Raw genomic sequence first — 55,331 nt, 5'->3', positions numbered from 1 at the left:
GGCAGCGGGCTGTCCGGCTGGCTGGGCTGGCGCTACACGCCGCTGGCGGACACCGTCACCGCATGGCGTGCCGATTACCGCAGCGAAACCGGTCAGCAGTGCGATATCGTGCTGGCCGACGGCACGCACGTGTGGCTGAACACGCAAAGCGCGCTTGACGTGAACTACGACCGCAGCCAGCGCCGCGTCGCGCTGAAGCTCGGCGAGATGTTCGTCGATACGGCGAAGGATGTGCTGCGTCGTCCGTTCTATGCCGAGACGCGCTTCGGCGTCATGCAGGCGCTCGGCACGCGCTTCACCGTGCGGCTGGAACCGGAATCGACGCTGCTCGCCGTCTACGAGGGCCGCGTGCGGATTCGCACCGCCAACGGCACGCAAGCCATCGTCGAGCACGGCGAGCAGCGCCGTTTCACCGTCGACACGATCTCCGCTCAAGAGGCCGCCGATCCCGCGCGCGAAGCGTGGGTGCGCGGCATCGTGCTCGCCGAAGACATTCCGCTTGCACAACTGGTCGACGAGCTGGGCCGCTATCGGCACGGGCATCTGGGCGTCGCGCCGGAAATCGCGTCGCTCAAGGTGGTCGGCCGATTCCCGGCCACCGACAGCGAGCACGCGCTCGCGATGCTGGAGCGCGATTTACCGGTGCGCGTGCAGCGCACCTTGCCCTGGTGGACCACGCTCGAACCGCGCTGAACGCCGCCGCGAAAAAATATTTTCAAAGCCGGTTCGCTTTTTCCACTCTCGTTCGATTCCGTATGTGAAAGAGGACCATTCGGGATCGAACGCCGCGTTCGCGGCCCGCATTCCGCATCTCCGAAAAACGCATGACGGCAGGCGAACTGAACATCCGTATCGGCGTGGCTCGGGATTGGGTGATGGACCTCTCCTTGTCCAATCGAACCAGAAGGAATGCTGTCCTATGCGTCGCCCGCTGTTGCGCTCCGCCCACCGTGCCGGGACTTGCCCGGCTTTGCCAAAAGAAGCGAACGTCACGATCACGCGCGTCGCCCGCCGTCCTGCGCGTCGTCCTGCCCGTCGTCCCATTACGATCGCGGTGCATTGTCTGTTGATGGGCGCCGTGTCGATTGCAGCCGTCGCGGGCGCGCCGGCCTTCGCGCAAGCGGCCGCGGCCCAGGCGCCGGATAGTGCGCTCAAGCGTTTCGACGTCCCGGCGGGACCGCTTGCAGCTGCCTTGAACCGGCTGGCGGATCAGGCCAACGTGCTGTTGAGCGTGCCAGGCGCTACGACGGCGGGTAAATCGACGTCGGGCGTGCACGGCAGTTATACGGTGAACGGCGCGTTTTCCGCACTGCTCGGCGGCACGGGGTTGCACGCTGTGCTTCAGGACGACGGCAGCTATTCGCTGGTGCCGATCTCGACGGACGCCGACAACCAGTTGCCGATCGTGACGGTGGTCGCGCCCGCGAGCGCAGCGCGGGCCGAAGCGGAAGCGCTGAATCCGCCGACCACGGTGGGATCGAAAATTCCGCTGGCGCAGCGGGAAATTCCGCAGTCGGTGAGCGTGATTACGCAGCAGCAGATTCAGGCGCAGAACGCGTCGACGCTCGCGGATGTGATGCGATACGCGCCAGGCATTGAAGTTTTACCCGTCAGTTCGAATACCAATTCCTATATTGCCCGTGGTTTTCCAATTACGACATTTCAGCTCGACGGGGTGCCGACGGCATTGAATTCAAGCAGTGTCGGCGCACCCGACGAGGATATTTCGATGTACGACCGCGTCGAAGTGCTCCGCGGACCGGCCGGGCTGTTCAATGGTTTTGGTGGCGACGGCGGCACGATCAACATGGTACGCAAGCGCGCACCTTCGACGTTCCAGGCGTCAGCCGCAGTCAGCGTCGGGAATTACGCCGATCATCGCGAAGAACTGGACATTGGCGGACCATTGAACCAGGCCGGTACTTTGCGCGGTCGTCTGGTCGCGGCGCAACATGACCGGCACATGATGCAGGATGGAACCTGGCAACGGGATCAACAGGTTTATGGCACGCTGGAAGCCGATCTGACGTCGACGACCACCGCACGCATCGGCGCGAGTTATACCAAGCAATTCGGCCATGTGATGTACGGGCTGCCCATGTCGACGGAATACACGCCTGTCACCGTGCCTCGAAGTCTGTTTCTTGGCGCGGACTGGAATTACGTGCAACTGGAAAAGTCGAGTGAGTTTGTCGAAGTCGAGCAAAAGCTTCCTGCCGACTGGCGGGCCAAAGTCGCCTACAACCATGTGCAGTACAGTCAGTTTGCCCAGTACGGCATTCCAAATTCGTATGTCGATCCGGTTACGATGATCGGCAACCCGTACAGCCTCAGCTACGCCGACAAGAATTCCCAGAATGCGCTCGATGTCAACGTGAGTGGCCCATTCAAGCTGCTCGGTCGCGAGCACAAATTGACGCTCGGTGCGAGCTATCTGAATCAACGGGATAGATCGTATGAATTCCTGATCAATCCGGCGAGCGGGCTCGATACGTTCGGCGACTTCACGGCGAGCATTCTGGATAATTCGATTTACTCGGATGCGTTTGCCGGCGGTCCGCAAAGCAACTATACGACGACGTCGAATCAGTACTCGCTCTACGGCAATGCGCGCATCAGCATTCTGGATCCGCTCACGTTGGTGCTGGGCGGTCAGGCAACATGGTGGAACTCCACGGTGACACCTGAAGCGGACCCGTACTACAACTACTTTGGTACCGTGTACTCGCACGCTTCATCGAAGCCGAAATTCACGCCTTTCGTTGGTCTTGTCTACGACATCAACGACACCTACACGGCGTACGCGAGCTACACGTCGATCTACAAGCCCCAGGTTTCATACAACACCTTCGACGGACAGATACTCAAGCCGGTGACCGGCAGTCAGTACGAAGTCGGTATCAAGGGCGAATATTTCGGCGGCAAACTCAACACCGCGCTGGCCTTGTTCCAGATCGACGAGAGCAATCGCGCATTTGGCGATCCCGACCACGCGAACTTCTATATTGCTTCGGGCAAGGCGCGCAGCCAGGGCGTCGAATTGTCCGCGAGCGGCGAATTGCTGCCGGGCCTGACCGTGCAGACGGGCTATACGTACGTCAACGTCCATTCGCTCGACAGCAGCCTGACAACGGGCGGTAACTTCTCGTGGCAGCCGAAACATCAATTCAAGGCATGGGCCAATTACCAGTTGCCGGGGCAGTGGCATAAGTGGAATATCGGCGGCGGCGCGCTGGTTCAGAGCAGTATGTATTCGCTCGATAGCGGACATCACGATGTTGCGGGCGGCTACGCCATCTTCAATGCGCAAGTGGGCTATCAGATTTCGAAGAATCTTTCCGCCACGGTGAGTGGAACGAATATTCTCAACCGCAAGTACTGGTCAGCGGTTGAGTTGGGCAACGGCAACTACTACGGTAATCCTGCGCAGGTTCTGTTCACGCTGCGCGCGAAAATCTGAGTCGATTGCGGATGTCGTCCTCGTTCGATTAAGCCTGCCGCGCGGCACGCTGCTGTTGCGGATAGCGTTCCGTGAACTTGATCGCTGCATACAGTGCAATCACGGTGATGAAGATGCCGACCGAATGCGGTACCGACGATACGTAAGCCATCAGCAGGTCCGCCGCCACCATGACGGCAAACGCGCACGCCCAGACGGAGGTGATCGCGTAGTTCACGCGAACGAAGTGCGGCGACGCCCAAAGCTCGGGCGCGACTTTCTCGCGCGCATATTGCAGCGTGAACGGCTGACGCAACGCGATCGACGCCAGCACGATCAGGAAAAGTCCGGCATCGACGCGCAGCCTCACCGCCGCCACGGACCACGATGCGCCGTATGCAAACGAGTAGAGCGTCAGCGCGCCGAACAGCAGAAACGTGCCGATCTCGAGAATCTTCACGTGTCGGCCACTCGACAGAAAATCGCGCGCGAGCAAGACGGCCGCGACGAGTGCGCCCGCCGCCAGACCCGCGGATACGCCGACGGTGCGTTCGATAACGACAAACGCGATAAAAGGGGAAAACGCCAGCAGCATATTCATTTAAAACTCCTGCGAAGAAGAAGGTTGGGGCGCCCGGATAATCGGATGGTTGTGCGCGTCGATCCAGTTGCCGTGAAATCCATTCGGAATGCGATGGGGCAGTTCCGCTATTGCAATCGGCCCGGCGGATAGCTGCATCGCATCGAAGACAAGCAGGTCGCTACGCTCGGACTGTCCGCGATAGACAATCGCGAGAATCCAGCCGTCGCCTTCCGGCGCATCGGCCGAACGTGGCACGAAGACGGGTTCGGACGTTGCGTCATCGTCCGGTAATGCGTACACGTCCGCGCGCGATGGATGCGCATGATCGATATGCGCGATGCGCGAGAAGAGCGTGTCGTTGTCATCGCCGTGCGCGGCAAACCAGCCGTGGCGATAACGCAGCCCCATCATGCGATCGTCGATGCGTGGAAACTCGCCGGTCAGATCGCTCAGCGCTTCGCTCGCGACGCGCGCGTCGCTTCGCGCCGGATCGATCGTCCAACGGCAAAGGCGCGTGCCCGATGTCCGTTCGATCGGCTGGCCGTCGGGCCATGTGAAGCCCGAAGGCGTATCCGACTGCATGACGTCGATATGCACGAGACCGTTTTCTTCCCACGCGTTCATGACGTGGAAGACAAAGCAGGTGGGCGCGCGAAACCATCGCACGTCGGCATTGGCCTTTTGCGCATCCTCGCGTCGCAAAACACCAACGTATGCGCCGAACGAGGGCTCCCATGCATAAGCGGGGAGACCGGCCTGTGCGCGCGCCGCGCTCGCGGTCAGCGGAAACACGGGGAAAAGCAGATGATTGGGCGTCGCCGCAAAGTCATGAACCATGCTCGCGTAAGGCGCCTTGAATTGCGTGAGAGACGCGAGGCGGCCGTGCCGATCCAGACTGCCCGCGGTCATCTGCGCGCCAAGCCCGTCCGCGCCGCCGTAGCTGAAAAAAAGCAGCTCGCCGGTACGCGGGTCCAGTTTGGGATGCGCGGTGAACGCACCGCTCAGCGCGCCTTCTGCGTTCCATGCGCCCTTCGTGCCGAGCGTGCGGCCATCGAGTTCAATGGGCAGATGCAGTTCTTCCAGCGCAAGCAGACGCCCGGCATGAGCAAGCACGTTGGTGTTCGCCACGCCGTCTTCGGGCTCCTGACGCGGCGTGGTGCGACTCAAACCGTCGCCACTGGAGGCGATATTTGCAGCGTCGCCCGCACGCTCGTTGAGCCAGCGCTGCGTGCGTACCCAGCGGTTCGCGTAGCTCACGCGGCCATCGGCAATCGCCAGGCGATGCACCATGCCGTGACCGGCGAACCAATGCCGCGCGGGATCGGCGTGCAGCGGGTTGGGGCCATTGCGAAACAGTGCGCCATGGAGTTCAGCGGGCATCACGCCATGCACCGGCAGCGATTCGATCTGCGTTTCGAAATCGATCGGCGCGAGATTCGCCCTGTACGGTGACAACACTTGCACGTCCATGTCAGCTCCTGTTCGCTCTGGATATGTGTCCAGTGGAAACATTTTGACTTTAGTCGTTCGAGCCGTCAACATGTGTTTGCACTGGAAACACTTACAGGAAAGATGGCTCGAATGAATGAAACGCCAACAACAAATCGCGGACAGCGGCGAGAGCCGGGCGAAAAGAAAAAGTTGCCGTCGAGCGCCGGGGAGGTTGCATCAGCGCGGCCGTACCATCACGGCGCCTTGCGTGAGGCGCTGCTCGAAGCCGCCGAACTGGTTTTGCGTCGGGACGGTCTGCGCGGGCTGACGCTGCGCGCGATTTCCCGGGAGGTGGGCGTGTCTCACACGGCGCCACAACGTCACTTCAACGATACGGCCGGCGTGCTGAGCGAGCTTGCAGCGATTGGTCACCACCGACTCGCGGCGTCGATGGCAAAACACGCAGAAGGTATCGAGAACGAAGTGGAACGACGCAAGGCGATCGCGCGCGGCTACATCAGCTTTGCCGTGGCGCAGCCCGATCTGTTCAGACTGATGTCTCGCAACGAGTTGCTCGACCAGTCGAACGAAGCGCTTGGCCTTGCAAGACGGATGTCGATTCGCGCACTCGCCGGTACGATCGGTCGAGAGAATGCGCCGCCGGGCGCGGGGCAGAGTATCGATACCGCGCGGGCGGTTGAGATGACGGCTGGCTGGGCCTACGTGCACGGCCTGGCGACGCTGCTGATTGATGGCCGCCTCGACAGCGTCGCGCGGATCACCGATAACATCGACGATGCGGCAGGTCTGGTTGCAGCCGCGATTGAGCGGATGCGTCTATCTCTGGCGAGTGCCAGCGATCCGCAAAGCCCTGTCGACTGAACGTGCATGGCCGACTTCTGCCCGAGGCTTTCGGCCTTGCACGACCTGCCCGCTGCCGAAATCGAAAAGGATAGATGCATTGCAATCGGGCATCGAATGCTGCCCGGTGCCACTGGCTGATGCTAACTGGTGGAATACGATTTCGTTGATTGCTTAGAACTCCTTGTAAGATAAAGAAAAGCCCAGCAAGTAAAACCGCTCACTAATCCAACGGGCATCATGAGCCGTAATAAGGCGGGAAAGGGTGAGTACTGGTGTGCGATGCCGTGAGGGGGAAGCAAAGTGATTGCCGTCCAGCTGCCAGTTGATAGCACGGCGCCTAAACACGAGAAATAAAGCCAATGCTGCGTCCGTCGCTTATAGGCAATTAGCATGCCGCAGGCATAGAAAGGCAAGATGAACGGGGTCAGGAAAATGAGGCATGCCATGGCCACGCCGGTTCCTGCCTCAGCCAGACGTAGCGCGTTTATAGCTAGCCCGTGATTCACAAAGGTGCCTGGCCACTGTCGAGTAGCAAAGGCAAGAAAAGGGAAAAACGACATCGCGCCGGCAATCATCGCGACCGGGTAGGCGGCAACCGCGCGCCACAACGTTACGAATCTGTCTTGATGCTCCATTGCGATCCCCCGAGGAAACAACCGCTGCACCAATTATGTGGAAAGGCTGGGAAGACCTGCGTCCTCATAACGACATAGCCAGATTGTTGACGATTCCAGTGCCCGTGTCGAACGAAAGATGTTGTCTATTGCAGACTATGAGTTTTGCCATTCAGCCGTTCACCATCGAACCAGACATCCTCGTAGCGGACCAAAGTCAAGGTAAATCGAACGCTCCAGAATCGGCTGAATAACGGTTATGAATTCAGGCAGCGTTGCTGCTTTTCTCGCCATACGGGCGCCTGCCGTTCTCCTCTTTCTTGCTCAATCCAGGTTGCGGCAATACGTCGCGCTCACACGCTGTAACTCCTTGTGCTATTGCGCTGCCGCTCGCCGCGGCATGCAGCGGACCACGGCATATAGGGGCAAACCCTAAAGATTTTTTTAAGTTCTGTCGTAAGTCCCCGTAGATGAAGTTCCCCTTTTCCACGGTAGCAAGACTTTCCTGCAGGTAAGAAAATCATGTTGAACGGCTTCACAATCAAGGCGAAGGTCGGTATATCAATGCTCGCGCTTGGGGCATTGATGGTCATGATCGGCGCTTTTGGTCTTTACGGCATGGCGTCGAGCAATAGCGATTTCGGCGATACGCACAACAACAAAATGCCCGGCATGCTGGCCGCGGCCATGGCCAATCTGAACGTCGCGCGCGAAAGACTGAATTACGACCGCGCCGTGATTCAGATCGGTACGCCGTCCGTCGACGTGGCCATCGATAAAGCCCACGCGTTTCGCCAGGCTGCCGCGAAGCAATTGAAGATCTACGAAGACCTGCCGGACGCACCGGGCGAAGCGGAGTTTCACGACGCCGTTCGCAAAACCTACGAAGCCCATCAGCAACTTCTCGATCAAGGCTGGGCGGCCGTAAAGGCGGGCGATGCACCGGCGGCCCAACGCATTGCGGGCGAGCTCGCCGGCCAATTCAATGCGTATGCGAAGGCCAACGAAGCGCTATTCGCTTTTCAGCAAAACAGCACGGATACCGCCTTTCGCGATGCAACCGCCCGCTATGAGCGCATTCGTGCGATCAGCCTGATTGCGATCCTCGTCGGGCTCGCGCTCGCGGTTTATGCGTGGTTCATGTTGCGTCGCGCGATCGGCGTGCCGTTGTCGATTGCACTCGAACATTTCCAGGCGATTTCCAAGGGCGATTTGACGCGTCAAGTGCACATTCATTCACGCGATGAAATGGGCCAGTTGCTCGACGGTTTTTCGGCGATGAAAACCGCGCTGACCGAAACCGTCAGCTCGGTGCGTAGCGGAAGCGCGGCCATCGTGCAGGCGACCAGCGAAATTGCGGCGGGCAATCTCGATCTGTCTTCGCGTACGGAAGAGCAGGCGTCGGCGTTGCAAGAAACGGCGGCGAGCATGGAGCAATTGACCGGCACCGTCAAACAGAACGCAGAGAACGCGAAGCACGCGAATGCGATGGCCGAGAACGCATCGGAAACAGCATTGCGTGGCGCAAACGTCGTCGAACAGGTGGTATCGACGATGAGTGAAATCAACGAGAGTTCGACGAAAATCGCGGACATCATCGCGATCATCGAAGGGATTGCATTTCAGACCAACATTCTGGCGTTGAATGCGGCGGTCGAAGCCGCGCGAGCCGGCGAACAAGGCCGTGGTTTTGCTGTGGTGGCCGGCGAAGTGCGCACGCTGGCGCAGCGGTCGTCCAGTGCGGCTAGGGAGATCAAAGATCTGATCAACACCTCGGTGTCGCGCGTGCGTTCGGGCACGACGCTGGTCGATGACGCGGGCAAGGCGATGCGCGAAATCATTTCGGCGATCAAGCGCGTGACGGACATCATGGGCGAAATCACCGCCGCTTCGCAGGAACAGAGCAACGGGATTGGCCAGGTGGCGCTGGCAGTCGGGCAAATGGATGAAGCGACGCAACGCAACGCGGCGCTCGTCGAACAGTCGGCCGCCGCGGCGCAGTCGCTTGAAGATCAGGCCGGCAAACTGCGCGAAACCGTGGCAGTTTTCCAACTGGCTTGATGCTTGATAGCCCGATCGTCGTGAAGCGTACTCATTTGCGAAACCCGACATGGATTTAAAATAGCCGACGGCCGCGCCATGTCGGCGATCCGGCTATAACATTATAAGAACGCACGCTATGAAGAGAATACTCACCGCTGCTCTCTGCTTTTCAACGACCACGGTTTTCGCCGCCACGCCGGTTTTACTTGAAACGCCGGTCACCTACGCGCCGGATGCGAGCGTCGTCGAGCAGATCAAGAACGAATGCCATATTGAAGACATGCTCACCGAGCACATCTCCAAGGCGCTTCGCAAGATCAACCGTGGCGGCGACGGTACGATCGCCGCGCAAACCGACGCCGGCAATGCCAGGATTCTCAGGTTGCAGATTACGCACGTGCTGGGCGTGGGCGGCGGCGCATGGAGCGGTCCCAAGGCGACGACGGTCAGCGCCGATCTGATTGAAAACGGCAAGGTTGTTCGCCACACCAAAATCAATCGCTGGTCCGTCGGCGGCGTGTGGGGCGCCTTCAAGGGAAGCTGTTCGATTCTGGATCGCACGACCATTGTGATCAGCAAGGACCTGAGTCGTTGGGTGCGCGACCCGTCCTATGAGATCAAGGATGAGGCGCCGCCGAAAGAGGCGTCGGCGCCGTCCGCACAGACGGATTCGGCGAGTTCGGTCGACGCTGAGTAAGTGGCGAAGTATGGGGGGCACACTGTAGGTGTGCCTGAACCGTGACCTACCCATCCCCGTTCTTTTTCAGACTATGTGTGCCGCAGTGGTCGAATGATGTTCCGCGGGTGATGTGAAACTGGGGGCATCCGGGTGCGCGGAAATGAAACGCTTGTTGGTGCTTGTTGGTGGCAGAAGGCCGTTCAGATTCCACACCAGGTGATTAACTGCGCCACTCAACAATCCGCGTTGCTCGCGATGGCGCTGAAAGACGGCGACGCGGTGCCGCCGCCGCAGGATCGTTTCGACATCTAGGACGTCGAGTTCAAATCGCATGGGCCAGGCAGTCCGGGCATGCGGCCGATTCTATTCGCGTGCAAGCATATCGCCTGGCGTGCGGACGCGATTGAGCGTTACTTCGTCATTCGCGGTGCTTATGCGCATAGCGCTTCGCCATGCGGCGAATACGTTCGGCGAATTCCTCCCGCATACTGGCGGGCGCCAATACTTCGACCGTGTCGCTTTGTCCGTGCAGATAATTCCGCAGCGAGACGGACGGCCGGATCGTGGCGGTCAGCACGAACGACTGTTTGTCCTCGGCCCATTCGACGATCTGCTGGTCCTCGCTCAGCTTGAATTGCGTAAGCTGGTGTTGGGCCGCCGTGCGTGCGTACTGACCTTCGCGCGCGTGAATGCGGAGTTTTAATTCCACCTCCGGTTCCGGACGAAATTCGGCGATACCCTGCTTTTTAACGTATGTCGCGAGATTGAAACCCGGTTTCGGGACAACGGAATCGCGTCGTACTTTCACGCTCTTCATTCTGTCCAACCGGAACATCCGCATTTTGCCCGCTGTTTGCGCGACGAGATAGAACACGCCATCGCCTTCGAGCAAGCCGAACGGCGACAGACCGCCATAATCCGCGACTCTGGCTTCGAGTGTGTTGGGCTGATAGCGGATATCGATCTGCCTCTCACGCAACAGCGCATCGGTGACGCTGTGGTAGATCTCATCTTCGATGGGCGGCGCAATCAACGGCTGCGCGCCGACAATCCGCATGATTTTCGCGTCCCACGACCTGCCTTTCTGTGCCGCTTCGGAGCCGTCCAGATCGAGCGTCGCGCGAGCTTCTTCGAAACGCGCGGCGAGACCCGCGTACACCGCGCCCGGTAACTGCCGTGCCGCCATGCGCTGGAGCGTGGTGAGCGCGATCGCGGTGTTGACGTTCATGCGCGAATCGCTGCTGAGCATATTCGTATTGCGGACCTTGAACCAGCGAGCCGCGTTCGTGTGCCCGACGTGATCGATATAGTCAGACATCCTGGTCATGACTCGCCGCACGCTGCGTTCGGACGGCAGGTCGTCGACGCGTGCGCGCAATTGCGCGTAAATCTCGCTGAATCGAAGCCCCTTCTCTGCGGCCAGGTCCATGTCATCAGGGTCCGCGACATAGGGGAGAATATTGAGCAGCGCTTCCTTGATAGTCATGGGGCGAGTGTCGGGAGTGAGGATCGAGAGTGTAGCGAAGGCTCTGTCCATACGCACGTCGTGGTCAGAGCGCGATCATCGCGTGGTCGATACGGCGCAGGACGACGAGTCGCAAGCATGCCTGGCGATTCGGACAAAGCGCGTCCTGATGGCGGGCGCCGGGCGTTGGCGCGACATCGTCTTCATTGGGACGCGCAATGTCCTAATGGCGTCGGATACTCTTCGAACGCCGCGCCGGCATAGCTGAACACGGCGAATTCAAGTCGTCGAGTTTGCCGCCGTTATTACCGATCAGGTCGTTTGCAAACCTGTTTCAGTGCGCAGCGTCACCACACCGTAAAACCAGGCCAAAAAATGAACAAGAGCGATTATCTTTCGGGGAACGACGTCGAGGCATTCATCAAGTGGATGAGTGCGAATCTCGACAACGCCACTTTCAGGCACGCCTATGTGATGCGTGTGGGAAAGATTCAGTGGCAATGCGACAGCCTGTTCGACGCTTACAAGCGCTATCAGTGGCGCCACGTCGAAATCGCCCCGTTCAAATTGCCTTCTGGCAACACGGCTGAATCGAACGTGCGGGTCCTCGACACCCTGCAGACAGAACTGCGCGACGGGCTGGCGGCTGGCGATAACGAGCGCGTGTTTCGGGCAGCGCAAGCCGTAATGCAATGGGGTGGCGTCACGGGCGGCAATGTGGAATGGCTGAAGAACTGGCGTAACGATTTGTGCCGCATTATCGGCGCGACACGCGACGCGATTAATGCCGGCGACACGGATCATCCGCTGTTCGACCGGACCGAATTGCGTTTTACTTCGGGGATGAGCAAGGTTTACTCGCTCGTTTGCGACGATTTCGCGATTTACGATAGCCGTGTGGCCGCCGCTCTGTGTCGCGCGGTCGTGCTGTTCTGCCGCGATACGGGACGCACCCACGTGCCGGACCAACTCAATTTTCCGTGGGCGGCGGCGAAAAGCTCGGCGGATGCGAAATGTCCGCCGCTGCGCAACGCGGCGCAGGATGAATTCAAGTTCTCCAGGCTGGTGCGCGGGCGTGCCTACGCACGCTGGAATATGAAGGCGAGTTGGGTATTGAGCGCCATCGTTTCGCACGGCAATGCGCGCAACAGCGCGTTTGCGAGCATGGATTCAAAAGCGCAGCGGTTGCGTGCACTGGAAATGGCGCTCTTCATGTTCGGTTACGACCTGATCGATCAGGTGAGTGGTGCGACGAATCACGATTCTGCTGCTCCGGTCGCGCCTGCTGAGCCGGAAAATGGCGCGGACGTGACGACCGACGACAACTGGGTGCAGTGCAAGACGGCTGTCGACGAAGTGCCGTTCGAGTATCGCTTGACTGCGCAGGGCATCCAGACGCGCAGGGATCATGCGGACACGCCCATCAATTTCACTGATGCCGAACTCAACGGCACGCTACAGCGTTTGCTTGCCGTATTTGAAAATCGGCCGTTCCCGCTGAGAAACGACATGGTCGAGGTGCCGCGCAATCCCACGATGGTGGGTTTCGGTCGGGCGTTCTGGGAAGAGACGAAACGCAGCCCACGTTATACGAGCCGTCTGGCCGCCGTGTTGCAAAGCATCGATGTGTTCGTGCGTTGCGAGAATCCGCCGGCTAACGGCCGACACTGGACGCTGGAATTCGAAACGTTGGGGATCAAGTCGGCCGCGGATCGTGTGAATATCCGTCCGCATCTGGACGACGTAATTCAGGGCGACGTAATTCAGGGCGAGTAACGCCTAATTCCGCGCGCGAGAGAAAGGAGATTCGATGGTGTTCGACGACGTCAGCATTGCGCAGGCTGCAAGATGGATTCACGAGGCCGACGGCTTGCTCGTTACCGCGGGGGCCGGCATGGGCGTCGATTCCGGTCTGCCCGATTTTCGGGGCGACGAAGGGCTCTGGCGCGCCTATCCCGCGCTGCGTCACCACGGATTCTCCTTTGAGGACATCGCCAATCCAGCGGTTTTTTCCAGCGATCCGCATCTCGCATGGGGATTCTACGGTCATCGGCTCAAGCTTTATCGCGAGACCGTGCCGCATGCGGGATTTCACCATTTGCTCGGTTGGGGTGAGCGCATGAAGCATGGCGCGTTCGTGTTCACCAGTAACGTCGATGGGCAATTCCAGAAGGCGGGCTTTGCCGCGGAGCGTATCGAGGAATGTCACGGAAATATCCACACGCTGCAATGCCTTGACGTGTGCACTGAAGACGTCTGGTCGGCGACTGATGTCGATCCGGTCGTCGACGAAGCGACGTGTCGGCTGCAGGGCGAGTTGCCGCGTTGTCCGCGTTGTGGCGCACTGGCGCGCCCGAACATCCTCATGTTTGGCGACTGGAACTGGGTCGCGCGGCAGGCGGAGCGTCAGGCAGCGCGTCTTGCCGCCTGGTTGCGCGGCGTCGAGCGCGTTGTTGTGATCGAAGTGGGGGCGGGCAATGCGTTGCCGACGGTGCGCCGTTTCAGCGAGCGCCACGGACCGCGTGTCGTTCGTATCAATCCGCGTGAGTCGGGCATTGCGGACCGCGTGGGCGTGGGCATCGCCAGCGGCGCGCTGGCGGCTTTGCAGGTAATCGACGAACGGCTGGCGCGCGGGTGAACTGAATTCACCGCGGCGCTCGCGCGTTTCAATCACCGCTTTTTCAATCAATAAACCTGTCACGCCCCGACAACACCGCGAACACGGTGACGAGCGCGCTCGCGCCGACGAGCATCGCGAGCGACGCCGTCCACGAACCCGTGACGCCGTGTAGCATGCCCGTCAAAACCGGCCCCGGCGCCGCGCCCGCATAGCCGACGAACTGCGCCATGCCGGAGAGCTTCGCGGCCTGGTCATGATGGCGCGTGCGAAGCGCGAACAAGGACAGACTCGTCGTCATCGAAAAGCCCGCGCCCAGGCCAGCAATCGCGAGCCAGAGCGCCGGAAAAGGCGCGGCGACGCCGAGTCCGATCGTCCCCGCAAGCAAACAGCCGCCGCACACCAGGCCGATGGCGCGCTGGTCTTTCGTCCGCTTGATGACGGGCGCGGACAGCAGATTCGTCGCCACGGCGACCACCTGATAAAGCAGCAGATCGAAGCCCGAAGCAGTGGCCGATTCGCCACGCGCCGCGCTCATCGCCGCATACCAGGTGATCAGCGAGTAAAACACGAACGACTGGAACGCGAAGAAGCTCGACACCTGCCAGCCGATCGGATGACGCCACGGCGAGACCGCATGCGACGCGTTCGCGCGCGACGCCACGCCGTGGTGCGGGCGACGCAACTGCGGCAGCCAGACCAGGATGGCGGCCGCGGTGATCACGGCGCCGAGCGCAATGGCGATGCGCCAGTTCGAGCCTGGCAGGTCCGCCACGGGCGCGGCGAGGCCGGCGGCCAGACTCGCCGCGCTGGCCATGGCCGCCGCGTACACGCCGATATAGAGCGTGGCGTGCTCCGGAAACGCGCGTTTGACAAGACCCGGCAGCAGCACGTTGCCGACCGCGATCCCGCAACTGAGCAACAGCGTGCCGATCCACAGGCCGACCGATAAAGGGCTCGAACGGATCAGCGTGCCGATCAGGATCGCGGCCAGCGCGATGCCGAGACTACGCTCCAGTCCGAAGCGCCGCCCGAATGCGGGCGCAACCAGCGAAAGCAGCGCGAAAATCAGCAGCGGAAGGGCGCTGAGCAGGCTGGCGGTCGTGTCGCCGAGCGCAAGATCGGCCTGAATGCGGTCGAGAACCGGGCCGAGCGCGGTGATCGGCGCACGCAGATTGGCGCCAATGAGGACGATGCCGAGGGGGAGGAGAAAGCGGGAACGATGGCGCGAAACCGCCTGTGAAACGGCGTTATTCATCAATATGAACCTGACGCAATTGAGCCCGGCGGATGGTCGTCCGGCTCAAGGATTTGCGTTGGTTCACGTTAACGCCTACGCGAGAATCGAGCGAATGGCTGAATCCCGTCTGCGGCGCAGTGTAACGGGCTGAGCGCCCGAACGCAAGCGCGCGCGGGTGGCGGCGCAGAGTGGCCCGAGCCGCTGCCAGCGCGGTTCGGCGCGGTGTTGCCGACGCACAAAACGGGCCACGCACGTCGAAAAAATAATCGGGACGACGAGATAAGCGGAGAAAGCCCCGCTTTTTGTGTCATCGCGCGGACCGCTGACTGTGCTACTGTGAGTCTTCAGAGCCCGCAGCACATTTCAGTCGAACACCAGAAGGATGCTCATGGAATTCAACAACGGCGCTGTACTTGAAGCTCTTCGGCTCGCTTTGTATCGCCAGATACCGTGGCACAAGCGACCGGCAATTTTTACTTTGCTTCGCTCGCAAGGGCTGATTCAGACCGTTGATCAGAAACCTCCTCCCAGCACGAAATTCGTCCCGACGCTCCAGATTGCGATCCTGACCGACAAGGGGCAGCAGGAAATCCGGCGTATCGAAGCGTCGGAACATGTCTCCGGCTGGCTCGACGACGATTACTTCGCGACGTTTCTCGCGCAGGTTGCGTCATGAGGTGTTGACCGGATACGACATGAAATGGCGCACGTCGCTAGAACTGTCGATCCGGAAGCCGTTTCTTTCATAAAGCCGCCTGGCGGGATTGACGCGAAGAACGCGTAGCCGGATGGGCTTATTGCACGCGTGCGCGCGCTCGATCAGGCGCTTGAGCAGCCATGTGCCGATTCCGCGTCCCTGAAAAGCCGGCAGGATATAAAGCTTTTCCAGCGACAGCACGTCCTCTTCGGCGACGATGGCCATGCAGCCAATCTCGTCTCCGTCGCATTGGATAATCTCGTGTGTTTCGGGCCGGAAGTTTTCTAATGGCTCGGGTATCCATGTTCCCCACGTACGCACCGCATACGCCTTCATGCACGTTTCCTGAATCATGCTCAGGAAGGTCCAGTCTGAATCTGACGCCTGGCGCAGCGTGATAGTCGGCATGGATAGGGTCCAACGCGGTTTGCGATATTATCGATTGTCGGTGAATCTCGCCCTTACGTCGACTGATTGAAAATCCCTGAATACGACGAACGATTTCACGCGGAGATTCTCACGATACGCAAATAATGTGGAACACTAAATAACCAGACACCCCCGCGCCTCGGCCACCGTCACGGTCGCTTCCATGCCCGCCGTGAATCGCAAATAGTCGCTTTCCATGCCATCGGAAAAGATCACGCCGTTTTCCGGCATCCGCGAACGCACTCGCAGCGGCTGCGCGGCGCTCACGTGGCCGAATACCAGTTCGGTTTTCGACGCGCGGCTTGGAAACGGCTCGCGCACGGCGAAGGTCAGTTCAGGGCTGTCCCAGTCCTGAGGCTCGTAGCGGAAGTTGCCGTTCGATCCACGTACCGCCTCGCTCACGCCAATCGATCCCGTCACCACGCTTTTGATCCACGCGGTCGATCCCAGCCCCGTGGACACAATCACGCCCGACGACGACTGCGATTCGCATCGCTCGCCCAATTCGATCTCGTAGAGCGCGGACGCATGCGTGCGCGGCCCGATAAACAGATCGTTGACCGCACGCAGCACCTGCCCGTCCGAGAGCCGCGCTTCCGCCATCGTGACGGACTTCGTCGCGCGACGCGAGCGGTTGTGAGCGACATCCGCGAGCACGGCGCGAAGATCGGGCGCCTCGAACGGCAGCAGCACGCCGTCCCATCTGCCGGGTTCGGGATTCAGGCCGATCAGCGGCTGGCCGTCGAGGTATTTCATCGAGTTCGCGACGATGCCATCCTGCCCGAGCGCGACAACGATATCGTCGGGCGCGAAAATAAAGTTAGGCAGATAGCTGCGATCGACGATCTGGTAACGGCCCCAGTCTTCGAGCGTGCGAACCGTCAATTCCAGCGCACGCGCGTAGGCCGCGTGCTCGGCGAGATAGTCGGAAAAGTCCGCGCCCAGATGCTCGATGTAAAAGCGCGCCTGGGCGAGCGTGTGGTGCCGCGCGATCAGCTCTTCGTAGCGCGTGCGGCGCGTCACCAGCACGACTTTGCGTGATTCGGCGCTCATGCTGCCTTCCTTTCGCCGCCGCCGATCAAGCCCTGGAGCAGATCCGGCGACACATTGAGCTGGCCGATGCGTTCCGCGCGCTCGGCAATGCCGCCGAATGCCTGAGCGATCAACTGACCCGGCTGCATGCCGGCCGCCGCGAGCGCGCTGACGATGCGCGGATCGGCCTTCTCGAGCGCTTCCATGACGGCGGCGACGCGGTGCGCTTCGGCTTCCGCGAGCGTCCGGCTGTTTTGCGCCTGGCCGTTCACGAATGCCTTGCGCTGTTCTTCGAGTTCGATATCCGATGTCATTTGCTCGTTGCGCAGCGCGTTTTCCTTGCGCATCAACGTGGCCTTCGCTTCCATCTGCGTTTCGCGGATCTGCCGCTTCTTCTGCTCGACGGCGATGTCCGTATCGAGTTCGTTCTGGCGGATCGCGCGCTCGTTTTCCACCGCCGACATACGGCGCAGATAGACGGCGTCATCGGCGGCCTTGAGGTTGGATTCGCGGGCTTCTGCTTCGAGTGCGCGCGCGATGTCTGGCGTCGGCTTCACGGCCATCACGGAAACGCCGAGGATCTCCAGGCCGAGCGCGCCGATTTCCGTTTGATCGGCGAGGCCAGTTTGCACGGTTTGCGCGATCGCCGCGGAGGCGCGCAACGCCTGCTTCAGATCGAGCGCCTGCACGGTCTGCTGAACGATCACCTCGACCTGCATCGCCACGCGGTCGCCGAGGCGTTTAGGATCGTCGGACACATAGCTCCGGCCGTCCTTGCCCAGCGAAAAGTCCATCATGGCCGCCGTGCGATGCGGATCGCGAACACGGTAGGTGACTTGTCCCTGCACGGTCACGCTCTGAAAGTCCGCCGTCACCAGTTCGAGGATGAATGGGCGATCCTGGCTCGCAACGGGCACCGACACGAGCGTCGTGGCGGGCGCGTAATAGAAGAACGACAGCCCCGCGCCTTCGCGCACCATCTGGCCGGCGCGAAACTGCATGAGGTGGACGGTCGGTTGCGACTTGATGAACCGGATGCCGAACATGGTCTGCTCCTTGTTTGAGTTGTACAGTACAACTTGCATGGGTTGTACAATACAACCTCGAATTCGGAACGTCAAGCTTTCAAGGTGCACCATGGCAAACACGAAGCCTTCCTCCAGCCGCCGCGCGCGACCGGCGCGCGAGTTTCCGCAGCCTTATACGACCGTCGATGTCGTGATCTTTTCGGTGATCGACAACGCGTTGCAGGTGTTGCTGATGCAGCGTCCGGACGCGCCCGGCGAGCCGTATCCGGGGCGTTGGGCGCTGCCGGGCGGTTTCGTCGACGTCGAGGTCGATACGACGCTCGAAGATTGCGCGCGCCGGAAACTTCACGAGAAGACCGGCGTGAAGAGTCCGTATCTGGAGCAGTTGGGAAGTTGGGGCAGTGCGGTACGCGACCCGCGCGGCTGGTCCGCCACGCATGTGTGGTTCGCGCTGATTGCCGCGCAGGATGTGTCGCTGGCGAAGGGCGCGAATGCTGCCGAGGTGGCATGGTTTGCCGTCGATGCGGTGATCGGCAAACGCGGGCTCGCATTCGATCACGACGCCATTCTTCTGGCAGCGGTCGAGCGGCTGCGCAGCAAGGTGGAATACACATCGCTGCCCGCGTTCTTGTTGCCGGAGCCGTTCACGCTGCCGCAATTGCAGCGCATGTACGAGATCGTGCTGGGCCGACCCGTGGATAAAAGCGGCTTTCGCACGCGGATGCTTGCCGCGGGTTTTCTGCGCGAAGCCGGTTATGTTGCCGGGGAATCGAATCGGCCGGCGCTTGGATATTGCCTCGTCGATCGCAGCACGCCGGCGGTGTTTCCGCGCACGTTCAGCCCACGCGGCGGAGACTGATCGGAGGCTCGCGCGCGCGATTATGCTGAGTCTCGCCTTAAGCGCAGATTAGATTGAAAATGAAATGAATGCGCATGAATGAATGGCGGCAATATGTCGCTGTCATTCTGTTGTTGAATGCATTCATCCTGTTTCGGTCGAGATAAATAAATTCCTTGACTGCGCAACGCGATGTGACAATTCAATTAAATAAAAAATGATTGCACACGAGGTATTTCAATTCATTTCACAACGTTAAGGATTTCATAAGCAGGCTTGTCTTAGGCTGCGTCCCGTTCCGTTCGGCGATTGTTCCGTTCGGTTCATTTCAGATGAACCGGTGCGAAATCGCACCGCAATCGGAAGGACGTACATTGAACAAGCTGTCACGCAAGACGAATCCATTCGTGCTGATCGACTGCACGCGAGAGAAGCAGAATGCGGTCGCGCAAGATAAAAAGCAGTCGTTGAAATCCGGAATTCAGTTGCCGGGATTCGAAGAGGAAGTGGGCTATATCGGCGAGACGCCGGTGTTATCCAGGCTACCGGACAATGAGAGTCGCTGAGATGACGCATCCGCAGATATCTCAGGAAGCGCCTTATCAGCCGCGCGGTCTTTCTGCATTGTTGCGATTGGCCGCAAGCGGCGGCGATCTCACGCAACTGGGCGCAGCGCTCATCGATTATTGCGGCAGCCACGACGACCCGCAGGCCCTACTGGATCTCGCCTGGGTACTCGAATTAAAGTTCGAACGCGCATCGGCGCTCTCGGTTCAGCAACTGGCGATCGGAATGCAGCGGCTTTATCGCGTTCGAAATGGCGCGTCGCGCGAGCCGCTCAAGCTGCTGGTGTTCAAGGCGCCGGGCGATCTCATGACGAACACGCCGTTCGAGTGTCTCGTGGCGCAGGCGAATTTCCAGATCGACGTGCTGTATGTGGATGATTCGCTCGAAGCGGATTTTCGTTTGCCCGCGCACGACGTGATTCTGGTTGGTCCTTGTGCGCTCGATGGAAATCGCGCGGCGCTGGCGCGCATCGCGACATTGCTGAACAGCACGTGCGCGCCGGTCATCAACCGTCCGCATTGCATTCCGTACACGACACGCGACGGCGCGTGGAATCTGCTCGGCGCAGAAGCGGGCATTTGCATGGCGCACACGGTGCGCGTCGGGCGCGCCAGGCTCGCGGATCAGCTCCAAACCGCCGGGCGCACCGGCGAAGTCGCCGGTGTCAAATTCCCGATGATCATTCGTCCGGTGGGATCGCACGCGGGACAAGGTCTCGCGCGCGTGCTGACTCTGGATGAGCTGACTCAGTATCTGAATCAGTCGGATCGCGACGAGTTTTACGTTGCCTCGTATATCGATTATCGCAGTGAAGATGGACTTTTCCGGAAATACCGCATCGCGTTGATCGACGGCGTGCCGTATGTCTCGCATATGGGCATTTCCGTGCACTGGATGGTGCATTACCCCTACGAGGAAATGCTGGCGCACGCAGAACGCCGTGACGAGGAGGCGCGTTTCATGGCGACATTCGACGCCGACTTCGCGCAGCGCCATCGTGCCGCGCTCGCGACCGTCGCGAAGCGCACCGGACTCGACTATGTCGGGCTCGATTGCGCCGAAACGCCGGATGGCCGTCTCGTGATTTTCGAAATCGCCACTGCAATGGTGGTGCACGACATGGACGATCCAGACGCATTTCCTTATAAGCCGGCCCGCATGAAACGCTTTTTCGATGCGTTCTGCGCGATGGTCGAACGCAAGGCAACCACGAATCGGGAATACGATGACGACACGCTGCAACGAGCTTAATTTTTCGGGCGGTCCCGGGGCGCTGCCCGCATCGGTGCTTCAGCAAACGCAGCGTGCCATCGAGGCATTGCCGGAAACCGGGCTTTCGGTGCTGGGCATGAGTCATCGGTCGGCGTGGTTTATCTCGCTGGTCGAAGAAGCGATGGAGAATCTGCGGGGACTGCTCGGTTTATCCGACGATTACGACATCGCGTTCATGCAAGGCGGCAGCAGTCTGCAGTTTGCGACGATTCCAATGAATTTCGCGGGACCCGCTTGGGCGCCGCCGCAATACATCAGCTCCGGATATTGGAGTCGCCGCGCGACGGCGGAAGCGCAGCGCGTTCATCGTTGCGGCGTGGCGTGGGACGGCGAAGCGTCGCGCTATAGCGAATTGCCGGATCTCGCACAACTCGATATCGATCCGCGCGCGGCATATCTGCATTACGTGTCGAACGAAACCGTGGAAGGACTGCAGTTTGGCGAGCAACGAACGCCGTCGAGCGTGCCGCTCATCGCGGATATGTCGTCGGATTTTCTTTCCGCTCCCGTGGATACCGGCCGGTATTCGATGATCTACGCGCACGCGCAGAAGAACCTCGGTCCTTCTGGCGTGACGGTGGCGCTGGTGAAGCGCGCGTTGCTCGAACGCATTCCCAAAGGGCTGCCCGCGATACTCGACTATCGCACGCATATCGCGCATCGCTCGAATTACAACACGCCGCCCGTCTTCGCGATTTACGTGCTGACGCTCGTTTCGCGCTGGTTGCGCGACGACATTGGCGGCCTGCTGGCCATGCAAAAAATTAACGAGCGGAAATCGGCCATGATTTACGGCACGCTCGACGCATTGGGCGACGCGGTGCGCATTCACGCGAAAGCGCCGTGGCGATCGCGCATGAATGTGGCGTTTTCATTCGGCGCTGAGTCGCTCGATCGCGCCTTTGTCGAATTCGCGCGCGAGCGGAATATGACGGGGCTGGAAGGACATCGTTCGCTTGGCGGTATGCGCGCTTCGCTCTATAACGCGGTGACGGAGCAGGCGGTCGCCGCGTTGTGCGAAACCATCCGCGAATTTGCGGCGACGCGGCTTTAAGCGCGCCGCCGCCCGCTGTTCATCGCCGCCGTGTTACGCGCTGTGCTGCAAGCTGTCAAAGGTATCGAGCAGCGCGTGCATGGCGTCCTTGCAATCGGTCGGCTGCGGAGCCGAGGCGCGCAGGGCGGCCAGCGCCCGGTCGATCGCCTTGTCGAGGCGATGCCAGTCGCCCGGCGCGCGCGGCTTGATACCGGCTTCGGCTTCATCCCAGGCGATCTCCAGATCCTTGATACGCGCCTTCGCTGCAGGCAGATCGCCGCTCTCGACTTTTGCGGTCACGTCCACGGCGATGGCGCGGAATGCGGCCAGATCGCCGAGTGCGGAGTTCGCGCTGGCCACGCTCTGCGCATTCTGTTGCGCGGCAACGTTGCTGGCGGGATTCGCAGTCGTGGTTTCGGCGGAGCGGGAGCACGCGCTCGTAGCAAGCGCGAGCGCAGCGCAAACGGATAGCAGCAGAGTGGATCGAATCGACATCGCGACTCCTTCAGGCATGAGGTGAATGTAAGTGTGAGCGTGGGTGAATCAGTGAATGGAGGACTCGGCGCGAAGCGATCGCGCCTTGATTTCCACCATTGCAACCAGTCCCACGATGGCGGCCAGAAATACGGCGCTGGTCCATTGCGCGCCGAAGCCGAGTCCGCCATAAACGCGTGCTTGTGTCAGCAGATCGCCGAGCGCGGCGCCAAACGGCCGCGTCAGCACATAGGCGATCCAGAACGTCGCCACGGCATTCGCGCCCAGGCGACACAGTAGCCAGACCACCGCTATCAGCACACCGAAGATCATCGCGCCTCGTGTGAAACCGAGTCCTGTGGCTTCCGTTGCGAGATCGCCCGCTGCGGTGCCCAATGCGAAAGTGCAGAGAATGGCGGCCCAATAGAACGCTTCGCGGCGGCGCGTCACGATGGTGTGTATCGAGAGCGTATGTTCGCTGCGATACCAGACGAAAAAGATTGCGGCGAGCGCGCCGGCGAAAAGGGCAGTGCTGAAATACAGGCTGACGCCTAATCCGTCGGTGAGCAGGTCGGTGATCTGCGTGCCGACGATACTCACCAGAACCACAGCGAGCCAATAAAGCCACGCGCGAAAATGATTCGACGACCATTGCAACGCGAGAATCGCGACTAGCAGCGTGCACATGACGACACGCGTCACCCCTTGTCCCCAGCCCGCGTTGACTGCGAGATAGTCCGCGCCGGTTTCACCGACTGTCGTCGAGAGAATTTTGATAATCCAGAATGCGAGCATGATTTCCGGCACTTTATTCTGGCCGTGCGCGGAAGGCATTGAATACGCGGATGTCATGACCATCTCCACGGAGAAGGTAAAAGAGAATCGAAAACGGCTTGGCTTGCATGAAGCCTACGCTTCAAAACTTAGCTGACGCTTAGCTTGCAATGAGTGGCGAAAATTCAGGGTGTCCTAAGTGATCTGCGAAAAACGGACAGCGAATTTGCGTCGAGTGAAAGGACGCAGTACGCCAGACAGGTTGAATAGCCGTTGGAGCATGCCGATTGCGCATGCAGTGCCCGGATACTTCCGGCAAGTGAAATAATGCTTTGCCCGCCGCCATGCCAACCTGCGGCGGGTTTCTTTACGTGCGAGAGTCGTTGTTGCAGGTCTGCATGCGACAGAGGCACCGGCGGTATACGCTCCACGGGCGCTCCATTTTGGGCCGCGCGCACTCGCGCGGCATCGGCACAGACCGGATAACCGTTTCCGCGCGCGGGGGGGACCTGACGACGCTCGCGAACTCGCGCCGCTGCACACGCGTCATTTCATCTAGCCCGCGTTATCGAATTCGAGCCGATTTTTATTACCGCAATCAAACCGTGAATAACGCGCGCAACGCGCGAATGTCGTGCACGGTTTCCAGACGATTGATCTGCGCGATCAATTGCTGCGTCTTGTCCTTGCCGAGCACCGGCGCCATCAGGTCGCGCGCCTTGTCATTCACGCCTTCCACGCTCAATGGATTCTCTTTCGTGCCTGGCGGAAAGCGTGTGGTATGCGATAACGTGCGGCCGTCCGTGGTCGTGACGTCCACGCGCGCGCCACGCGGCGCGGCGGGATCATCGAGCGTTTTATCGGCGACGACGCTGATCTTGCTGCGTAACGCGATCATGTTCGGATCGTGCATCAGCGCGGCGTTGTGGCTGTCCGCGAACGACACCGCGCCTTTGACGAGCGCAACCGCCACCATATGCGCGCAATTCACGTCGGGCATCGAACTGTCGCCGACGATACCGACTGCATCGCTCGGCACATGCACCTCGATCTTGCTGACGTTTTCGGGCGTGAGACCGTTCTGTTTGCGAAGCGTGAGAAAAGCGTCGAGCGGCGATTGAATCGGATAGCCGACCGAATACGTTTTAATCGCCGTTTCGGTGACGAAGAAACGTTGACCGAGTCCGTCGAGCATCGCCTGCGGATCCGGTTGCGTCGAGAGCGCGATGAACAGATTATGCGTGCCATCGAGCACGTCGGCGACACCGGTCATGCCGGACTGCACCATCGTCACGGCCTGCACGCCGTTGCGCGCGCCCATGCCCGCGAAATCGAAGGCTTTTTCGATGTGGTCCTTGTCTTTCACCCAACTCCACAAGCCCGATTCCTGCTGCGCGGCATACGAAATGGCAAAGCGCGTGTCGCGTTCGTCGAGTGAGGCGAGTGCGGCGGCGGCGCCCACCGCGCCGAATGTCGAGGCCGTGCCTTCGGCGCTGCGATGCGAGGCCCGCACGCGGTCGGGGCCGAGCACCATCAGCAGTCGGCACGCCATGTCGTAGCCGAGCGTCACCGCGCGAATGAACGCTTCACCGCTGCAGCCCGCGTGTTCGCCGATGGCGAGCGCGGCGGGCACGACCGAGCTGCCGGGATGCGCCTTGGTCACCGGCTCGAAGTCGTCGGTTTCGTCGGAGTGGGCGCACATGGCGTTGGCGAGCGCGGCGTTCACGCAGGTCGTGCGCAGGTTCGACGCGATCACCGACGCTTGCGGCGTGCCGCCAAGGCTGCGGACATAGCGCGTGGCGAGTTCGCCGGGACGCATGCGCGAGCCGGAGACCATCGCGCCAAAGGTGTCGAGGATATGGTTCTTGCACGCGGTGGAAATGGCTTCGGGCAGCGCCTGACCGCGCGAGGCCACGATGTAGCGCGCGAGTTGCGCGGTGACGTCGCTGGATGCGGTAGCGTTCGATGCAGTGCTGTCGTCGTCGGCGAAAGCGCGGGGCCAGCCCGGCAGCGAAGCGGCGGCGAGCGCCGCGCTCGCTTGCAGAAAGTGTCGGCGGTTGCGGGGGATACGCGCCATCTGTTCTCCTGTTGTTGGGTTCGCCGATGCGCGTGCATCGGCGTCGAACGCACAATCGCGCTATGACACGGAGATCCAGTGCGAAGCGATGCCGTCGACGATGCTCGCCGCGTCGAAGCGATACGCCATCAACGCGGCCAGGCCGCGTCGTCCGTCGATCGAAGCGGGCGCGCTCGTGAAGCCGTGCTTCGCGATCAGCGCGGCTTCGATGGCGTCGGCGGCCGCCTTGCCGGTCTCGATCGCGCGCATCGCGTGCATGGCGTTGTGCGCGAGTCCGGCTGCTTGCGTGGCGGCCACACCGAGCGCGTGACGCGCGAGCGTCGCGTCGAGTCCATAGAGCCGCGCAGCGGCGAGCACCGCGCCCAGGATGCCGAGCGACGACGCCACGTTCCAGCGCGCGCGGAATTCGCTGCTGTCCACGGCGGCCAGTATGCGAGCGACCGCTTCGATGCCGATCGCGGTGGCGGCGGCAATGTCGGCATCGGATGCGTTCGTGGCGTCGCCAACCGCAATCGCAACGGCGAGCACCGGCGCATCCGACGCGAACGCATCGGCATGCGCGAGCGTTGCGCCCAGCGTCCACGCGCGCACACGCAGATCGGTGGCCGTGCTGCCTTGCGACTGCAACAGCGTCGCGAGTTGCGTGGCGACGGCGCGGTCGTCGTGCAGATATGAGCGGGCTTGCGCGAGCCGTGTTTTCGCGGCTTCAATCGCAGCGCCGGCCGAACGATCCAGCGAAGCGCAGGCCAGCGCGGTCAGCGCATCGGAGACGGCGGAATGTTGTACGGCTTCATGCATGATTCAGTTCCTCTTGCGGTGCGCAGAGCGCGAACAACGTATCGAGCGACGGCGCGGCGTCGATCGTTTCGACGGCGGTGGCGAGACTCGCCGCCACGCCATCGCCGAGCAGCGGATCGATCAGCAGGCGCACCTTGTCCATCAGTTCCGCGTCGGTGAGCGGGCGGGCGAGACTGCCGCGCGCGTGCTCGACATGATGTTCGAGCACGTCGCCGCGCTTGAGCGTCGCGCGAATGAGCACCTCGTCGCGATTCACCGAGGCATCGGGCGCGAGCGTCGTCAGCGCACGCACGCGCCGCACGTCGTCCTGCACCACGCGCGCGTCCTCGTATTGCGCGAGGCCCACGCGTTTGTCGCACAGCGCGGCGGCCACGCCATGGATCGCCGAGAAGCGCGCCTGCAAGCCGTCTTTCGGTTGCGGATTGCCCATCAACTCCGGTACGAGCGGATGACAACGCAACGTAATCGTTTCGATATCCTCAACGTTATCGAAGCGAGGCGCGAGCGCGAGTCCCGCATCGATGGCCGGATGTGCGACGATCCCGCACGGATACGGCTTGTACGTGTTGAACAGCAGTTCCCAGCGTTCGCCGAACGCGCCGTTCATCTGCTCGAAATCGACGCGCGTCGACATCGAATGCGAATAGCCGCCCGCAGCTTCGAAGATATCGCCGGCCGCCTGCTGGCCCGCGAGCGCGAGTCGCGCGGCGGCAATGCCGTTGGCGGCGGCCTTGCCAGGGTGATACGGCTTGGTCATCGTGCCGAACGCCTCGCGCTGGCCGACGAACATCGACGCCGCGATCGCCACGGCTTGCGTCAGTTGCGCTTCGTTCAGGCCGAGCAGCAGCGCGGCCGTCGTCGCGCAGCCAATCACACCGCAGGTGCCGGTGATGTGCCAGCCGCGGTCGTAGTGCTCGGGCGAGATCGACACGCCCACGCGCAACTGCGCTTCGCAGCCGAGCGCGAACGCACTGAGTGCGGCGCGGCCCGTCGGTCGCGTTTCCGGCGCGAGCGCGGTGATGACGGCGAGCACCGATGCGGCCGGATGGATGACTGTGGCGAGATGCGTATCGTCGAAATCGTCGAGATGCCCGGCAAAACCCGTGGCGAGCGCGGAAAAATGCACGTCCACGCGTTCCGAGCGGCCCGGCACCGGCGCGCGCGGCGCGACGCCGAGATCGCGCGCGGCGGCGAGTATCGCGTCCACGCCGGGATGGCGCGACGCGCCGATCGACGTGCCGATCACATTGATGAGAGAACGTTGCGCTTCGCGCGCGACGTTCGCGGGCAGCGGGCGCTGCGCAAGGGCATGGAGACCGTGCGCAAAGGCGGCGGCGATCACACTCATTGGGACAATTCCTCCAGACGGACGCCGTTGGTGCGCGGCCCGAGCGCGCCCACCATCACGACGATGACCAACATCGCTGACGAAATCAGCACGAATACGGCGGGCACGCCCGAATGCTTGAGCAGCGCCGCCACCCAGAAGCCGACGAAAATCGAACTGAGCCGGCTCCAGCTAAAGACGAAGCCGACGGCGCGCGCGCGAAAGCGCGTCGGGTACAGCTCGGCCTGATAGGTGTGGAAGATGCCGATCAGCCAGTTGTTGGCGATCGTTACCGCCGCGCCGCACAGCAGGATTGGCAGCGGTTCGCGCGCCATGCCGAACAGCACGCCCGCCACCGCCACGACAATCGCGCAGCCCACCAATTGCCACTTGCGCTGCACGCGTTCGGCGAACAGCATCGCGCCGATCGCGCCCAGCGGCGTCGTGAACGCAATCACCATCGTGTAGAGCAGCGAATGCGTGAGCGTGATGCCCTTCGTGAACAGCAGCACCGGCACCCACGCGCCGAAGCCGTACACGCCGAAGGTCTGGAAGAAGTTGAAGCACGACAGCATGATCGTGCGCGGCAGATAGCGGCCGCGCCACATGTCGCGCCACGAAGCGGGAGCGTCGCTGCTGTCGTTGCGCGGCGTATCGGGAACGGGCACGGGCGCGGCGAGACGCTGGCCCGTTTCCGCGACCACATGCTGCTCGATATCGTCGACGATCGCGCGCGCTTCGGCGAGCCGTCCCTGGCTTTCGAGCCAGCGCGGCGACTCGGGCAGACCGCGCCGCACGAACCAGATCAGCACCGCGCCGCCCGCGCCGATGATCATCACCCAGCGCCAGCCTTCGAGGCCCAGCGCCGTGTACGGCACGAGCAGATAGGAGAGCACTGCGACGGTCGGCACCGACGTGAGAATCACGAGAATGCTGAAGGCCGAATAGCGGCCGCGCGTGTGATTGGGCGTCAACTCGGAAATATAAGTGTCGACAGTAATCAGCTGCACGCCGATGCCGATGCCGGCGACGAAACGCCAGGCGTCCATCGCGACCGGCGAGGTCTGGAACGCGGCGGCGAGCGTCGCCACCGAATAGACCAGCATGGCCGCCGTGAACACGGCGCGGCGGCCGAGGCGGTCGGTGAAGCCGCCCAGCGCGACGGTGCCCACGAACATGCCCGCGAAGAACGAGCCGAGGAAACTCGCGAAGCCGTTCACGTCGAACATGCTCGACGTGGTGGCGCGGTAGAGGCCGCTGTGGATCAGGCCGAGCGAGATATAGGCGGCCATGAACATCTCGTAGAACTCGAACCAGCCGCCGATGGCGATGCGCGCGACCAGGCCGCGAAAGTAGCGGGTCGGCGGCAGGCGGTCGAGCCGCGCGGACACGCCCGCGTCGACCCCGCCCGCCAGGGCGACCTCCTTCTCCAGATACATGAATGTCTCCGATAGTGATGTGCGGCTTTTTTATGAGTGTCGACACTTGATTCAGTGTATGTCGTTGAAAGGAGAAATTTCAAGACAAAATCGGCTAAGTGTATACACTAGAGCTTGCCGACACGTCCGGCGACGGGACGGCGGGTCGTGCTCTAACAGCGGACCGGCAGTTGGTAAAATCGGCGGAACGGCGCGCCAGGCGCCTCGCGGGGACAGAAAAGGAAGCGCACATGACGGAGAGCGACGCCGTGCTGATGGATACCGACGACCTGCCGGAGGCGGGCGGCGAAAGCCCGCGAGTCGCGGAAATCGTGGACTGGGTGGCGCGCGGCATCATCGAAGGGCGGCTGCAGCCCGGCGACGATCTGAATTCGGTCGAACTCGCGCGGCGCTTCAGCGTGAGCCGCACGCCGGTGCGCGAGGCGCTGTTCGTGCTGCATCGAGAACGCATGGTGGACTGGTCGCCGCGGCGGCGTCCGCGCGTGGCGGCGATGAGCCTCAAGGACGTGCGCGAGATCTATCATCTGCGCGCGATGCTGTACGCGCAGGTGTCGCTCGCGATCGTCGAGCACGCGACCGACGACGACATCGCGTCGCTCTGGCGCGCGCACGGCGTGCTGGCCGAGGCCGCGGCACAAGGCGACGTCGATCGGTATTTCTGGGCCAATGTCGCGTTTCGCGACGAAGAACTGCGCGTGAGCCGCAACGCGATTTTTAAAGAAGTGCTCGACTCCATGCGCATGCGCACGAATCGCATGCGGCACCTGAGCACGTCGCTGCCGGGCCGCATGCAACGCTCGTGCACCGATCATCAGCGGCTGTGCGAAGCGTATGCGGAGCGCGACGGCACGCTCGCCGCCGCACTGAATCGTTCGATCGTGATGGGCGCGCTGAAGTCGATCGAGAATATCTGGGTGGCTTGAATTGCCGATATCGCGGGCCGCATAGATGAATCGGAATCCTGATTAATCGGGCGGTTTCGTTATAGCTGCGTGTGCGCGCATTGATCGCGTTCACTGCGAAACCTTGCCAACGCGATGTGGCCGGTATCGAGCGAATGTTTTAAAATCGATCGGATTTCGCCGCCGTGGCCGTCGCCGGCGTTTGATCAGGCGGCGTGCGCGGCGCTCAACCGCGCCTTGAGTTCACACGATGACACAGACCGATCAGTCCTTCTCCGAGCGTTTGTTTTCCTACGGCACGCTCCAGCTCGAACAGGTTCAACTGGCCACCTTCGGCCGCAAGCTCGACGGCGCAGCCGACGAGATGCCGGGTTTTTCGCTCACGATGCTGAAGATCGACGACCCCGAGGTCGTGAAGACGAGCGGCAAGACGCATCATCCGGTGGTCGCTTATACGGGCAATCCCGTCGATCGTGTGGCGGGCGCCGTGTTCGCGATTACGGCGCAGGAACTCGCTCACGCGGACGATTACGAAGTGGCTGCGTATCGGCGCGATCGCGTGACGCTCGCGTCGGGTGTGTCGGCATGGGTTTATGTCGATGCCAGTACGCCGCGTCAGCCGTAAGCGCTGCACGCTATAACCGGTTAGCGGGCGACCAGCAAGCGACCATCACGCGACAAGCACGCCACAAACGCCAGCACCGCGCATTGCGCGGTCCGGCGTTGCGATTTCATGTTGCGCCGATGTTGCGCGCATGTTGCGATCTCAGGGCGGGCGCATTCCAACCGGCGCCCGCCGCGTCGAAGCGCATTACGAATGCGCGTACACCACCGAATCCAGATACGCGAGCTGGCCGTCCTGCTCGGCGTGCACGAGGTCCTGATACACCTGAGCGCGCGTGAGCGACTTGACGGGCTGACCGTACGGCGGGACCCATTGGTCCGCAGTCGCTGCCGCGCCGACGTATTTCACCTGCGTGGGCGCAGCCTGATGCGCGCCGTAATTCGGCGCCGTGCCGACGTTCGTCTGCGCGAAGGCGGTCGTGGTGGTGGCGATACCAGCAAGGGCGGCGGCGATCATGAGGGCTTTCATCTGTTTCTCCATTACGGTTGAGTGAGGGGCGATGCGATGGTCATTGCTCGCTCCATGTGCATAGCGTAGTGGCCTGGACTTATCAGAAAAGAGACGGCCTGATGAAGAAAAGTTAACTCGCGCGCGCCGCGAGTTCGACTCAGGCGGGCGCGCCCGATGCGCAGCTTTCGTCATCGCGATACAGTGAGCGAGTGCGCGTGGCGAACGGCCCGTGCGCGTTGTCGAGCCGTGTTGGCATAGAAGGGCGCGAACACGCTACCTCCGCGAACGACCGCGAATTCCCGCATATTTCGGCGCCGTTGCCCATGCCCCGCAAAAAATCGAACGTCTGGCTCAGAGGTTTCGATCTGCTTTCCACCGCGATGGGCGTGCGTCCCGTGAAATCGCTCAAGCCGAAGCGGGCCGCGAAAGTGGCCGTTAAATCCGCGTTTAATGCCGCGCTGAAGCCGGCTGTGAAGCGCAAGCCCGCCGTCAAACGCGCGGCGGCGCGCAGCGCGCCGTCCGCCGCGCCGGGAAAGTGGATACGCTCGTTTCATTCCGCGCCGCCGCTGCCGGGCCAACTCGTCAACCATCTCGCCTACGAGTTGTACTTGCCCGCGAGTCATACGTCGCGTGCGCGCTTGCCGCTCCTCGTCATGCTGCACGGCTGCAAGCAGAGCGCCGCGTCGTTCGCGGCGGGCACGCGGATCTGCAGGCTCGCGGAGCGCGCCGGTTTCGCCGTGCTGCTGCCGGAGCAGGCGGTCACCGCGAACGCGCAGCGCTGCTGGCACTGGCACGGCGACCCGGCGCAGACGGAAGCGCCCGCGGTGGCGTCGCTCGTCGCGGCGATCGTGCGCGAGCATAGTTTCGACGCGTCGCGCGTCTATCTCGCGGGCATGTCGGCGGGCGCGGGACTCGCGGCGAATCTCGCGATACGCCACCCGGCGCTGTTCGCCGCCGTCGGCCTGCACTCGGGGCCGGCGTTCGGCGCGGCCACGTCCACGATGAGCGCGATGAGCGTCATGCGTCGCGGCAGCCGCGACGAAGCCGTGCATCTCGTCGATGCCGCCATCGACGTGGAGACGTATCCGGGCATGCCCGCGATCGTCGTCCATGGCGATATCGACGCGGTGGTGGCGAAGCGCAATGCGCTGCAACTGGGCGAGGCGTTCGCGCGCGTCAACCGGCTCGTCGATGCGCAAGGCGAGTTGCGCGTGGGCGAGCAACGCACGTTCGAGCGCGACGGCGTGGACTACGTGGACTATGTGAAGCGTGGGCGGCTGATCGTGCGCGTGTGCGTGATACGCGGGCTCGGTCACGCGTGGAGCGGCGGCGATGCACGCGAGGCGTTTCATTCGGGACGCGGCCCCGAGGCGAGCGCGATGCTCTGGCAATTCTTCCGTCGTCAGACAAGGACTGCTTAGTATTTTGAAGTGCATGTAGTCGCGACGAGATTGCCCTTCACGGCAGCCTGACAACCCGTCACGCGCAGTAGGCGTATAACCGTATCATCCGCGCGCGTTGCGCGGCCTTTCCGTATTCTCACGGACGGAGATCGTCATGACATTCACCCTGTTGCGAAACGTGTGCGCCTGTCTGGCGCTGGGCGGCGCCGTTGCCGCGTATGCGCAGACGGATACGCCGGCGGCCGATGGCTCGTCGATGTCGGCGCAAGCTGGCGCACAAGCCGCGCCCACGAACCAGAAGGCAACCAAGGCCGATCGCACCCTGTCGCGTGCGGTGCGCCGCGCGCTGTCGAAAGCGCAGGGCTTCGACGTATCAGGCGTATTCGTGCGCGCGCGCAGCGGCGCCGTCACCTTGAGCGGCACTGTGCGCAACGGCGATCAGATCCGCCAGGCCGAAGAGGTCACGCGTTCCGTGCAGGGCGTCACGTCCGTCACGAACCGGCTCACGCTCTTTCATGGCGGTAACGGTTGAGCCGCGTGATCAGAAGCGGTAGTTCAGTGCGGCGAAAGTGGTGAGTTCGCGGCGGCGCTCGGTGATCGGGCTGCCGGCGGCGTAGCGCTCCAGGCGGCCGAGCGTCGCGTTGACGGAGCCGACCCAGTGCTTCGAGAAGTCGTGCGTCGCGTAGAACGTCATGTGCAGATCGCGCACGCCCGAGCCCGTCGCGTACTGCGGCAAGCCGGACGCCGCGCTCTGCGCGCCGGACACGCCGAACAGCGTGCGCGTGTAGACCGCATTGGCCCACGTGAGACCGGGCCCGACCGAGAACAGCCAGCCCGTGAGCGGCAGCGACGCGTACAGATCGAGCGTCGCCGTCGTGCCCTGACCGTGCCCGCTGATGTCCTGATACACGGCGGCCGCGCCCGTGAAAGCCCAGAGCGTGTAGTCGGCGAACAGGCGCAGCTTGGGGCCGTCGTCGACGTTGCCGAGGCCGCGCAGATGCGGATCGTCGGAGGCCGTGCGCGACTGGAAATCGAAGCTCAGCGACGCGCCCACGTGATAGTTTTCGCTCTGGAACACGTTCACGCCCAGCACGTCGGGGCCTTGCGAGAAAATGCGGTCGCGGTACGAAATATCGAGCGACGGAAACGGGTACACCTTCATGTGGCGCGCGCCCGGATACTGCGGCGCGAGATACATGCCAGGCCCGATCGAGATCTTCCACGGCGAATCGGCCTGCGTCGACGATGACGACGATGGCGTTGAAGTCGTGGCGTCGTCGGCGGCGTGTGCGGGCCGGGCGCAGGCGAGCGCGATCACGCACGCGAGGCCCAGCGCGGCGGCAGTCTTGTCGAGCGGCATCAAGCGTTCTTCCTTCCGACTGCCGCCAGTTGGCGCAGGCGGCGCGCCAGCGCCTTCGACACCACGGGCTGGCTTTGCGCATCGCGTGCGCCGTGCGCAATTTCGCTTTCGCGCAGAAAGAGCGCGGTCTCGCGCGCCACGATCTCGCGTTCGTTATCGGACGTGATCATGTGATACGAATCGTCGAGCCAGACGGTGCGCAGAAAACTCGCGCCGATATGATCGATCACGTAGCGCGGATTGCGCGGGCTCGAAGTTTCGTCGTCGATCGAATGAATCACGAGCGTGTCGTTTTCGATCGCGGCGACGTCCTTGCGCGCGCTGCGCGAGAGCCGCAGCGCCTGGTGCAGCGCGGGCAGGGCGATGGTCGAGGGACCGACTTCGCTGAACGCATTACGCTGCATCGCACGCGCGATCTTGGCGCGCAGCGCTTCGTTTCGTAATCCGAACGGTTCAGCCTCGCGATACTGATACGTGTGGCGCAGCGGCGTGTAGTACGCGCAGTCGAGCAGGAAGCGATACCACGGAATCGCCCAGCCGTCGTAGGCGAGCGTGAGCGAGAGCAGCACGAGCGACTGCGCAGCGGGGCGCGCGTGAACGAGGCGCAGCGCGAGCGCGCCGCCAATCGAAAGGCCGCACACGGAGACGCGCTCGTAGCGCGCGGCCAGCGCGTCGAATTCGCGCACGGCGCCTTCGAGCCAGCGCTCCATCGTCTGCATCGGCGAACCCGCGCTATAGCCTTCGATGACCGGCGCGCACACCGTAAAGCCTTCGTTCTGCAGATAGCGCGCGAGATAGCGCAATTCGAGCGGCGAACTGGAGAGGCCGTGCAGCAGCAGCACGGCGTGCGAATCGCCTTCGTGGAAAAAGCGCGTGGCCTGCATGGCGGGCGCCTTCACGGCCGCGGTTGCTGGTTCGATCGTCGCCATGTCAGCTCTCCGTGCGCAGCACGAGAAAATCGCCCGCGTGCGTCGTGAAGCGCTCGCAGACGCAATTCGTGAGCCGATGCTCGCGGTCATGCGGCGCACGCAACAGGCGCACGCGATGATTGCCGGGCCACAGCGCATTGTTCAGGCGCTGCACGTCTTCGGGATGCACGGCGTCGAACAGCGGGCCGGGCGCGATCTCGCTCGCCTGCGGCAGCGCGGAGCCCGCACTCTGGCCCACGCTCGCGCGCTGCACGGCATTCGTTTCGAGCGCCTTGATGAGAATGAAGCCGTCGTGATGCTGCGCGAGATGGCGCAGCAGACGATGCGTTTCGTCCACGGCGCGGCGCGCGAGCGCGCGTTCGTTGTCGTGGCGCAGCAGCATTTCGTAGCGCGATTGCGCGACCGAAGCGATCAATTGCGCGCGGCATTGCTCGCGGCGCAAACGCTCGATCAAGGTAATCACGATGAGCGTGACGAGCGGATAGGACACGATCAGGATCAGATCGTGGCGATCGAAATACGTAATGTTTCCGTAAGGCGGTACGAACAGATAATCGGCGATGCCGAGACCGAGCACCATCACGGTCAGCGCGGGCGCGAGGCCCAAATAGTATTCGACCAGCGCGGCCGTCACGCAAAACGCGGTTGCGGGCATGATCGGGCCGAGCACCGGATGCAGGGCAATGCGTAGGGCGGCTGCGATGGCGAGCGCGCCGGCTGCGAGGCACCAACGGCGCGGACCTCGGGGTGCCCAAAGACGGGCATTACGGACTTTCATGGCATGCAGTGGCGCCAACCTCGTAGCGTTCCCCGCGATCGGACTGCGGCGGACGCTGGCGCGCTCGTTTTATCGAATAAGGAAGCGGGTTGGCAGCGTATGCGACGGCAGCGTCTGTCCAACCGGTACGGAGGATCGTTATATAGGCGATTTTCCTCGTCGGGGACGTATGTTACCACTGATTACAAACGTTTTTTTCGGGGAATTCTTTCGAATGCCTTTCTTTAATCGATGCGGATATCCAATCGTAGGGTGAGGTAAAGGCAAGCGAATAAACGCGCGATAAAACCGCAAGCATTCGCCATTAATAAAGCGTTAAAAGCGCATATGCCGCATGTCGAAAATCGATTGCGCCCGAAGTTTTAACACCGGTTTTACGCGATCCGCTCTACGCTAACCTTGTCTTCACCACCGGCGCGTTATTCGCCCGATCGTATGGCTCTCGCACAATCCCGTCTTGCCCGTCATGCCGTTGTGGATGCTTCCATGGCGGTTTCCGCTTCTAGTTCTGTCACATCGCGCCCGCGCGCCAAGGTCGTGCCGCTTCGCGCGCCGCGCGCCTGGCTCGACATCGTGCTCGGCGCCCGCACGCACGACGCGGCGCGCGCGCAACTGGCCGCGCTCTATCACTCGCCGCTCGGCATTTATGTCGTGCAGACCGCCGTGAAGCGCGAGACGTTGTGCGTGCGTTTCGACATTGCGCCGGAAGACTTCGATTTCACGCTGCATACGCTCATGAGCATCGTGCCCGAAGCGACGATCGGTTCGCTGCGTCCGCGTGAGGGTGAGCAGGCATGCTGAATCGATTCGAAGGCATCTGGTTGCCGATCGTCACGCCGATGCGTCGAGGCGAAGTGGATATCGACGCCTTGCAGGCGCTCACGGATCACTACGTGAACGCGGGCATCGACGGTCTCGTGGCCTTGAGCACGACCGGCGAGGCTGCGTTGCTCGATGACGTCGAGCGCGCCGCCGTGCTGCAGGCGATCACCGATGTGGCCGCGCAGCGCGTGCCGGTGCTCGCGGGCGTGGGCGGCAGCGACACGCGCGCCTTCGTGCGCGAGATCCATCGCCTCGAACATTGGGACGTGACGGGTTTTCTCGTTTCCGCGCCCGCCTATGTGTGCCCGGACCAGCGCGGCGTGGCCTGGCACTTCGAGCAGATCGCGCGCGCGACGGCGCGGCCCATCGTGCTCTACGACGTGCCGCATCGCACGGGCGTGGCCATTGAGGCGCAGACCGCGAGCGATCTCGCCGACATCGACAATATCGTGGCGATCAAGGCATGCGTGCGCGAGCGTTTCGACGCGCTCGGCGGCACGCGTCTCGCGATGCTATGCGGCAGCGACGACGCGTTTCTCGATTGCCTGAGTGCGGGCGGCACGGGCGGCATTCTCGCCGGCGCGCACGTTTGCGGCGACCTGCTGCGCGACGTGCTCGTGCTCATGAAGCAGTCGCAACACGAAGCGGCGGCGGAGCTGTTCAAGCGCTTCGTGCCCGTGCTGCGCCTGTTGTTCTCCGCGCCGAATCCGAGCGCGATCAAGGCGATGCTGGCGCTCGAAGGACGCCTCTCGCACGAGACGCGCATGCCGATCGCGAGTGCGTCGCCGGTCCTGCTTACGCGGCTCGAAATCGCGCGCGCCGCGCTCGACGATCTGCGTGCCGAGCTGGCGCTGAACGCGTGAAACGGGTTCACTCCACCGTGTAATGCACCGAGAGTTGCCCCTTTTTCTCCTTCACTTTCGACACGACGATCCTGCCCACCCGCGCCGACGACACCACATGCGTGCCGCCGCACGGATAAGCCGGTTGCGGGCCATAGCCGATCGTGCGAACCGCGCCTTCGACATGGCTATGACGCGGCAGGTCGGCCGCCGCCTGCGCGTTGGCGTGCTGCTCGATGAGATCGGCGGGGAAGGGCGGCGCGTCGCCGCTGCTTTCGAACACGACGCGCGCTTCGCCCGGCCAGTGATGCGCCTTTACGGGCGTCCAGCCAAGCTGTTCGCCGCAATAGCCGAGCAGATGGCCCGCCGAATGCAGACGCGCGTGCAGGTCGCGCGCACTCGCATCGACGCGCAAATGTGTGCTGCCGAGCGGCACTTCGGCGTCGCAAACGTGGATCACCTCGTCGCCTTCGAGCAGCGCGCGCAGCACATTCGCCGCGCCGATCATGCCGACGTCGGAAGGCTGGCCGCCGCCTTGCGGATGAAACAGCGTCGCCGAAAGCACGACGTGATAGTGACCGTCGTCCGTGCGCGTGCAGCGTAACGCGACGCTGGTCGTTTCCAGTTCGTCGCTCTGCAAATAGAGGCGTTGCGTCATGAGCGGCTCCTCACGCACGCGGCGAGGCGGCCGCGTCGCGCGCGTGCGCGATCAGGCTGTCGACCGCATCCGGCGCGGTGCAGAACGAGGTCACGAAACGCACCACGTCCGGACCCCAGCGGTCGCGATAGAACTGGAATCCGGCCTGCACCAGCGCCTCGCTGACCGGCTTCGGCAGACGACAGAAGATGATGTTGGCCTGCGTTTCGCCCATCACCTCGACGCCCGGCACCGTCGCGAGACCTTGCGTGAGACGGCGCGCCATGTCGTTTGCGTGACGCGCGTTGCGCAGCCACAGATCGTCGCTCAGATACGCGTCCATCTGCGCGGAAAGAAAGCGCATCTTCGAGAACAGATGGCCCGCGCGCTTGCGGCGATAGCCCATTTCAGCGGCCAGCGTCGTGTCGAACAGCACGATGGCTTCGGCCGCGAGCACGCCGTTTTTCGTCGCGCCGAGCGAGAGCGCGTCGACGCCCGCTTTCCACGTCATCTCGGCGGGCGTGCAGCCGAGCGAGACGAGCGCGTTCGCGAAGCGCGAGCCATCCATGTGCAGCTTGATCGACGCGGCCTTGCAGACTTCGCCGATCGCCGCGATTTCATCGAGCGTGTAGACGCTGCCCACTTCGGTGGCCTGCGTGATGCTCGCGCAGGCGGGCTGCGTCGAGTGCACGTCGCCGACCTTCACGCGCGCAGCGGCCCGCAGTGAGTCGGCATCGAGTTTCGCGGCCGGGCCGTCGAGCGTCACGAGCTTCGCGCCGTGCGTGTAGAACTCGGGCGCGCCGCATTCGTCGTTGTTGATGTGGCTGGCGGGGTGGCAGTAGACGTTGCCCCAGGGTGGCGTCATCGTGCTCAGGCACAGCGCGTTGGCGGCCGTGCCGGTCGGCACGAGAAACACGGCTACGTCGCGCTCGAAGATCGCGGCCAGCCTGCGCTCGACGCGCGCGGTGATCTCGTCCGCGCCGTATGGGCTCGACTGGCCCGTGCTGCTCGCCACGATCGCTTCGACGATTTCCGGCGACGCGCCGGCGATGTTGTCGCTCGTAAATCCCCATGCGGGCGCACGTGCGCCCGGTGCTCGCTCACTGTTCATGCCTGCGTTCCTCGACTGGCGGGCGACGATGGCTCGCCCGGATCGACGCATTCTGGCGCAGGCGGCCCGGCGTCGGCTTGTAAAAAATTGCGCGACGGGGGCGGGGCGCTCAGGCCTGGTAAGTCGATGGCGCGACGCCGAACGCCTGGCGGAACGCGCGATTGAAGTGGCTCTGGTCGTAGAAGCCGACCGCCTGCGCGACGCTGGCGATGGCTTGCGGACGCCGCGACAGCAGGCTGCACGCATGTTCGAGGCGCAGCCGCACGAGCCAGGCGTGCGGCGTCATGCCGATGGTCTGCTTGAACTGCTTGAGGAACGCGAAGCGCCCGAGGCCGCAGAGGTCGGCCAGCGCGTCGAGCGTGATTTTTTCGGCGAGATGCGCGAAACAGTAGTCGCGCACGCGCTGCCATTGCAGCGGCGAGAGCGCGCCTTGCACCGTTTCGGGCACGACCGCGCGCGATTGCGCGAGCAGCAGATCGGCGAGCGCGAGCCATTCGGATTGCACCGCGAGCACGTCGGCGTTGGCGCTCATGGCGTCGTGCAGACGCAGCAGCCGATGCGCGAGCGCCGGGTCTTCGAGCAGGGTCGCGGCGAGCGCGGGTTCGCGCGGCGCGCCGCCGATCTCCTGCGCCACGCTCGCGAGCAGGTCGGGCGCGACGCGGAAGGTCTTGAGCGTGTAAGCGTCGCCGTCCTCGCCCACGCCGTCGTGAATCTCGCCGGGCGGCATCAGCGCGATGCATCCGGCCCCGACGCGCACGGTCTTACCGTTGAAGCGCTGCCGCTGCACGCCGTCGGTCACCAGCCCGATATGCAAGTCGAGATGGAAATGGCGCTCGAAACTGAAGTCGACGAAGCGCGCGGCGCCCAGCACGAGGCCGGGAACCTCTGAGACCTGGTGGTAGTGGACGGAATCGGCCATGGAGCAGGGACGGGAGGCGGCGGGTTCGCGTGAGTATACCGCCGGGCGGCGCGGTGCGCCTGGGCGGTTCGGGGCACAATGGCGTGTATCTGCTCAACATCCACGAGAAATCGCTTCACGATTCATCCACCATCGACGATGAGGAAATCATGAGCAATCCGAATCAATTGGCGGAATCAGCAGGCTCGACCGGACTCAGCGAAGCGTATGAAGCCGGCAAGGCGCGGCGCACGCAGGTGATGGGCGAGCCGTTCGTCGAACGCGCGATGAGCGGACTCGATGGCTTTTCGCGTCCGCTGCAGGACTGGCTCAACGAGCACGCGTGGGGCAGCACGTGGCTGCGTGACGGACTCGATCTCAAGACGCGCAGCCTGTGCACCTGCGCGATGCTCGCCGCGCTCGGGCGCAGCACGGAGCTGAAGGGGCACGTGCGCGGCGCGCTCAACAACGGCGCGAGCGTCGTCGAGATTCGCGAAGTGCTGCTGCACAGCGCGCTTTATGCGGGCGCGCCCGCGGCGAGCGAAGCGTTTCGCAGCGCGCGGGCGGTGCTGGAGGAGATGGGCGTGGCGATGCCGGATGACGGACCTCGCCGGATGGGCGAGGCCGGTAAAACCCGCTCAGGCCGCGACGCTTTCGCGTTCCTCGCGCGTTTGCGGCGTGAGCGCGTCGATCGTCACCGGCACGCGGCGCGCGACCGCGCAGAGCAGTTCATAGCCGATCGTGCCCGACGGTTCGGCCACTTCGTCGACCTTGATGTGTTCGCCCCACAGCTCGACCGTCGAGCCGATATTCGCCGCCGGACAGGGCGTGAGATCGACCGTGAGCATGTCCATCGACACGCGGCCGACCACGCGCGTGCGCACGCCGTCGACCATGATGGGCGTGCCGGTGGGCGCGTGACGCGGATAGCCGTCGGCGTAACCGCAGGCCACCACGCCGATGCGCATCGGCCGCTCGACTTCGTAGGTGCGTCCGTAGCCCACGGTTTCCTGCGGCGCGAGCGTCTGCACGCCGATGATTTTGCTCGTGAACGTCATGGCCGCGCGCAGCCCGACGCTTTCGATATGCCGCGCCGCGCCCGTGGGCGACGCGCCGTAGAGGATCGTGCCGGGGCGCACCCAGTCGCGGTGCGCGCGAGGATGCCAGAGCACCGCCGCCGAATTCGAGAGCGAGCGCTCGCCGGGAATGTCCTGCGTGGCGGCGTCGAAGCGATCGAGTTGCCAGTCGATCGCGCCGTCGTCGGCGTTCGCGAAATGGGTCATGAGGCCGATCTCGCCGATCGTCGGCACGGCGCGGGCGCGTGCCCAGGCGGCGCGGTAGGCGTCCGGACGATAGCCGAGGCGGTTCATGCCCGAATTCATCTTCAACTGGATGTCGATCGGGTGCGTGGTGTTGGCCGCCGCGAGCAGCGCCAGTTGATCGTCGCCATGCACGGTCACGGTCAGGTGATGCGCGACGGCGGTCGCCACGTCGGCGGCGTCGAACACGCCTTCGAGCAGCAGGATCGGGCCGGTCCAGCCCAGTTCGCGCACGCGCACGGCTTCGTCCAGATCGAGCAGCGCGATGCCGTCCGCCGCCGCGAGCGCGGAATAGATGCGCTCGATGCCGTGACCATACGCGTTAGCCTTGACGACTGCCCAGACGCACGCGCCTTCCGCGCTTCGCTTCGCGATCTGGAGATTGTGGCGAATGGCATCGGGATGAATGCGGACGGCAATCGGACGCGGCATGGCGGATGGGTTCCTGGTTAGTGGTTTGTGCAATCGTATTGATTTTCGTCCAGTTATTTTTAATGTATTTTTTCGGAAATTTGGACGAAACCACTGGTTTGTGATGTCAGCCGCTGGCGAGGTTCTTGTAGTAGAAAGTGGTCGCGCAGAGTGCGCCGTCCGGCATCAGCGCGTAGTCCGGCACGGTGCCCGCGCGTTGCCAGCCGCTGCGCTGGTAGAGCCGTTCGGCGTCGCCGCCGGTCACGGTGTCGAGCACGAGCACGGTTTTTCCGGCGGCGAGCGCGTGGGTATCGACGGCCTGCATCAGCAACTGGCCGACGCCGCGTCGCCGCGCACGCCGATGCACGAGCATCTTGGCGACATCGGCGCGATGCGGCTGATTGTCGGGCTGCGCCGTGACAATCTGCACGGTCCCGACGATCTCCCCGCGCGCGTCTTCGGCGATCAGCAGAATGCGCTCGCCCGCGGCCACGCCGTCGGCCACGCGTTTCCAGAATGCCTGCGCCGTGCCGCGCGCCAGCGGCGCCATGAAACTCACGGAAGCGCCGCCTGCCACGCAGTCCATCAGCACGTCGGCGAGGGCGTCCACGCTGGCGGCGGCTTCGTTCGCGCCGAGCGGGCGCACGACGATGGCGTCGTTCATTGCGTGCGTGTCGGTCATGCCGGGCTCCTTGCACTGCCTTGGGGGACGCGGCTCAGCGCCACGAGATAACGCGCCGGCTTGCGCGTGGGATTGCGATAGACGATCGGGCAATCGAGGCGCATCGCGAGACAGTCGCCGGTGCGCAGGCGCCAGCGCTCCTCGCCGACGGTCATCTCCATTTCCCCCTCGATGATCCAGACCTGCTGATGGATTTCCGCGTCGCGCAGGCTGGTGTCGTAGGCCACGCGTTTGCCCGCCGGAAATTGCACTTCCACGAGTTGCAGCGGCGACCAGAGCGCGGGCGAGAGATTGCGGCGCACGTAGCCCGAAGCCGGATCGGTCCAGACCGGCTGTTCCTGCGCGACGGCGAGCGGCGAGGGCTCGGTGGCCGCCGCGCCATCGGGCGTTTCGAACAGCGAGGCGAGCGAGACGCCGAGCGCCGTCGCGAGTTTGTCGAGCACGACGGCGGTGGGGCTGCTCTGTCCCCGTTCGATCAGCGAAATATTCGAGCGGCTGACCGTGCTGCGCTCGGCGAGCGCATCGAGCGACCAGCCGCGCGCGTCGCGCAATTCGCGCAAACGCTGGGCAAGGGCGGTGTGGATGTCCATGCAATGTCCAATTTACTGGATATTAATTTCCAGTAAACTAGACGAGCAATATTCGCGTGTCAACTGCTTCGAATCGACTGCAATGACTGCATGACGATTTCAATTGATACGGATGCCGAATTAATTGGCGCAATAAAAAAGCGTGCTGCCGCGATGGCCGCACGCCGTCACCGTCGCTTACGCGGCGGCGATCACGTCGATGCGCAGCGCTTCGCCGCCCGCTGCGACTTCGAGCAGACGGTCGACGTTCGGGTGCGCGCCCGGACGGTTGCGTGCGTCGGCGGTGTGCTCGGCGAACACCGCGAGGCCGTGCTCGGCCGCCTTGGCGTCGAGCGTGCCAAAGGCTTGCTGCAGGTAGTGATAGACCGCGAGCGAGCCTTGTTTGCCCGGCTTGTTTTCGATCGTCGAGACCACGGCGCCCTGGCCGTTCACGAGATCGATGCGCTCGATGCCGTCGATGGCGGGCAGTTGCGCGAGGTTGTCCTTGAAGACGTTGCCGGGTTGAATCATGAGAGCACTCCGTTAAGTCAGATAAAGCGTGGGGATGGCGTAGTGGGCCGCATTTTAGCCGATCCCTCGCGCCCGTTTCAGGCCGGGCCGCAGCCGCACGCGCCGTCTCGCTGCGACGCGCGCGAGAAAACCGCCTGATTTCAGGGCTTTTCTTTCGCGAGCGCAGTCAGGATCGCGTAGCCGGCGCGTACGCGCGCGTCGATCGGATAGGCCTTGTTGGCGAGAATCGCCACGCCGATTTTCTGCGAGGGCACGAACGCCGTATAAGCCGAGAAGCCGTTGGTCGAGCCGGTCTTGTTGAGCAGCGCGTCGGTTTGCGGCGGCAACGGCGGCGTGATCGCGGTGGCGGACATGCCCTTGCGCAGCATGTCGGGGCCGTTGCCGCTTTCCAGCGTGGCGAGCGCGACGGGCCACGGATACTGCTCCCACACGAGATCCTGCGTGAGCGCGCCCGACGTGTAATAGCCCGTGTGCGTGCACGCGAGCGCGCGTTGCCACGGCTCGGGCAACGCGGTGAGACCCATGTTGGCGTCCAGATAGCGCACGAGATCGGGCGCGGTCGTGCGCATCCCGTAGGCTTCGTCGGCGAGCACGCCGGGATGCATGCGCAGCGGCGTGTCGTGCGCATCGTAGCCTTGCGCGTAATCGGGCATGTGCGCGGCGGGCACGTCGAGCCACGTGTGCGTCATGCCGAACGCGGGCAGCAGACGCTGCTGGACGGTCTCGCGATACGGCTCGCCCAGACTTTGCGCCGTGGCCATGCCGAGCAGGCCGATGCCGAGATTCGAATACACGCGCTGCGTGCCCACGGGTTGCGCGGGCTGCCAGCGGCGGTAGTACGCGATCATTTGCGCATCGTTGGTCACGTCGTCGGGTTCGAACAGCGGCAGGCCGGACGTATGCGTGCCGAGATTGAGCACGCTCACGCGATCGAACACGCTGCCGCGCAGCGCGCCGACGTACCGGCTGGCGGGCGCGGCGAAGTCCAGCTTGCCCGCGCCCTGCGCGTAGCACGCGAGCGTGGCCGTGAACGTCTTGGTCAGCGAGCCGATTTCGAACAGCGTGTCGTCGCGCACGGGCGCGCCGCTGGCCCTGGAGGCCACGCCGTAGCGATAGAACGTGTGCTTGCCGTTCACGGTCACGCCGACGATCAGGCCCGGCACGCCGTATTGCGTCCGCACGGGCGCGACGGCGGCATCGACGGCGTCTTTCAGGCGGTCTTGCGCGTGGCCGGTGGTGGCCGTGGCGGCAGCGGCGGCCAGGCTCATCGACATCAGTAAAAGTTTTATCTTGATTTTCACGATCGAGGAGAGAGTTGGTCGGTAGAGCGCCCGACAGACGCCGCCGGGCGGCGGATCATACTCATTGCGCCGACGATTGTGGTGCGTTGCCCGCCGTCCGACAAGCGACGATAATTTGGCTGAGACACAAGCCAAACTTATAGGTCGACACGATGCGTCCCAATTTACCGCTGCATGCGCTGCGCGCTTTCGAGGCGTCGGCGCGCCATCTGAGCTTCACGCGCGCGGGCCTCGAACTCAAGGTCACGCAGGCCGCCGTGAGCCAGCAGGTGCGCACGCTCGAAGAGTGGCTCGGCGTGCCGCTGTTCCGGCGTCTGCCGCGCGGGCTCGGCATGACCGACGAGGCGCGCGCGCTGCTGCCCGTGCTGAGCGACGCGTTCGGCCGCATCGAAACCGTGCTCAAGCAGTTCGAGGGCGGACGTCTGCACGAAGTGCTCACGGTGGGCGTGGTCGGTACGTTTGCGATCGGCTGGTTGATGCCGCGTTTGAAGTCGTTTCGCGAGGCGCATCCGTTCGTCGAATTGCGGCTGCTGACGAACAACAATCTCGTCGATCTGGCGGGCGAGGGGCTGGATTTCGCGATTCGTTTCGGCGACGGCAAGTGGCCCGCGACCGACAACACGCGTCTCTTCGACGCGCCGCACGCCGTGCTGTGCGCGCCGGAGATCGCGCGGCGGCTGACGTCGCCGGCCGATCTGGCGAAGGAGACGCTGTTGCGCTCCTATCGCACCGACGAATGGCTGGAATGGTTCGCGGCTGCGGGCGTCGGGGCGTGGGCCGTGAGCGGGCCGATTTTCGATTCGTCGCGGCTGATGGCGGAGGCGGCGATGCAGGGCGCGGGCGTCGCGCTCGCGCCCGCGTGCATGTTCGCGCGCGAGTTGCAGGCGGGCTTGCTGGTCAGGCCGTTCGAGGTGGAGGTGAGGCTCGGGAGTTACTGGCTCGCGGGGTTGAAGTCGCGCGAGATGACGCCCGCGATGAAGGCGTTTTGGGGGTGGATTGTGGGGCAGGCGCACTGACGCCGTTCAGCTTCCCGCTTCACAACACATTCAGCATCGCCAGCGCCGTCTCCTGCAGATGCGGCAGCACGCGCCGCACGGCTTCTTCGGGGCTTTCATCCCCGATCGACATATTCGTGCTCAACGCCGCCACCACATCGCCGTTGCGATTGCGCAGCGGCACGGCCACGCCGCGTACGCCCACCTGCAACTGCTGCTCGATCAGCGCATAGCCGTCCACGCGCGCGCGCACGATCTTTTCGCGCAGACGCGTCGCGCTCGTGATCGTGTGCGCCGTGAAGGGCGCGAGCTCCACGCCGTCGAGCCAGCTCGACACCGCCTGCTGATCCTCCTTGTGCGCGAGCAGCACGACGCCCGGCGAGATCAGCGGCGCGGGCACGCGTGCGCCGAGCACGAAGCCCGTCGTCATCACGCGCGAGACGCCGTTGCGCGCGATCACGACGAGATCCCAGTCGTCGAGCACGCTCACATACGCGGATTCGTTGAGCGTCGCGCTCAATTGCTGCAGATACGGCTGCACGGTGCGCGGCAGGCGCGCCGAATCGAAATACGACCAGCCCACGCGCAGCACGCGCGGCGTGAGGCCGAACAGACGCCCGTCGGTGTAGACGTAGCCGAGCGATTCGAGCGTCAGCAGATAGCGCCGCGCGGCGGTGCGCGAGAGGCCCGTGCGTTCGCCGGCCTGGGTCGCGGTCATGCGCGCGTGCTGGTTGTCGAAGGCTTCGAGTATCGCGAGGCCTTTTTCGAGTCCGGCGATCCAGTCGCGCCGGGCGAGGGTGGTGGTTTTCATATCGGATGGCCGGAAGGCAAAAAAGCCGGGCATGCGCCCGGCCTCGTGACTGCCTCTGCGCTTGCGCTCAGTGCGCCTGCGCGGGCTTCATGCGCGCCGCCACGATCAGGGAAATCAGGCAGCCGACGGCGAGATACGCGGCCACCAGATGCCACGAGCCTGCGCCCACGCCCACCAGCGCCACGGCGATGAACGGCGTGAAGCCGCCGCCCACCACGCTCGCGAACTGGTAGCCCACGCCCGCGCCGCTGTAGCGATATTCGGCGCCGAACAGTTCGGTGAACAGCGGCTGCTGCACGCTCACCACCATGTCGTGCGCGAGGTTCGCGAGCGCCACCGAGCAGATCACGATCCACACGATCGAGCGCGCTTCGAGTGCGAGGAAGAACGGCACCGCGCTGGCGAGGCCGATCGTCGCGCCGATCAGATAGACGCGGCGCAGGCCGACGCGGTCGGCGAGCCACGCGAAGCAAGGAATCGTCACGCACGACAGCGCGCCGACGAACAGGCCGATGCCGAGGAACAGATCGCGCGACAGGCCGAGGTTCGCGGTCGAATAGCTCAGGGCGAACGCGGTCACGATGTACATCGTGAAGAGTTCGGCCAGACGCAGCGCGACGATATAGACGAAGGCCTTCGGATGACGCGTCAGCGCTTCGAGCACCGGCATCTTGAGCTTGCGATGGCCGTGCTCGACCTTTTCGACGAATTCGCGCGACTCGTCCATGCTCGAACGCACCCACAGGCCGACGGCCACGAGCACCACGCTGAACAGGAACGGCAGACGCCAGCCCCAGGCGCGGAACGCCGTCTCGCCGAGCAGATGGCTCAGCAGCGCGACGATGCCGGTCGCGAGCACGAGGCCCACGCCGTAACCGACCTGCACGCCGCTGCTATAGAACGCCTTCTTGTGCTTGGGCGCGCTTTCCACGGCCATCAGCGCCGCGCCGCCCCATTCGCCGCCCACCGCGAAGCCCTGAATGGCGCGCAGCAGCACGAGCAGCACGGGCGCCCACCAGCCGATCGTCGCGAACGTGGGCAGCAGGCCGATGGCGACCGTCGAGAGGCCCATCAGCATGACGGTCAGCACGAGCATGCGTTTGCGCCCGAGGCGGTCGCCGTAGTGGCCGAACACCACGCCGCCGAGCGGGCGGAACAGGAAGCCCACGCCGAAGGTCGCGAACGCCGCGAGCGTGCCCATCTTGCCGATGTTGGGGAAGAATGCCGTGTTGAAGACCAGTGCGGCGACAATCCCATAGAGCAGAAAGTCGTACCAGTCGACGACGGCGCCGACGAAGCTGCCGATCGCGGCCTTGCGGGCCTGGCCGCTGGAACGGGCGGCCGGTGCGGGCTCGGTGGCGCCGGTGGTGTCGAGGGTCGGGGTCATGAGTGTCTCCAGAAACTGGCTTTTGATCTATGTCGCCAAACATGGCTGCGGGACTTGCCGCAGCGGTGAAACGGAGCATAGAGCCGCGCAGGCGGCTCGGCAATGTACGGAACGCGCAAAATGCGCGATTATCGCCCAATCGCGTGCGTTTATCGAACGCTTTGCGGGTTAGCACCGAGAACGGGCGGCCCCGGCTCGATGCCCGTCTTTGGCGCGATGAACGATTTGGTTAAAATTGGCGTGCACTGGCGGCGCGGTCTGTCGCCGCCGTAGTTCATGGTTTTTTGCTGGTATCAGGAGCCTTCCGCATGTCGTCCAACCCCATTTCCGGCGCGCCGGAGCAGGCCAATCCGCTCGGCATGGCCGGCATCGAGTTCGTCGAATTCGCGGCGCCCGATCCCGCCGCGCTCGGGCGGCGCTTCGAGCAGCTGGGGTTCAAGGCCATCGCACGCCACATCAGCAAGGACGTGACGCTCTATCGCCAGGGCCAGATGAATTTCCTCCTGAACGCCGAGCCGGACTCGTTCGCCGCGCGCTACGCCGAGGAATACGGCATGGGCATCTGCGCGATCGGCGTGCGCGTGGACAGCGCGCGGCGCGCCTTCGAGCACGCGCTGCGTCTGGGCGCGTGGGCGTTCGAGGGCGAGCGCGTGGGCACGGGCGAGCTGAAGATCCCGGCCATTCAGGGCATCGGCGACTCGCATATCTATTTCGTCGACCGCTGGCGCGGCCGTGGCGGCCAGCGCGGCGGCGTCGGCGATATTTCGATTTTCGACATCGACTTCCGGCCGATCGACATCGCCACCGCCGAGGCCGATCTGGAGCACGGCGGCACCGGCCTGCAACGCGTCGATCACCTCACGCAGACGGTGGGCGCGGGCCGTATCGGCGAATGGCTCGACTTCTATCGCGAGCTGCTGCATTTCCGCGAGATTCACGAGATCAACGCGAACTGGCACGTCTCGCAGGAGTCGCGCGTGATGGTGTCGCCGGGCGGTGAGATCCGCATTCCCGTCTATGAGGAAGGCACGCGCCGCACGGAGCTGATGCACGACTATCTGCCCGATCATCCGGGCGAGGGCGTGCAGCATATTGCGCTCGCCAGCGACGATATCGTGCCCTGCGTCGACGCGCTGATGGCCAATGGCGTCGAGTTCGTGGAGCCGCCGCCCGCGTACTACGATTCGGTCGATGCGCGCCTGCCCGGTCATGGCCTCGATATCGAGGCGCTGCGCAAGCGTCATATTCTGATCGACGGCGAAATCGGCGCGGACGGCGTGCCGCGTCTTTTCCTGCAGACTTTCGTGAAGCGCCGTCCCGGCGAGATCTTTTTCGAAGTGGTGCAGCGCCTGGGCCATCACGGTTTCGGCGAGGGCAATCTCGACGTGCTCGCGAAGGCGCGCAAGGTTTGACGCCTGACATTGCCCGCTGAAAAGGAAAACGCCCCGCTGAAACGGGGCGTTTTTCACGCTGCGTTGGTCTTCGTGCTGGCGGCCTTTACACCGTCACGACGATCTTGCCGACCTGCGCGCCCGCTTCCATGTAGCGATGCGCTTCGACGATCTCGTCGAGCGTGAACGTGCGGTCGATCGCGGGCTTGAGCGCGCCCGAGGCGAGGCCTTCGGTAATGAAGCGTTTCGCGCGTTCGAGCTTCGCGGCGTCGGTGGTGATTTCGAACAGCTCGTAGCCGCGCACCGAGAGATGGCGCGAGAGCAGGTCCATGACCGGCACGCTCAGATCGCGCGTGTCGAGCGCGCCGTATTGCACGAACATGCCTTGTTTCGCGAGCGCGCGCAGTTGATGCGCCGCTTCCGGACCGCCGACCGGATCGAAGGCCAGCTGCGCGCCCGTGCCGCCCGTGATCTCGCGCACCTGCTGCGTGAGCGCGTCGCCGCCGCCCGCGATCACGTGCTTCGCGCCGGCTTCGAGCAGCGCCGCGCGCTTGCTGTCGCTGCGCGTGAGCGCGATCTGCACCGCGCCGACGCTGTTGGCGATCTGGATCGCCGCCAGTCCCACGCTGCTCGACGCCGCGCCCACCAGCACCGCCTGGCCGCGCGCGAGGCCGCCGATCTCGATCAGCGCGCCCCAGGCCGTGGCGTATTGCATCCACGTGGCGGCGGCTTCCTCGAACGAGAGGCCCGCGGGGTTCTTCACGACGGCGCGCGCGGGTGCGTTCACGAGTTCGCCGTACATGCCGTAGTCGAGAAACGAAAACGCGGGGACGACGCTCACGGCGTCGCCGGGCGCGAAGTCCTGCACGTCGCTGCCCACGGCCTCGACCACGCCCGACGCCTCGTAGCCGAGCGCGGCCGGAAAGCGCGGCGCGTGCGTGTACTGGCCGCTGCGATACATGACTTCGGCGCGATTCAGGCCAATCGCCTTGACGCGGATCTGCACGTCGCCGGCCTTGGGCGCGGGCACATCGACATCGTCGATCTGAAGCACTTCGGGGCCGCCGATACGGTGAAAGCGTACGATTCTGGACATTCTGGATTCCTCTTGAATTCGAACGGGGCGCACAGCATCGAGCACAGCCTCGCGGAGCGCGCCGGGTCCGATCACTGTATGCCGCGCGGCGGCGCGAATAAACGCGCGGGGCGATTACTCATTGTTATTGGATGAATAACAATGCGCGACACCGGCGAGGAACGCGCGCAGCACGTCAGCCCGGACAGCGCTTGCCGATCAGCTCCGTAAGCCAGTCGACGAACACGCGCACCTTGCCCGGCAGATGCTCGCGATTCGGGTACATGACGGAGATCGGCTTGGACACTTTCACGACGCCGGGCACCACTTCCACGAGTTGTCCCGCGTCGATATGCGGCTGCAACGCGGGGCGCAGCGCGTGGATCAGCCCGAAGCCCGCGAGACCGCAGGAGAGCAGCGCTTCGGCGTTGTCGGTGAGCAGGGCGCTCTCGAGCTTGAGCGCGACGGTCTTGCCGCCGCTGCGATACACCCAGTCCATCACGCGGCGATTGCGTCCGGTGAAGAAGTTCACGGCGCGATGCGCGCGCAGATCGTCGAGCGTGCGCGGCAGGCCGTGACGCGTGCAATACGCGGGCGACGCGCAGGTCGCCATCGCCACCGAGCCGATCTTGCGCGCGACCATGCTCGAGTCTTTCAGATCGCCGATACGCACCACGCAATCGATGCCTTCGCCGATCAGATCGACGGGCTGATCGCTCGCGCCCAGCACGATTTCGATCTGCGGATAGCGCTGCTGGAATTCGGGCAGCGCCGGAATGATGATGGCCTTGGCGAGCGCGACGGCCACGTTCAGGCGCAGGCGTCCCTTGGGCTGCGGACGCTGCTGCGAAAACTGCGCGAACGAGGCGAACGTCTCGTTGACGCCCGCAAGCAACTGCACGCAGCGCTGATAGAACTCGTCGCCCTCGGCCGTCGTGCTCACGCGCCGCGTGCTGCGGTTCAGGAGCCGGATGCCGAGTTCGTCTTCAAGTTGCTGCACGGCTTTCGTGACGGCGGGGCGGTGCAGTTGCAGCGCGTCGGCGGCTTGCGTGAAGCTGCCGCGCTCGACGATATTCACGTAGATCTGCATGGTTTGCAGACGATCCATGGGGCTTCCTCAGCGATCGGTTCAAGCGGTTCAAGCGCTTCAAGTGTTTCGGGGCGCACGCGGTTTCACATGTGCGGTGGCGCACAGACGCGCGGCATCGCGTTCGCCTATGCTGCAACCGGGCCCTCCCCACAAGCGGTGACGACAATGATAAACACTGACCGCATCGACGAGACACGTGCGCGTGCACGGCGTATGACCGTGCTGCGCGCGAGCGCGCGGCTGGGCTTTTGTCTGAATCTGCTACTGAGTTTATGCGTGGGTTTGTGCGTGGGCATCGCTGCGGATGCGCGGGCGCAGGACGCTGCGCCGGGCTACCGTCCGCCCGTGTGGACCGCGAGCCTGCCCGGTCATCCGACCTTGCTGCTGCTGCCGACGATCCACGGCCTCGCGCACGACGATCCGCGTATCGACGCCGCGCTTGCCGCGCTGGCGGACGGCGTGCAGGCGGTCGTGCTCGAAACGAACGTGAACCCGACGCACGAGAACGTGCAGACGATCCTGCGCTACGGCCTTTATCCGGCCTCCGACAATCTCTCGAATCACATGCAGTCGATGAGCGCCGAAGCGCTCGCGCATTGCGCGCGCGACAGCGGTGCCGACATCAAGCTGTTCTTCCAGCACAAGCCGTGGCTCGCGGGCTTTCTCGTCGATGCGGTGCGGCTGCACGCGGACCGCTTCGAGTGGAAGAACGGCGCGACGCATCCGCACCTCGTGCCGACGGGCGAGTCGCTCGTGTTCGCGGGGATCGATTTTCGGCTCGAAGCGATCGCGCAGCGCCGCAGCATTCCGCTGATCTATCTCGAGACGATGGAGCAGGGCATGAGCCTCTTCGACACCATGCCCGCCGCCGATCAGGACGCCTTCCTGGAAGGCGAGTGCGCGGGCCTGCACGGCGCGCGCCAGGGCGCGGCGTCGTATGCGCAATTCCAGCAGGCGTGGGTCGCGGGCGACGCCGCGCAACTGGAGCGGCTGGCGATGGCGCGCTATCCCGGCGAAAGCGACGCGCATTACGACTTCAGTCAGTATCTGTACGTGCGCGGCACCGATATTTTTGCGCAGACGCTCGCGAGCGACGGCTATTTCTACGGCAAGGGTCCGATCCTCGTCGCGGTGGGCGCGGGGCACTTCTTCGGTGCGCAATCGCTGCTGCAACGGCTGCGCGACGCGGGTTACACCGTGACCGGACCTGCGCCCGCGCTGGGCGAAGTCGCCGCTCGCTGACGATTTGTAAACTTACCGATTCTTGCGAGGGCTTCCCTAAACTTTCCCGTGCATGCGCCGTTAGAGCAGGTATGAAAACGCTATTCTCGAAAACGGAAGCCCAGCTTCTGCTGTCGATCGCCCACGAACGCGCGGAGCACCGCGCGGCGGCGGCGGGCGTCGATCTCGAGTCGCCCGCGGGTTCCGCGATCTACGACACGGTGATCTATTCGACACTCTCCGAATTCGCGCCCGCGCTGACGATCGACGAATTCATCGGCCTGCTCGCCCGTCCCGAGGTCCTGCACTGAGGGCGGTATCGCCAATGGCCGGATGAAAAAACGGCGCGCGGGTGAGAGCCCGCGCGCCGTTTTCTTATCGGCGAAATGATGGGCGACGCTTAGAACTTCTCGCGCAAACCCACGCTCACGATCGCCTGCGATTGCGAGTTCGACGAGTGGCCGTTGCCCTTGTCCGAGACCGAGGCGGTCGCGGCCACCGGACGGCCGAGCGCATCGAGCGTCGTGCCCGAAGCGTGCTGATAACCGGCCAGCAGATACACCGTCGAGCGCTTCGAGAAGTCGTAGAGCGCGCCGACCGAGACGTTGTGGTACTGCGCGGCGTCGTCGAGATTGTCGACGTCGCTGCCGCGCGTGTAGCTGTAGCCCGCGAACAGGTGCGTGTTCGGCTGCACGTTCCACATACCGAACACGCCCGCGATATTGAACTTCGCCGTGCCCGAGTAGAGCGAGTTCGCGCCCGCCTTGTACTGCACGTTGCTGTAGTTCACGCCTACCTGCACCGTGCTGAAATTCCACGTCGCGCCCGCGGCCACCACCTGCTGCGATTGCGCGCTCGCGAAGCCTTCGTTGATCGACGAGTTGAAGGTGCCGTCGTAGGTGCCTTGCCACTTGCCGTAAGTCGTGTCGTCGAGGCCGGTCTTGCTGTTGTCCGAGCGCTCGTAACCCACGCCCACGCGCAGCGGACCGTTCGCGTAGCCCGCGCCCACGCTCCACGTGTTCTTGCGCTTGAGGCTGCCCGCCTGGCCGCCGAAGCCGTACAGCGCGCCGAACGTGAAGCCGTTGTAGTTCGCGCTCGTGTACTTGATCGAATTGTCGACGCGCGTGGTCTGGTCGAGATCGTCGATATCGCCCGGATGCGCGCCGAAGCCGCCGATCTGGCCGACCGGCGCGACCGGCCCGACGAAGTCGTCGAGCGAGGTGTACTGGCGGCCCATCGTCAGCGAGCCGAATTGCTGGTCGGCGAGGCCCACGAACGCCTGGCGGCCGAACAGGCGGCCGCTCTGGCCCGAGGTGCCGTTGCTGATGTCGAAGCCGTCTTCGAGCACGAAGATCGCCGAGAGGCCGTTGCCCAGATCCTCGCGGCCCTTGAGGCCCCAGCGGCTGCCGGAGAGGTTGCCGGTCGTCACGCCGACATTCGAATGGCCCTGATAGGCGCCGGTCTTGCCGGCGCGTTCGTTGCTGCGGTACGTGATGCCCGCGTCGGCGATGCCGTAGAGCGTGACGGAGCCCTGCGCGGCCGCGGTGCCCGCGAGCGTGAGCAGAACCGGGGCGCAGAGCAGGTGGTGTTTCATCATGTGTCGTCTCGGTGAAGAGTGGAGCGCCGCATCAAAGCGGTCTCGTTGTTATGCGCGCACGCACCGGCCGCCTCGATGACGAGGCAGCCGGCGTGCGGCGCTGGAAAAACGCGGATGAGAACTTCAGGGCCTCAGGCGCGCGATCACGTCATGGCGTGTCGCGGATATCAGCGCTTGAGCGAGGCGCCCGGCGGCAGCTCGGGCGGAGTGACGTTCACGGTCTTGCGCAGCTTCGCGACGTCGTCGGCGCTGACCGGCGCGCCGGTATTGCCCCAACTGGTGCGCACGAAGGTGGCGACATCGGCGACTTCCTGATCGGAGAGGCGCCAGCCGAACGGCGGCATCGTGAAGGTCGAGGGCGCCGTCTGTGTGCCTTCGAGCGCGGCGCCCGCGAGCAGCACGTGGATCAGCGACGTGGCGTCCTTGCCCTGCACGACGGGGTTGCCGCCGAGCGCCGGGAACACGCGCGTGTAGCCGCGTCCATCGCTGCGGTGGCAGGCCATGCAGTTGTCGCGATAGACCGCCGCGCCGCGCGCGCTCGCGTCGCCGCCTTGCAGCTTGCTCGCGGCGGCGGCGTCGTAGGCGTACGGCGTTTCCTTCGCGTCGTTCGAGGGCAGCGTCTTGAGATAACGCGCCATCGCGAGCAGGTCCGCGTCGGTCATGTACTGCATACTGTGCTGGACCACGTCGGTCATGCCGCCGAACGCCGCCGTGTGCAGATTGCGGCCGGTCTTGAGGAACTGGACGATGTCGTCCTCGCTCCACGCGCCGATACCCGTACGCGGATTGCCGCGCAGGCTCGACGGCACCCAGCCGTCGATCGGGCCGCCGCCCGCGAGGAAGTCGTCGCCGTCGAGATCGGTCAGCGCGAGTTCCTGCATCGTGCGTGCGCGCGGCGTGTGGCATGCGCCGCAATGGCCGAGACCCTGCACGAGATACGCGCCGCGCGCGACGATCGCATCGTTGTAATGCGCGGCGTCGAACGGCGCGACCTTCGGCGCGAACATCGTGCGCCAGATGCCGAGCGGCCAGCGCATCGACAGCGGCCACGGAATGTCCACCGCGCGATTGGCGGCGTTCACCGGCGCGACGCCGTGCATGAAGTACGCGTAGAGCGCTTTCATGTCGTCGTCGGAGAGGCGCGCGTACGACGGGTAGGGCATCGCCGGATAGAGCGTGTCGCCGTTCGGGCGCACGCCCTCGCGCACGGCCTTCGCGAAGTCGTCGTAGGTCCACTTGCCGATGCCGCTGCTCGCGTCGGGCGTGATGTTGGTCGAGTAGATCGCGCCGATCGGCGTGTCGAACTTCAGGCCGCCCGCGAAGGGCTTGCCGCCTTGCGACGTGTGGCAGGCGATGCAGTCGCCGGCGCGCGCGAGGTACTCGCCGTGCGCGACGAGCGCGGCGTCGGACGACGCGGCTTGCGTCGACGGCGCC

General features: G+C 63.7%; 54 protein-coding genes and 1 pseudogene. 23 read left to right on the top strand and 32 right to left on the bottom strand.

All coding sequences use genetic code 11. The features are described 5' to 3' along the window. Together G3N97_RS07695 and G3N97_RS07690 are read left to right on the top strand one after the other, a co-directional pair. On the top strand, positions 1-693 hold a 693-nt coding region (locus G3N97_RS07695), incomplete at its 5' end, for a FecR domain-containing protein (RefSeq protein WP_205992691.1). Between the two features lie 226 nt (positions 694-919). Beyond that, the gene (locus G3N97_RS07690; RefSeq protein WP_205992690.1) at positions 920-3,460 is read left to right on the top strand and encodes a TonB-dependent receptor; all 2,541 of its coding nucleotides are present in this window, start codon (positions 920-922) and stop codon (positions 3,458-3,460) included. Positions 3,461-3,488: 28 nt separating this feature from the next. On the opposite strand, the gene G3N97_RS07685 is transcribed toward G3N97_RS07690, so the two are convergent. Both G3N97_RS07685 and G3N97_RS07680 read right to left on the bottom strand, forming a co-directional pair. Continuing rightward, the gene (locus G3N97_RS07685; protein WP_205992689.1) at positions 3,489-4,040 is read right to left on the bottom strand and encodes a hypothetical protein; all 552 of its coding nucleotides are present in this window, start codon (positions 4,038-4,040) and stop codon (positions 3,489-3,491) included. Then, entirely contained in the window at positions 4,041-5,492 is a 1,452-nt protein-coding gene (locus G3N97_RS07680) for a carotenoid oxygenase family protein (RefSeq protein WP_205992688.1), read from the bottom strand. A 111-nt stretch (positions 5,493-5,603) separates the two neighbouring features. On the opposite strand from G3N97_RS07680, the gene G3N97_RS07675 reads away from it, so the two are divergent. Further along, a complete protein-coding gene (locus G3N97_RS07675; RefSeq protein WP_205992687.1) occupies positions 5,604-6,335 on the top strand; it encodes a WHG domain-containing protein in 732 nt (243 codons plus the stop codon). Between the two features lie 122 nt (positions 6,336-6,457). Here the strand turns inward: G3N97_RS07675 and G3N97_RS07670 are convergent, their stop codons facing one another. Beyond that, a complete protein-coding gene (locus G3N97_RS07670; RefSeq protein ID WP_205992686.1) occupies positions 6,458-6,952 on the bottom strand; it encodes a hypothetical protein in 495 nt (164 codons plus the stop codon). Positions 6,953-7,453: 501 nt separating this feature from the next. On the opposite strand from G3N97_RS07670, the gene G3N97_RS39940 reads away from it, so the two are divergent. After that, entirely contained in the window at positions 7,454-8,992 is a 1,539-nt protein-coding gene (locus G3N97_RS39940) for a methyl-accepting chemotaxis protein (RefSeq protein WP_205992685.1), read from the top strand. 118 nt (positions 8,993-9,110) lie between these two features. Next, on the top strand, positions 9,111-9,671 hold the full coding sequence (locus tag G3N97_RS07660) for a hypothetical protein (RefSeq protein ID WP_205992684.1): 561 nt from the start codon (positions 9,111-9,113) through the stop codon (positions 9,669-9,671). 400 nt (positions 9,672-10,071) lie between these two features. Here the strand turns inward: G3N97_RS07660 and G3N97_RS07655 are convergent, their stop codons facing one another. Next, positions 10,072-11,139 (bottom strand): WYL domain-containing protein, encoded by a 1,068-nt coding sequence (locus tag G3N97_RS07655; protein ID WP_205992683.1) that lies wholly within the window; start codon positions 11,137-11,139, stop codon positions 10,072-10,074. Positions 11,140-11,493: 354 nt separating this feature from the next. Between G3N97_RS07655 and G3N97_RS07650 the strand changes: the two genes are divergently transcribed. After that, a complete protein-coding gene (locus G3N97_RS07650; protein WP_205992682.1) occupies positions 11,494-12,894 on the top strand; it encodes a hypothetical protein in 1,401 nt (466 codons plus the stop codon). A gap of 34 nt (positions 12,895-12,928) precedes the next feature. Further along, positions 12,929-13,756 carry a Sir2 family NAD-dependent protein deacetylase gene (locus G3N97_RS07645; protein WP_241030452.1) on the top strand — a complete coding sequence of 276 codons (828 nt, stop codon included), beginning with the start codon at positions 12,929-12,931 and terminating at the stop codon, positions 13,754-13,756. Positions 13,757-13,799: 43 nt separating this feature from the next. Here G3N97_RS07645 and G3N97_RS07640 read toward each other — a convergent pair whose 3' ends face one another. Further along, positions 13,800-14,993 (bottom strand): MFS transporter, encoded by a 1,194-nt coding sequence (locus tag G3N97_RS07640; RefSeq protein ID WP_205992681.1) that lies wholly within the window; start codon positions 14,991-14,993, stop codon positions 13,800-13,802. A gap of 370 nt (positions 14,994-15,363) precedes the next feature. Here G3N97_RS07640 and G3N97_RS07635 point away from each other — a divergent pair, with 370 nt between their 5' ends. After that, complete coding sequence (locus G3N97_RS07635) at positions 15,364-15,651, top strand: hypothetical protein (RefSeq protein WP_065064973.1); 288 nt, start codon at positions 15,364-15,366, stop codon at positions 15,649-15,651. Here the strand turns inward: G3N97_RS07635 and G3N97_RS07630 are convergent. The 3 genes from G3N97_RS07630 to G3N97_RS07620 form a co-directional block, all read right to left on the bottom strand. Further along, positions 15,646-16,080 (bottom strand): GNAT family N-acetyltransferase, encoded by a 435-nt coding sequence (locus G3N97_RS07630; RefSeq protein ID WP_205992680.1) that lies wholly within the window; start codon positions 16,078-16,080, stop codon positions 15,646-15,648. The two genes, G3N97_RS07635 and G3N97_RS07630, sit on opposite strands and share 6 nt — an antisense overlap. Before the next feature lie 135 nt (positions 16,081-16,215). Further along, positions 16,216-17,154 (bottom strand): sugar kinase, encoded by a 939-nt coding sequence (locus G3N97_RS07625; protein WP_205992679.1) that lies wholly within the window; start codon positions 17,152-17,154, stop codon positions 16,216-16,218. Beyond that, positions 17,151-18,179 (bottom strand): SPFH domain-containing protein, encoded by a 1,029-nt coding sequence (locus G3N97_RS07620; protein WP_074985826.1) that lies wholly within the window; start codon positions 18,177-18,179, stop codon positions 17,151-17,153. Before G3N97_RS07620 ends, G3N97_RS07625 begins: the two co-directional genes overlap by 4 nt. A gap of 91 nt (positions 18,180-18,270) precedes the next feature. Here G3N97_RS07620 and G3N97_RS07615 point away from each other — a divergent pair, with 91 nt between their 5' ends. The 4 genes from G3N97_RS07615 (at position 18,271) to serC (ending at position 21,892) form a co-directional block, all read left to right on the top strand. Continuing rightward, the gene (locus G3N97_RS07615; RefSeq protein WP_205992678.1) at positions 18,271-19,020 is read left to right on the top strand and encodes an NUDIX domain-containing protein; all 750 of its coding nucleotides are present in this window, start codon (positions 18,271-18,273) and stop codon (positions 19,018-19,020) included. A gap of 353 nt (positions 19,021-19,373) precedes the next feature. Continuing rightward, the gene (locus tag G3N97_RS07610) at positions 19,374-19,565 is read left to right on the top strand and encodes a hypothetical protein (protein WP_205992677.1); all 192 of its coding nucleotides are present in this window, start codon (positions 19,374-19,376) and stop codon (positions 19,563-19,565) included. After that, positions 19,552-20,817, top strand: a complete 1,266-nt coding sequence (locus G3N97_RS07605; protein WP_205992676.1) for a RimK family alpha-L-glutamate ligase — start codon at positions 19,552-19,554, stop codon at positions 20,815-20,817. The genes G3N97_RS07610 and G3N97_RS07605 overlap by 14 nt, the downstream gene beginning before the upstream one ends. Then, the gene (gene serC / locus G3N97_RS07600) at positions 20,792-21,892 is read left to right on the top strand and encodes a 3-phosphoserine/phosphohydroxythreonine transaminase (RefSeq protein ID WP_205992675.1); all 1,101 of its coding nucleotides are present in this window, start codon (positions 20,792-20,794) and stop codon (positions 21,890-21,892) included. Before G3N97_RS07605 ends, serC begins: the two co-directional genes overlap by 26 nt. 33 nt (positions 21,893-21,925) lie before the next feature. Here the strand turns inward: serC and G3N97_RS07595 are convergent, their stop codons facing one another. The 6 genes from G3N97_RS07595 to G3N97_RS07570 form a co-directional block, all read right to left on the bottom strand. Further along, the gene (locus G3N97_RS07595; RefSeq protein ID WP_205992674.1) at positions 21,926-22,366 is read right to left on the bottom strand and encodes a hypothetical protein; all 441 of its coding nucleotides are present in this window, start codon (positions 22,364-22,366) and stop codon (positions 21,926-21,928) included. 48 nt (positions 22,367-22,414) lie between these two features. Continuing rightward, complete coding sequence (locus G3N97_RS07590) at positions 22,415-23,197, bottom strand: hypothetical protein (RefSeq protein ID WP_241030451.1); 783 nt, start codon at positions 23,195-23,197, stop codon at positions 22,415-22,417. 520 nt (positions 23,198-23,717) lie between these two features. Continuing rightward, entirely contained in the window at positions 23,718-25,196 is a 1,479-nt protein-coding gene (locus tag G3N97_RS07585) for an MmgE/PrpD family protein (protein ID WP_205992673.1), read from the bottom strand. Positions 25,197-25,256: 60 nt separating this feature from the next. Beyond that, positions 25,257-25,994 (bottom strand): MmgE/PrpD family protein, encoded by a 738-nt coding sequence (locus tag G3N97_RS07580; protein WP_205992672.1) that lies wholly within the window; start codon positions 25,992-25,994, stop codon positions 25,257-25,259. Next, positions 25,987-27,342, bottom strand: coding sequence for an MmgE/PrpD family protein (locus G3N97_RS07575; protein WP_205992671.1), 1,356 nt, complete (start codon positions 27,340-27,342; stop codon positions 25,987-25,989). Before G3N97_RS07575 ends, G3N97_RS07580 begins: the two co-directional genes overlap by 8 nt. Beyond that, a complete protein-coding gene (locus G3N97_RS07570; protein ID WP_205992670.1) occupies positions 27,339-28,760 on the bottom strand; it encodes an MFS transporter in 1,422 nt (473 codons plus the stop codon). Before G3N97_RS07570 ends, G3N97_RS07575 begins: the two co-directional genes overlap by 4 nt. Positions 28,761-28,990: 230 nt before the next feature. On the opposite strand from G3N97_RS07570, the gene G3N97_RS07565 reads away from it, so the two are divergent. After that, on the top strand, positions 28,991-29,683 hold the full coding sequence (locus tag G3N97_RS07565; protein WP_074985840.1) for a GntR family transcriptional regulator: 693 nt from the start codon (positions 28,991-28,993) through the stop codon (positions 29,681-29,683). Between the two features lie 229 nt (positions 29,684-29,912). After that, on the top strand, positions 29,913-30,287 hold the full coding sequence (locus G3N97_RS07560) for a gamma-glutamylcyclotransferase family protein (protein WP_205992669.1): 375 nt from the start codon (positions 29,913-29,915) through the stop codon (positions 30,285-30,287). A 186-nt stretch (positions 30,288-30,473) separates the two neighbouring features. Here the strand turns inward: G3N97_RS07560 and G3N97_RS07555 are convergent, their stop codons facing one another. Next, positions 30,474-30,755 (bottom strand): DUF4148 domain-containing protein, encoded by a 282-nt coding sequence (locus G3N97_RS07555; RefSeq protein ID WP_065064976.1) that lies wholly within the window; start codon positions 30,753-30,755, stop codon positions 30,474-30,476. 305 nt (positions 30,756-31,060) lie between these two features. Here G3N97_RS07555 and G3N97_RS07550 point away from each other — a divergent pair, with 305 nt between their 5' ends. After that, positions 31,061-32,158 carry a PHB depolymerase family esterase gene (locus G3N97_RS07550; protein WP_205992668.1) on the top strand — a complete coding sequence of 366 codons (1,098 nt, stop codon included), beginning with the start codon at positions 31,061-31,063 and terminating at the stop codon, positions 32,156-32,158. Between the two features lie 136 nt (positions 32,159-32,294). After that, positions 32,295-32,672: a BON domain-containing protein gene (locus tag G3N97_RS07545; protein ID WP_205992667.1), complete on the top strand. Its 378-nt coding sequence runs from the start codon at positions 32,295-32,297 to the stop codon at positions 32,670-32,672. 9 nt (positions 32,673-32,681) lie between these two features. Here G3N97_RS07545 and G3N97_RS07540 read toward each other — a convergent pair whose 3' ends face one another. The 3 genes from G3N97_RS07540 to G3N97_RS07530 are packed head-to-tail and all read right to left on the bottom strand — an operon-like array spanning position 32,682 to position 35,207. Then, the gene (locus G3N97_RS07540) at positions 32,682-33,500 is read right to left on the bottom strand and encodes a MipA/OmpV family protein (protein ID WP_205992666.1); all 819 of its coding nucleotides are present in this window, start codon (positions 33,498-33,500) and stop codon (positions 32,682-32,684) included. Further along, complete coding sequence (locus G3N97_RS07535) at positions 33,500-34,384, bottom strand: alpha/beta fold hydrolase (protein WP_241030453.1); 885 nt, start codon at positions 34,382-34,384, stop codon at positions 33,500-33,502. Before G3N97_RS07535 ends, G3N97_RS07540 begins: the two co-directional genes overlap by 1 nt. 46 nt (positions 34,385-34,430) lie before the next feature. Further along, positions 34,431-35,207 carry a DUF4118 domain-containing protein gene (locus G3N97_RS07530; RefSeq protein WP_205992664.1) on the bottom strand — a complete coding sequence of 259 codons (777 nt, stop codon included), beginning with the start codon at positions 35,205-35,207 and terminating at the stop codon, positions 34,431-34,433. A gap of 486 nt (positions 35,208-35,693) precedes the next feature. Between G3N97_RS07530 and G3N97_RS07525 the strand changes: the two genes are divergently transcribed. Both G3N97_RS07525 and G3N97_RS07520 read left to right on the top strand, forming a co-directional pair. Then, positions 35,694-36,008, top strand: coding sequence for a hypothetical protein (locus G3N97_RS07525; protein ID WP_241030450.1), 315 nt, complete (start codon positions 35,694-35,696; stop codon positions 36,006-36,008). After that, a complete protein-coding gene (locus G3N97_RS07520) occupies positions 36,002-36,892 on the top strand; it encodes a 4-hydroxy-tetrahydrodipicolinate synthase (protein ID WP_205992662.1) in 891 nt (296 codons plus the stop codon). Before G3N97_RS07525 ends, G3N97_RS07520 begins: the two co-directional genes overlap by 7 nt. A 7-nt stretch (positions 36,893-36,899) precedes the next feature. Here G3N97_RS07520 and G3N97_RS07515 read toward each other — a convergent pair whose 3' ends face one another. From G3N97_RS07515 to G3N97_RS07505, 3 genes are all read right to left on the bottom strand, one after another. Continuing rightward, positions 36,900-37,529, bottom strand: a complete 630-nt coding sequence (locus G3N97_RS07515; RefSeq protein ID WP_205992661.1) for an alanyl-tRNA editing protein — start codon at positions 37,527-37,529, stop codon at positions 36,900-36,902. A gap of 10 nt (positions 37,530-37,539) precedes the next feature. Beyond that, entirely contained in the window at positions 37,540-38,619 is a 1,080-nt protein-coding gene (locus G3N97_RS07510) for a low specificity L-threonine aldolase (protein WP_205992660.1), read from the bottom strand. Positions 38,620-38,728: 109 nt separating this feature from the next. Continuing rightward, a complete protein-coding gene (locus tag G3N97_RS07505) occupies positions 38,729-39,538 on the bottom strand; it encodes an AraC family transcriptional regulator (RefSeq protein ID WP_205992659.1) in 810 nt (269 codons plus the stop codon). A gap of 149 nt (positions 39,539-39,687) precedes the next feature. Here G3N97_RS07505 and G3N97_RS07500 point away from each other — a divergent pair. Next, positions 39,688-40,122 (top strand): annotated as a pseudogene (locus G3N97_RS07500) (carboxymuconolactone decarboxylase family protein); the annotation flags it as partial. A 33-nt stretch (positions 40,123-40,155) separates the two neighbouring features. Here the strand turns inward: G3N97_RS07500 and alr are convergent. From alr to ampC, 5 genes are all read right to left on the bottom strand, one after another. Continuing rightward, positions 40,156-41,268, bottom strand: a complete 1,113-nt coding sequence (alr, locus tag G3N97_RS07495; protein ID WP_205992658.1) for an alanine racemase — start codon at positions 41,266-41,268, stop codon at positions 40,156-40,158. 106 nt (positions 41,269-41,374) lie between these two features. Next, positions 41,375-41,911, bottom strand: coding sequence for a GNAT family N-acetyltransferase (locus G3N97_RS07490; RefSeq protein ID WP_205992694.1), 537 nt, complete (start codon positions 41,909-41,911; stop codon positions 41,375-41,377). A 14-nt stretch (positions 41,912-41,925) separates the two neighbouring features. Further along, positions 41,926-42,519: an XRE family transcriptional regulator gene (locus tag G3N97_RS07485; protein ID WP_205992657.1), complete on the bottom strand. Its 594-nt coding sequence runs from the start codon at positions 42,517-42,519 to the stop codon at positions 41,926-41,928. 177 nt (positions 42,520-42,696) lie between these two features. Further along, positions 42,697-43,029 carry a DUF2322 family protein gene (locus G3N97_RS07480; protein WP_065064941.1) on the bottom strand — a complete coding sequence of 111 codons (333 nt, stop codon included), beginning with the start codon at positions 43,027-43,029 and terminating at the stop codon, positions 42,697-42,699. 140 nt (positions 43,030-43,169) lie between these two features. Beyond that, complete coding sequence (gene ampC, locus G3N97_RS07475; RefSeq protein WP_241030449.1) at positions 43,170-44,297, bottom strand: class C beta-lactamase; 1,128 nt, start codon at positions 44,295-44,297, stop codon at positions 43,170-43,172. Between the two features lie 185 nt (positions 44,298-44,482). Between ampC and G3N97_RS07470 the strand changes: the two genes are divergently transcribed. Next, a complete protein-coding gene (locus G3N97_RS07470) occupies positions 44,483-45,346 on the top strand; it encodes a LysR family transcriptional regulator (RefSeq protein ID WP_205992656.1) in 864 nt (287 codons plus the stop codon). Positions 45,347-45,365: 19 nt separating this feature from the next. On the opposite strand, the gene G3N97_RS07465 is transcribed toward G3N97_RS07470, so the two are convergent. Both G3N97_RS07465 and shiA read right to left on the bottom strand, forming a co-directional pair. After that, complete coding sequence (locus tag G3N97_RS07465; protein WP_205992655.1) at positions 45,366-46,136, bottom strand: IclR family transcriptional regulator C-terminal domain-containing protein; 771 nt, start codon at positions 46,134-46,136, stop codon at positions 45,366-45,368. Between the two features lie 67 nt (positions 46,137-46,203). After that, entirely contained in the window at positions 46,204-47,523 is a 1,320-nt protein-coding gene (shiA, locus tag G3N97_RS07460; RefSeq protein WP_205992654.1) for a shikimate transporter, read from the bottom strand. Between the two features lie 308 nt (positions 47,524-47,831). Between shiA and G3N97_RS07455 the strand changes: the two genes are divergently transcribed. After that, complete coding sequence (locus G3N97_RS07455) at positions 47,832-48,935, top strand: VOC family protein (protein ID WP_205992653.1); 1,104 nt, start codon at positions 47,832-47,834, stop codon at positions 48,933-48,935. Between the two features lie 85 nt (positions 48,936-49,020). Here the strand turns inward: G3N97_RS07455 and G3N97_RS07450 are convergent, their stop codons facing one another. Beyond that, a complete protein-coding gene (locus G3N97_RS07450; RefSeq protein WP_205992652.1) occupies positions 49,021-50,010 on the bottom strand; it encodes a zinc-dependent alcohol dehydrogenase family protein in 990 nt (329 codons plus the stop codon). A gap of 175 nt (positions 50,011-50,185) precedes the next feature. After that, positions 50,186-51,097 (bottom strand): LysR family transcriptional regulator, encoded by a 912-nt coding sequence (locus tag G3N97_RS07445; RefSeq protein WP_205992651.1) that lies wholly within the window; start codon positions 51,095-51,097, stop codon positions 50,186-50,188. 147 nt (positions 51,098-51,244) lie between these two features. On the opposite strand from G3N97_RS07445, the gene G3N97_RS07440 reads away from it, so the two are divergent. Then, positions 51,245-52,321, top strand: a complete 1,077-nt coding sequence (locus G3N97_RS07440; RefSeq protein ID WP_205992650.1) for a TraB/GumN family protein — start codon at positions 51,245-51,247, stop codon at positions 52,319-52,321. 71 nt (positions 52,322-52,392) lie between these two features. Then, the gene (locus tag G3N97_RS07435) at positions 52,393-52,611 is read left to right on the top strand and encodes a hypothetical protein (protein WP_074985865.1); all 219 of its coding nucleotides are present in this window, start codon (positions 52,393-52,395) and stop codon (positions 52,609-52,611) included. An 89-nt stretch (positions 52,612-52,700) separates the two neighbouring features. On the opposite strand, the gene G3N97_RS07430 is transcribed toward G3N97_RS07435, so the two are convergent. Beyond that, complete coding sequence (locus tag G3N97_RS07430; protein ID WP_205992692.1) at positions 52,701-53,894, bottom strand: porin; 1,194 nt, start codon at positions 53,892-53,894, stop codon at positions 52,701-52,703. A 170-nt stretch (positions 53,895-54,064) separates the two neighbouring features. Continuing rightward, on the bottom strand, positions 54,065-55,331 hold a 1,267-nt coding region (locus G3N97_RS07425; protein ID WP_205992649.1), incomplete at its 5' end, for a cytochrome c.

The organism is Paraburkholderia sp. Ac-20347 (assembly GCF_017104805.1).
Classification (GTDB): domain Bacteria; phylum Pseudomonadota; class Gammaproteobacteria; order Burkholderiales; family Burkholderiaceae; genus Paraburkholderia; species Paraburkholderia tropica.
The sequence above is the reverse complement of the archived record's forward strand: the minus strand, read 5'-3'. Positions and strand labels throughout refer to the sequence as shown.

What these genes read in the sequence shown, in the direction of transcription:
- G3N97_RS07690 (WP_205992690.1), top strand. Translation starts at nt 920, where the DNA reads ATGCGTCGCCCGCTGTTGCGCTCCGCCCACCGTGCCGGGACTTGCCCG.
- G3N97_RS07685 (WP_205992689.1), bottom strand. Translation starts at nt 4,040, where the DNA reads ATGAATATGCTGCTGGCGTTTTCCCCTTTTATCGCGTTTGTCGTTATC.
- G3N97_RS07680 (WP_205992688.1), bottom strand. Translation starts at nt 5,492, where the DNA reads ATGGACGTGCAAGTGTTGTCACCGTACAGGGCGAATCTCGCGCCGATC.
- G3N97_RS07675 (WP_205992687.1), top strand. Translation starts at nt 5,604, where the DNA reads ATGAATGAAACGCCAACAACAAATCGCGGACAGCGGCGAGAGCCGGGC.
- G3N97_RS07670 (WP_205992686.1), bottom strand. Translation starts at nt 6,952, where the DNA reads ATGGAGCATCAAGACAGATTCGTAACGTTGTGGCGCGCGGTTGCCGCC.
- G3N97_RS39940 (WP_205992685.1), top strand. Translation starts at nt 7,454, where the DNA reads ATGTTGAACGGCTTCACAATCAAGGCGAAGGTCGGTATATCAATGCTC.
- G3N97_RS07660 (WP_205992684.1), top strand. Translation starts at nt 9,111, where the DNA reads ATGAAGAGAATACTCACCGCTGCTCTCTGCTTTTCAACGACCACGGTT.
- G3N97_RS07655 (WP_205992683.1), bottom strand. Translation starts at nt 11,139, where the DNA reads ATGACTATCAAGGAAGCGCTGCTCAATATTCTCCCCTATGTCGCGGAC.
- G3N97_RS07650 (WP_205992682.1), top strand. Translation starts at nt 11,494, where the DNA reads ATGAACAAGAGCGATTATCTTTCGGGGAACGACGTCGAGGCATTCATC.
- G3N97_RS07645 (WP_241030452.1), top strand. Translation starts at nt 12,929, where the DNA reads ATGGTGTTCGACGACGTCAGCATTGCGCAGGCTGCAAGATGGATTCAC.
- G3N97_RS07640 (WP_205992681.1), bottom strand. Translation starts at nt 14,993, where the DNA reads ATGAATAACGCCGTTTCACAGGCGGTTTCGCGCCATCGTTCCCGCTTT.
- G3N97_RS07635 (WP_065064973.1), top strand. Translation starts at nt 15,364, where the DNA reads ATGGAATTCAACAACGGCGCTGTACTTGAAGCTCTTCGGCTCGCTTTG.
- G3N97_RS07630 (WP_205992680.1), bottom strand. Translation starts at nt 16,080, where the DNA reads ATGCCGACTATCACGCTGCGCCAGGCGTCAGATTCAGACTGGACCTTC.
- G3N97_RS07625 (WP_205992679.1), bottom strand. Translation starts at nt 17,154, where the DNA reads ATGAGCGCCGAATCACGCAAAGTCGTGCTGGTGACGCGCCGCACGCGC.
- G3N97_RS07620 (WP_074985826.1), bottom strand. Translation starts at nt 18,179, where the DNA reads ATGTTCGGCATCCGGTTCATCAAGTCGCAACCGACCGTCCACCTCATG.
- G3N97_RS07615 (WP_205992678.1), top strand. Translation starts at nt 18,271, where the DNA reads ATGGCAAACACGAAGCCTTCCTCCAGCCGCCGCGCGCGACCGGCGCGC.
- G3N97_RS07605 (WP_205992676.1), top strand. Translation starts at nt 19,552, where the DNA reads ATGAGAGTCGCTGAGATGACGCATCCGCAGATATCTCAGGAAGCGCCT.
- serC (WP_205992675.1), top strand. Translation starts at nt 20,792, where the DNA reads ATGACGACACGCTGCAACGAGCTTAATTTTTCGGGCGGTCCCGGGGCG.
- G3N97_RS07595 (WP_205992674.1), bottom strand. Translation starts at nt 22,366, where the DNA reads ATGTCGATTCGATCCACTCTGCTGCTATCCGTTTGCGCTGCGCTCGCG.
- G3N97_RS07590 (WP_241030451.1), bottom strand. Translation starts at nt 23,197, where the DNA reads ATGACATCCGCGTATTCAATGCCTTCCGCGCACGGCCAGAATAAAGTG.
- G3N97_RS07585 (WP_205992673.1), bottom strand. Translation starts at nt 25,196, where the DNA reads ATGGCGCGTATCCCCCGCAACCGCCGACACTTTCTGCAAGCGAGCGCG.
- G3N97_RS07580 (WP_205992672.1), bottom strand. Translation starts at nt 25,994, where the DNA reads ATGCATGAAGCCGTACAACATTCCGCCGTCTCCGATGCGCTGACCGCG.
- G3N97_RS07575 (WP_205992671.1), bottom strand. Translation starts at nt 27,342, where the DNA reads ATGAGTGTGATCGCCGCCGCCTTTGCGCACGGTCTCCATGCCCTTGCG.
- G3N97_RS07570 (WP_205992670.1), bottom strand. Translation starts at nt 28,760, where the DNA reads ATGTATCTGGAGAAGGAGGTCGCCCTGGCGGGCGGGGTCGACGCGGGC.
- G3N97_RS07565 (WP_074985840.1), top strand. Translation starts at nt 28,991, where the DNA reads ATGACGGAGAGCGACGCCGTGCTGATGGATACCGACGACCTGCCGGAG.
- G3N97_RS07560 (WP_205992669.1), top strand. Translation starts at nt 29,913, where the DNA reads ATGACACAGACCGATCAGTCCTTCTCCGAGCGTTTGTTTTCCTACGGC.
- G3N97_RS07555 (WP_065064976.1), bottom strand. Translation starts at nt 30,755, where the DNA reads ATGAAAGCCCTCATGATCGCCGCCGCCCTTGCTGGTATCGCCACCACC.
- G3N97_RS07550 (WP_205992668.1), top strand. Translation starts at nt 31,061, where the DNA reads ATGCCCCGCAAAAAATCGAACGTCTGGCTCAGAGGTTTCGATCTGCTT.
- G3N97_RS07545 (WP_205992667.1), top strand. Translation starts at nt 32,295, where the DNA reads ATGACATTCACCCTGTTGCGAAACGTGTGCGCCTGTCTGGCGCTGGGC.
- G3N97_RS07540 (WP_205992666.1), bottom strand. Translation starts at nt 33,500, where the DNA reads ATGCCGCTCGACAAGACTGCCGCCGCGCTGGGCCTCGCGTGCGTGATC.
- G3N97_RS07535 (WP_241030453.1), bottom strand. Translation starts at nt 34,384, where the DNA reads ATGCAGGCCACGCGCTTTTTCCACGAAGGCGATTCGCACGCCGTGCTG.
- G3N97_RS07530 (WP_205992664.1), bottom strand. Translation starts at nt 35,207, where the DNA reads ATGAAAGTCCGTAATGCCCGTCTTTGGGCACCCCGAGGTCCGCGCCGT.
- G3N97_RS07525 (WP_241030450.1), top strand. Translation starts at nt 35,694, where the DNA reads ATGGCGGTTTCCGCTTCTAGTTCTGTCACATCGCGCCCGCGCGCCAAG.
- G3N97_RS07520 (WP_205992662.1), top strand. Translation starts at nt 36,002, where the DNA reads ATGCTGAATCGATTCGAAGGCATCTGGTTGCCGATCGTCACGCCGATG.
- G3N97_RS07515 (WP_205992661.1), bottom strand. Translation starts at nt 37,529, where the DNA reads ATGACGCAACGCCTCTATTTGCAGAGCGACGAACTGGAAACGACCAGC.
- G3N97_RS07510 (WP_205992660.1), bottom strand. Translation starts at nt 38,619, where the DNA reads ATGAACAGTGAGCGAGCACCGGGCGCACGTGCGCCCGCATGGGGATTT.
- G3N97_RS07505 (WP_205992659.1), bottom strand. Translation starts at nt 39,538, where the DNA reads ATGGCCGATTCCGTCCACTACCACCAGGTCTCAGAGGTTCCCGGCCTC.
- alr (WP_205992658.1), bottom strand. Translation starts at nt 41,268, where the DNA reads ATGCCGCGTCCGATTGCCGTCCGCATTCATCCCGATGCCATTCGCCAC.
- G3N97_RS07490 (WP_205992694.1), bottom strand. Translation starts at nt 41,911, where the DNA reads ATGAACGACGCCATCGTCGTGCGCCCGCTCGGCGCGAACGAAGCCGCC.
- G3N97_RS07485 (WP_205992657.1), bottom strand. Translation starts at nt 42,519, where the DNA reads ATGGACATCCACACCGCCCTTGCCCAGCGTTTGCGCGAATTGCGCGAC.
- G3N97_RS07480 (WP_065064941.1), bottom strand. Translation starts at nt 43,029, where the DNA reads ATGATTCAACCCGGCAACGTCTTCAAGGACAACCTCGCGCAACTGCCC.
- ampC (WP_241030449.1), bottom strand. Translation starts at nt 44,297, where the DNA reads ATGAGCCTGGCCGCCGCTGCCGCCACGGCCACCACCGGCCACGCGCAA.
- G3N97_RS07470 (WP_205992656.1), top strand. Translation starts at nt 44,483, where the DNA reads ATGCGTCCCAATTTACCGCTGCATGCGCTGCGCGCTTTCGAGGCGTCG.
- G3N97_RS07465 (WP_205992655.1), bottom strand. Translation starts at nt 46,136, where the DNA reads ATGAAAACCACCACCCTCGCCCGGCGCGACTGGATCGCCGGACTCGAA.
- shiA (WP_205992654.1), bottom strand. Translation starts at nt 47,523, where the DNA reads ATGACCCCGACCCTCGACACCACCGGCGCCACCGAGCCCGCACCGGCC.
- G3N97_RS07455 (WP_205992653.1), top strand. Translation starts at nt 47,832, where the DNA reads ATGTCGTCCAACCCCATTTCCGGCGCGCCGGAGCAGGCCAATCCGCTC.
- G3N97_RS07450 (WP_205992652.1), bottom strand. Translation starts at nt 50,010, where the DNA reads ATGTCCAGAATCGTACGCTTTCACCGTATCGGCGGCCCCGAAGTGCTT.
- G3N97_RS07445 (WP_205992651.1), bottom strand. Translation starts at nt 51,097, where the DNA reads ATGGATCGTCTGCAAACCATGCAGATCTACGTGAATATCGTCGAGCGC.
- G3N97_RS07440 (WP_205992650.1), top strand. Translation starts at nt 51,245, where the DNA reads ATGATAAACACTGACCGCATCGACGAGACACGTGCGCGTGCACGGCGT.
- G3N97_RS07435 (WP_074985865.1), top strand. Translation starts at nt 52,393, where the DNA reads ATGAAAACGCTATTCTCGAAAACGGAAGCCCAGCTTCTGCTGTCGATC.
- G3N97_RS07430 (WP_205992692.1), bottom strand. Translation starts at nt 53,894, where the DNA reads ATGAAACACCACCTGCTCTGCGCCCCGGTTCTGCTCACGCTCGCGGGC.